Annotated in this window: 39 protein-coding genes and 1 pseudogene; 20 read left to right on the top strand and 20 right to left on the bottom strand. The window is 38.1% G+C overall.

The window, feature by feature from the left end:
* Window positions 1–788 precede the first annotated feature (788 nt).
* Window positions 789–1,253 carry a DUF4124 domain-containing protein gene (locus tag DWA31_RS04120; RefSeq protein ID WP_114325394.1) on the top strand — a complete coding sequence of 155 codons (465 nt, stop codon included), beginning with the start codon at window positions 789–791 and terminating at the stop codon, window positions 1,251–1,253.
* Window positions 1,254–1,311: 58 nt separating this feature from the next.
* On the opposite strand, the gene clpB is transcribed toward DWA31_RS04120, so the two are convergent.
* The 3 genes from clpB to rluD form a co-directional block, all read right to left on the bottom strand.
* Window positions 1,312–3,882 (bottom strand): ATP-dependent chaperone ClpB, encoded by a 2,571-nt coding sequence (clpB, locus tag DWA31_RS04115; protein ID WP_114325393.1) that lies wholly within the window; start codon window positions 3,880–3,882, stop codon window positions 1,312–1,314.
* Between the two features lie 150 nt (window positions 3,883–4,032).
* On the bottom strand, window positions 4,033–4,839 hold the full coding sequence (gene pgeF, locus DWA31_RS04110; protein WP_245942472.1) for a peptidoglycan editing factor PgeF: 807 nt from the start codon (window positions 4,837–4,839) through the stop codon (window positions 4,033–4,035).
* A 26-nt stretch (window positions 4,840–4,865) separates the two neighbouring features.
* Entirely contained in the window at window positions 4,866–5,840 is a 975-nt protein-coding gene (gene rluD, locus DWA31_RS04105) for a 23S rRNA pseudouridine(1911/1915/1917) synthase RluD (protein WP_114325391.1), read from the bottom strand.
* 173 nt (window positions 5,841–6,013) lie between these two features.
* Between rluD and DWA31_RS04100 the strand changes: the two genes are divergently transcribed.
* Entirely contained in the window at window positions 6,014–6,772 is a 759-nt protein-coding gene (locus DWA31_RS04100) for an outer membrane protein assembly factor BamD (protein WP_114325390.1), read from the top strand.
* Window positions 6,773–6,878: 106 nt separating this feature from the next.
* On the opposite strand, the gene glnB is transcribed toward DWA31_RS04100, so the two are convergent.
* A complete protein-coding gene (gene glnB, locus DWA31_RS04095) occupies window positions 6,879–7,217 on the bottom strand; it encodes a nitrogen regulatory protein P-II (protein ID WP_114325389.1) in 339 nt (112 codons plus the stop codon).
* A gap of 310 nt (window positions 7,218–7,527) precedes the next feature.
* Between glnB and nadE the strand changes: the two genes are divergently transcribed.
* On the top strand, window positions 7,528–8,382 hold the full coding sequence (gene nadE / locus DWA31_RS04090) for an ammonia-dependent NAD(+) synthetase (RefSeq protein WP_114325388.1): 855 nt from the start codon (window positions 7,528–7,530) through the stop codon (window positions 8,380–8,382).
* Window positions 8,383–8,440: 58 nt separating this feature from the next.
* Here nadE and DWA31_RS04085 read toward each other — a convergent pair whose 3' ends face one another.
* The 4 genes from DWA31_RS04085 to DWA31_RS04070 are packed head-to-tail and all read right to left on the bottom strand — an operon-like array spanning window position 8,441 to window position 13,075.
* Window positions 8,441–10,498 (bottom strand): type IV pilus modification PilV family protein, encoded by a 2,058-nt coding sequence (locus DWA31_RS04085; RefSeq protein WP_114325387.1) that lies wholly within the window; start codon window positions 10,496–10,498, stop codon window positions 8,441–8,443.
* A 9-nt stretch (window positions 10,499–10,507) separates the two neighbouring features.
* Window positions 10,508–11,713 carry a hypothetical protein gene (locus DWA31_RS04080; protein WP_114325386.1) on the bottom strand — a complete coding sequence of 402 codons (1,206 nt, stop codon included), beginning with the start codon at window positions 11,711–11,713 and terminating at the stop codon, window positions 10,508–10,510.
* Window positions 11,706–12,533 (bottom strand): prepilin-type N-terminal cleavage/methylation domain-containing protein, encoded by an 828-nt coding sequence (locus DWA31_RS04075; protein ID WP_114325385.1) that lies wholly within the window; start codon window positions 12,531–12,533, stop codon window positions 11,706–11,708. Before DWA31_RS04075 ends, DWA31_RS04080 begins: the two co-directional genes overlap by 8 nt.
* Entirely contained in the window at window positions 12,524–13,075 is a 552-nt protein-coding gene (locus DWA31_RS04070) for a pilus assembly FimT family protein (protein ID WP_114325384.1), read from the bottom strand. The genes DWA31_RS04075 and DWA31_RS04070 overlap by 10 nt, the downstream gene beginning before the upstream one ends.
* 87 nt (window positions 13,076–13,162) lie before the next feature.
* Here DWA31_RS04070 and DWA31_RS17675 point away from each other — a divergent pair, with 87 nt between their 5' ends.
* Window positions 13,163–13,570, top strand: a complete 408-nt coding sequence (locus DWA31_RS17675; RefSeq protein ID WP_114325383.1) for a type IV pilin protein — start codon at window positions 13,163–13,165, stop codon at window positions 13,568–13,570.
* A gap of 145 nt (window positions 13,571–13,715) precedes the next feature.
* Here the strand turns inward: DWA31_RS17675 and ispH are convergent, their stop codons facing one another.
* The 6 genes from ispH to murJ form a co-directional block, all read right to left on the bottom strand.
* On the bottom strand, window positions 13,716–14,645 hold the full coding sequence (gene ispH, locus DWA31_RS04060) for a 4-hydroxy-3-methylbut-2-enyl diphosphate reductase (protein ID WP_114325382.1): 930 nt from the start codon (window positions 14,643–14,645) through the stop codon (window positions 13,716–13,718).
* 122 nt (window positions 14,646–14,767) lie between these two features.
* Window positions 14,768–15,205, bottom strand: coding sequence for an FKBP-type peptidyl-prolyl cis-trans isomerase (gene fkpB / locus DWA31_RS04055; RefSeq protein WP_114325381.1), 438 nt, complete (start codon window positions 15,203–15,205; stop codon window positions 14,768–14,770).
* Between the two features lie 40 nt (window positions 15,206–15,245).
* Window positions 15,246–15,740, bottom strand: a complete 495-nt coding sequence (lspA, locus tag DWA31_RS04050) for a signal peptidase II (protein ID WP_114325396.1) — start codon at window positions 15,738–15,740, stop codon at window positions 15,246–15,248.
* A 344-nt stretch (window positions 15,741–16,084) separates the two neighbouring features.
* Window positions 16,085–18,955 carry an isoleucine--tRNA ligase gene (gene ileS, locus DWA31_RS04045; protein ID WP_114325380.1) on the bottom strand — a complete coding sequence of 957 codons (2,871 nt, stop codon included), beginning with the start codon at window positions 18,953–18,955 and terminating at the stop codon, window positions 16,085–16,087.
* A 57-nt stretch (window positions 18,956–19,012) separates the two neighbouring features.
* Window positions 19,013–19,942 carry a bifunctional riboflavin kinase/FAD synthetase gene (ribF, locus tag DWA31_RS04040; RefSeq protein WP_114325379.1) on the bottom strand — a complete coding sequence of 310 codons (930 nt, stop codon included), beginning with the start codon at window positions 19,940–19,942 and terminating at the stop codon, window positions 19,013–19,015.
* 98 nt (window positions 19,943–20,040) lie between these two features.
* The gene (murJ, locus tag DWA31_RS04035; protein ID WP_114325378.1) at window positions 20,041–21,663 is read right to left on the bottom strand and encodes a murein biosynthesis integral membrane protein MurJ; all 1,623 of its coding nucleotides are present in this window, start codon (window positions 21,661–21,663) and stop codon (window positions 20,041–20,043) included.
* A gap of 257 nt (window positions 21,664–21,920) precedes the next feature.
* Between murJ and rpsT the strand changes: the two genes are divergently transcribed.
* On the top strand, window positions 21,921–22,181 hold the full coding sequence (gene rpsT, locus DWA31_RS04030; protein WP_114325377.1) for a 30S ribosomal protein S20: 261 nt from the start codon (window positions 21,921–21,923) through the stop codon (window positions 22,179–22,181).
* 253 nt (window positions 22,182–22,434) lie between these two features.
* The gene (locus tag DWA31_RS04025) at window positions 22,435–22,872 is read left to right on the top strand and encodes a TlpA family protein disulfide reductase (protein WP_114325376.1); all 438 of its coding nucleotides are present in this window, start codon (window positions 22,435–22,437) and stop codon (window positions 22,870–22,872) included.
* Window positions 22,873–23,048: 176 nt separating this feature from the next.
* Here the strand turns inward: DWA31_RS04025 and DWA31_RS04020 are convergent, their stop codons facing one another.
* Both DWA31_RS04020 and DWA31_RS04015 read right to left on the bottom strand, forming a co-directional pair.
* Entirely contained in the window at window positions 23,049–24,854 is a 1,806-nt protein-coding gene (locus DWA31_RS04020) for an acyl-CoA dehydrogenase C-terminal domain-containing protein (RefSeq protein ID WP_114325375.1), read from the bottom strand.
* A 212-nt stretch (window positions 24,855–25,066) separates the two neighbouring features.
* Window positions 25,067–25,492: a DUF3010 family protein gene (locus tag DWA31_RS04015; protein ID WP_114325374.1), complete on the bottom strand. Its 426-nt coding sequence runs from the start codon at window positions 25,490–25,492 to the stop codon at window positions 25,067–25,069.
* A gap of 128 nt (window positions 25,493–25,620) precedes the next feature.
* On the opposite strand from DWA31_RS04015, the gene DWA31_RS04010 reads away from it, so the two are divergent.
* Together DWA31_RS04010 and DWA31_RS04005 are read left to right on the top strand one after the other, a co-directional pair.
* Entirely contained in the window at window positions 25,621–26,346 is a 726-nt protein-coding gene (locus tag DWA31_RS04010; protein WP_114325373.1) for an SDR family NAD(P)-dependent oxidoreductase, read from the top strand.
* Window positions 26,347–26,363: 17 nt separating this feature from the next.
* The gene (locus DWA31_RS04005; RefSeq protein ID WP_114325372.1) at window positions 26,364–27,251 is read left to right on the top strand and encodes an amidohydrolase family protein; all 888 of its coding nucleotides are present in this window, start codon (window positions 26,364–26,366) and stop codon (window positions 27,249–27,251) included.
* A 36-nt stretch (window positions 27,252–27,287) separates the two neighbouring features.
* Here DWA31_RS04005 and DWA31_RS04000 read toward each other — a convergent pair whose 3' ends face one another.
* Together DWA31_RS04000 and DWA31_RS03995 are read right to left on the bottom strand one after the other, a co-directional pair.
* Window positions 27,288–28,463 carry a mandelate racemase/muconate lactonizing enzyme family protein gene (locus DWA31_RS04000; protein WP_114325371.1) on the bottom strand — a complete coding sequence of 392 codons (1,176 nt, stop codon included), beginning with the start codon at window positions 28,461–28,463 and terminating at the stop codon, window positions 27,288–27,290.
* A gap of 67 nt (window positions 28,464–28,530) precedes the next feature.
* Window positions 28,531–29,301, bottom strand: coding sequence for a class II aldolase/adducin family protein (locus DWA31_RS03995; RefSeq protein WP_114325370.1), 771 nt, complete (start codon window positions 29,299–29,301; stop codon window positions 28,531–28,533).
* An 87-nt stretch (window positions 29,302–29,388) separates the two neighbouring features.
* On the opposite strand from DWA31_RS03995, the gene DWA31_RS03990 reads away from it, so the two are divergent.
* Complete coding sequence (locus tag DWA31_RS03990; protein WP_245942471.1) at window positions 29,389–30,174, top strand: NRDE family protein; 786 nt, start codon at window positions 29,389–29,391, stop codon at window positions 30,172–30,174.
* Here the strand turns inward: DWA31_RS03990 and DWA31_RS17420 are convergent.
* Together DWA31_RS17420 and DWA31_RS17120 are read right to left on the bottom strand one after the other, a co-directional pair.
* A pseudogene (locus DWA31_RS17420) lies at window positions 30,161–30,382 on the bottom strand (hypothetical protein). The gene DWA31_RS03990 and the pseudogene DWA31_RS17420 overlap by 14 nt on opposite strands.
* A gap of 196 nt (window positions 30,383–30,578) precedes the next feature.
* On the bottom strand, window positions 30,579–30,752 hold the full coding sequence (locus DWA31_RS17120) for a hypothetical protein (RefSeq protein ID WP_168427282.1): 174 nt from the start codon (window positions 30,750–30,752) through the stop codon (window positions 30,579–30,581).
* A gap of 275 nt (window positions 30,753–31,027) precedes the next feature.
* Here DWA31_RS17120 and DWA31_RS17670 point away from each other — a divergent pair, with 275 nt between their 5' ends.
* From DWA31_RS17670 to DWA31_RS03930, 11 genes are all read left to right on the top strand, one after another.
* The gene (locus tag DWA31_RS17670; protein WP_281268615.1) at window positions 31,028–31,150 is read left to right on the top strand and encodes a hypothetical protein; all 123 of its coding nucleotides are present in this window, start codon (window positions 31,028–31,030) and stop codon (window positions 31,148–31,150) included.
* A 30-nt stretch (window positions 31,151–31,180) separates the two neighbouring features.
* Window positions 31,181–32,422, top strand: a complete 1,242-nt coding sequence (locus DWA31_RS03975) for a threonine/serine exporter family protein (protein ID WP_114325368.1) — start codon at window positions 31,181–31,183, stop codon at window positions 32,420–32,422.
* A 36-nt stretch (window positions 32,423–32,458) separates the two neighbouring features.
* Window positions 32,459–33,094 (top strand): TetR/AcrR family transcriptional regulator, encoded by a 636-nt coding sequence (locus tag DWA31_RS03970; protein ID WP_114325367.1) that lies wholly within the window; start codon window positions 32,459–32,461, stop codon window positions 33,092–33,094.
* Window positions 33,095–33,317: 223 nt separating this feature from the next.
* The gene (locus DWA31_RS03965) at window positions 33,318–35,384 is read left to right on the top strand and encodes a M13 family metallopeptidase (RefSeq protein ID WP_114325366.1); all 2,067 of its coding nucleotides are present in this window, start codon (window positions 33,318–33,320) and stop codon (window positions 35,382–35,384) included.
* Between the two features lie 837 nt (window positions 35,385–36,221).
* Complete coding sequence (locus DWA31_RS03960; protein ID WP_114325365.1) at window positions 36,222–37,232, top strand: HupE/UreJ family protein; 1,011 nt, start codon at window positions 36,222–36,224, stop codon at window positions 37,230–37,232.
* A 35-nt stretch (window positions 37,233–37,267) separates the two neighbouring features.
* Window positions 37,268–39,106, top strand: coding sequence for a DUF3604 domain-containing protein (locus DWA31_RS03955; protein WP_114325364.1), 1,839 nt, complete (start codon window positions 37,268–37,270; stop codon window positions 39,104–39,106).
* A gap of 13 nt (window positions 39,107–39,119) precedes the next feature.
* Entirely contained in the window at window positions 39,120–40,583 is a 1,464-nt protein-coding gene (locus DWA31_RS03950) for a DUF1214 domain-containing protein (protein ID WP_168427281.1), read from the top strand.
* Between the two features lie 155 nt (window positions 40,584–40,738).
* Complete coding sequence (locus tag DWA31_RS03945) at window positions 40,739–42,556, top strand: DUF3604 domain-containing protein (RefSeq protein ID WP_114325362.1); 1,818 nt, start codon at window positions 40,739–40,741, stop codon at window positions 42,554–42,556.
* 27 nt (window positions 42,557–42,583) lie between these two features.
* On the top strand, window positions 42,584–44,446 hold the full coding sequence (locus DWA31_RS03940) for a DUF3604 domain-containing protein (protein ID WP_114325361.1): 1,863 nt from the start codon (window positions 42,584–42,586) through the stop codon (window positions 44,444–44,446).
* A 55-nt stretch (window positions 44,447–44,501) separates the two neighbouring features.
* Complete coding sequence (locus tag DWA31_RS03935) at window positions 44,502–45,377, top strand: peptidyl-prolyl cis-trans isomerase (protein WP_114325360.1); 876 nt, start codon at window positions 44,502–44,504, stop codon at window positions 45,375–45,377.
* A gap of 130 nt (window positions 45,378–45,507) precedes the next feature.
* Window positions 45,508–46,125 carry a lipid-binding SYLF domain-containing protein gene (locus DWA31_RS03930; RefSeq protein ID WP_114325359.1) on the top strand — a complete coding sequence of 206 codons (618 nt, stop codon included), beginning with the start codon at window positions 45,508–45,510 and terminating at the stop codon, window positions 46,123–46,125.
* The last annotated feature ends 304 nt before the right edge of the window (window positions 46,126–46,429 follow it).

The raw sequence follows: 46,429 nt of genomic DNA, 5'->3' as shown, positions 1-46,429 counted from the left end.
CTAACTAAAGATAAGTAACTGTATTTATTTGCATGAACATCATTCATTAAGCGTTTTATTTTGTTCTCACTTCGAAAAGTGAAGAACTATGTAAAAACAAGTTAATGTGAGTATTCACACAAATTGCATGATAACTAATTGTTAAAGAAATAAGCAGTAATCTCATTCGTTACTCGCTTTGCGCTTCTTGGTTAACGTTGCCGTTTGCCCGAAGCAGGATGCGCATTGTACGCTTCCAAGTTTTGATGTCAACGTTTTTTCGATTCTTTTTTAAAAGTTTTTGCAAACTTTTAAAACCTTCACTTTAAAACGTTAAGTTAGCTTATTCACTTCAAAAGCGATGAGATAACTATTCAAAACATCCAGTTGATTAAGCTTTTTGGCTGAACCCCTTGGAACTGGAGCGCATTGTATAGATCTAACCACAGGGATCAAGCCTTATTTTCAAATTTATTTCTGAACGATTAAAAATCCCTCATTAAAGACAATAATGCTTCGTTTCTAGTTATTATTAATGTTTTTACTATGTCGATATGGTTTTTGAAACCACTAACTAAAGTGTTCAAAAGTGTTCAAAATTTGATAGGCTGTACTATAATAGTCAGATAACACATTTTAGAAATGAGAGTAATTCGTTTATTCGATTTCCCTATTTAATATTTAGGTAGGTAATAACTAAAATTGATTGAATATATCGGTGATTTAATCTAAGTTGAATTTTCTATCAAAATATTTATACTTATCTATTATAATTAGCAAGTTATTTATTTAACCGCAAAGGGATTAATATGTGTATTCGCAGTTCAGCTTTCGTAGCAATATGCTCCGCTGTTATGTTTAGTACAAGCGCTATAGCAAAAGATATTGCTATATATCGTTGGGTTGATGAAAACAATGTTGTTCACTTTAGTCAACAGCAACCTCAAGATAATAGTTTTTCACAGCTGACCACGTTTGCATCATATAAAGAAAGACAACAACCTCAAAAAAAACAATTGCCTTCCGTAGACGAGCAATTATCTCAGCATGAAATCAACCAAGCTGAAATATTAGCAAAAAATAAAGTCATAGCAGAAAAAAACTGTAAAGCGGCTCAACTCAACATAAAAATGTTAAATTCCTTCAATAAAATTACAATTCTAGATCCTGATGGAAAAAACCGGGTACTAACAGATAAAGAGAAGAAAGCCCAAGTGACACTAAGTAACAAGCACATAGATTTATACTGTAATAATAGTAATAAACAAAGTTAACTCACCACTTATACACAAAAGTAAATTAGCGGTTAACTTCGTACCAATTAAATAACATTTAGTTAAATACTAGCTTGCCGTGTTCAGCGACAATACTAATAGTGCTCCCTGAAGAAAATTCATTTGCGAGCAATTTTTGTGCTAGTGGATTTTCTAGCCCTTGTTGAATAGCTCGTTTTAAAGGTCTTGCCCCAAAAATAGGATCAAACCCTGCTTGTGCAATTAATGCTAATGCTTCTGAACTAATCGCCAATTTTAGATTTTGTTCAGCTAAGCGTTTTGATAATTCTTGTATTTGAATACCGGCAATTTGCTGGATTTGATCGGCTAATAAAGGGTGAAATACCACAGATTCATCAATACGATTGATAAACTCAGGTTTAAAGTGATGACTTACCTCATTCATTACTTGAGTTTTCATTTGTTGATATTGACTATCATCACTAAATTGTTGAATTATATCCGAGCCAATATTTGCGGTCATAATAATGACAGTATTTTTAAAGTCAACCGTTCGACCTTGGCCGTCTGTTAAGCGGCCATCATCAAGTACTTGTAATAATATATTAAAAACATCGGGGTGTGCTTTTTCGACTTCATCTAATAAGATTACTGAATAAGGTTTGCGACGCACAGCTTCGGTTAAATAGCCCCCTTCTTCGTAGCCTACATAGCCAGGAGGTGCGCCAACTAAACGAGAAACTGAATGTTTTTCCATAAATTCAGACATATCTATACGAATAAGAGAATCTTCACTGTCAAATAGAAAATAGGCCAACGCTTTAGTTAACTCAGTCTTACCTACCCCTGTAGGTCCTAAAAATAAAAATGATCCTATGGGTTGGTTTGGATCCGCAAGTCCTGCTCTTGAGCGCCTAATTGCATTAGATACCGAGGTAACCGCTTCTCCTTGACCAATAACTTTTTGATGTAGTGCTTCTTCCATATTAAGTAATTTGTCACGTTCCTGCTCTAACATCTTCGCCACAGGTATTCCGGTAGCTTTGCTAAGAACGTCAGCTATTTCAACCTCTGTTACTTTGTTTGCCAGTAAACTCATCTCTTGCATTTCTGCCTGACTGGCTAAATCCAGTTGTTTTTCAAGCTCAGGTAATTTGCCATACTGTAATTCAGACATACGATTTAGATCACCGCTTCTTCTAGCGGATTCTAATTCAATACGTGCTTGTTCTAATTCTTCCTTAATTGTTTGTGTACCATATAATGCGGCTTTTTCTGTTGTCCACACTTCATCCAATTCATCATATTGTTGTTGTTTGTCATTTATTTTATCTGAAATGAGTGCCAAACGTTTTTTTGAAGCGTCATCAGCATCTTTTTCTAACGCTTTTTGCTCTAATTTAAGTTGGATTAACCTGCGTTCAAGTCGATCTAAATCTTCTGGTTTTGAGTCCATTTGCAAACGAATACTAGAAGCAGCTTCATCAATTAGATCAATGGCTTTATCTGGTAATTGTCTATCACTAATATATCGATGTGATAACGTTGCCGCTGCAACAATCGCAGGATCAGTAATATTAACATTATGATGTAATTCGTATCGCTCTTTTAAACCACGTAATATAGCAATAGTGTCGTCTACACTTGGCTCTTCCACTAAAACTTTTTGAAAGCGGCGCTCTAAAGCAGCATCTTTTTCAATGTATTTTCGATATTCATCTAAAGTAGTTGCACCAACACAATGTAAATCACCGCGGGCTAGCGCTGGTTTTAGCATGTTGCCTGCATCCATCGCGCCGTCAGATTTCCCAGCCCCTACCATGGTATGTAATTCATCAATAAATAAAATGACTTGACCCTCTTCTTGAGACAACTCATTTAATACTGCCTTTAAACGCTCTTCAAATTCTCCGCGGTATTTTGCTCCGGCAATCAAAGCCCCCATATCTAAAGACAATACACGTTTGTTTTTTAAACCTTCAGGTACTTCATGATCAACAATACGCTGCGCTAAACCCTCAACAATAGCAGTTTTACCCACCCCTGGCTGACCTATTAATACTGGGTTATTTTTAGTGCGACGTTGCAACACTTGTAACGTGCGACGAATTTCCTCATCTCGCCCAATGACTGGATCTAATTTTCCTTGTTCTGCACGCTCGGTTAAATCAACAGTAAATTTTTGCAATGCTTGGCGAACATCTTCAGCATTTTGATCATCTACTTTTTTCCCACCACGTATATGTTCAATGGCCGCTTTAAGCCGTTGTTCATTTGCACCTAATGCTTGAAGAGTTTTTCCCAAAGCGCCCTTGTCTTGAAGTGCCGCCAACAGAAACATTTCTGAGGATATATAGGTATCAGACATTTTTTGGGCATGTTTATCACATAAATTAAACAATTTACCCGACGCTGAAGATAGTTGAACATCGCCTGCAGAATCTTCGACTTGTGCTAAAGATTTCAATGCCTGTTCAATCTCTATACGTAAGGAACGTACATCAACACCGGCACTTTTTAATAAGGGAATAATGGAGTTACCATTTTGATTTAACAGTGCCATCATCAAATGAATTGGTTCGATAAATTGATGATCTCGTCCTAGTGCTATTGACTGAGCATCGGCAATGGATTCTTGGAATGATTGAGTAAATCGGTCTAAACGCATAAATGTTCTCCTGCCATGTTACTGGGCTTATTTGTATTGAACATACTTTGAAATAGTTATCTATAACATTAGGACATCAGTCTACTTTTTCAATGGTTGATGAAATACAACTTTGATGTATAACAAGAAAACTTAATTTACATTGATGAATTATAATAAGCTGATAACTGTTGCCATGCGGCCGGTAATTGAATTTTTTCGATAGGAATAATATTTTTCCGGTTGTGAATAAGTACACTCTGACAAAGAGCTTATTTGCTTAATACCTACTTTATTCAACTGCAGAGTCGCTATTTCATGCAAGTTTGCTAAATATTTACCATTTTCTTGCTTGATAAAAGCCTGAGAGAATGCGTTTCCTTGTTCAACAAAGGCCCTTTGTACTTCGCTTCCAACCTCAAACGCTTCTTTACCAATACAAGGGCCTAACCAAGCATAAATATCATCGGCTGCTGTGTGCATTTTATTTAACGTATTAGTAATAATATTGGCCGCTAAAGGGCGCCAACCGCCGTGTATTGCCGCTATTTCATCGCCTTGACTTGATATCAATAAAATTGGCAAGCAATCAGCTGTCATGATAGCCAAAGCAATGTTTTTTTCACGAGTAACCATGGCATCAGCAATAATATTTTCTTTAGTTACTTTTGATATTTTGGCCACCGTATTGCCATGTACTTGTTCAAGCCATTGAATACGAGTTTTTGATGGGAATAATTTTTGTAAACATTGCCGGTTATGCTCAACGTTATTGGCACAATCGCCTACATGTAAACCTAAGTTGAAATTTTTATAGGGATACTTTTTATAAGGAAAATCATTATCACCCGAAATATTAATAGGCGATGCACAGGTCGTTTGTATCGCTAGCACTTTGTCATCAATGCCTGTACTTTCTAATTGAGAATGTACAGGCCATTGAACAAATTCAATCGCTGAGTTTGCTCGAGTATCCAAAGTTGCTAGCGGTTTTTCTTTAATACTTAATACTCATCTTGAGCATTAAGTTTGTTATCAGCTTGCAGAAGCTCAACTAATTCAACAAAATCATCTGGTAAATCAGCATGCCAAGTCATTAATTCTCCTGTGACAGGATGATACAAGGACAACATAGCAGCATGTAATGCTTGACGTTTAAAACTACGTAATTTAGCTAACAATTCTGGCGTAGAGTTTTTAGGTGGACGCGGTCTGCCTCCATATCCTTGATCACCAACAAGTGGGTGAGTAATGTGTGACATATGCACGCGAATTTGATGAGTACGTCCAGTTTCAAGACGTAAACGTAAACGCGTATGCAGACGATATTTTTCCAATACTCGATAATGTGTTACCGAAGGTCTACCTGATAAAACAACGCCCATAAGTGTACGTTTAGTTGGATGGCGTCCTATGGGTTCATCCACAAGACCTCCTGCGGTCATCAAACCATTGGCTACGGCTTCATACTCTCGAGTTATTTCTCTTAATTGCAACGCTTCTACTAAGTTGGTTTGTGCTGCAATAGTTTTAGCTACTACCATTAACCCAGTAGTGTCTTTATCTAAGCGATGCACAATACCAGCACGAGGTACAACTTCGATTGCAGGGTAATGATGCAATAACGCATTTAATACTGTGCCATCAGGGTTACCCGCTCCAGGATGAACAACTAAACCCGCGGGTTTGTTAATAACTAAAATATCATCATCTTCATAGACAATATTTAATTTTATATTTTGCGCTTCAAAGCGTTGCTCTGCTTCAATTTCGGCATTAATAGCTATACTTTCGCCACCGTACATTTTTTCCCTTGGACGTGGTAATACTTCGCCATTAACCGTAACACTGCCAGCTAAGATCCAATCTTTTAACCTTGAACGTGAATAGTCAGGGAACATTATCGCCAAAGTTTGGTCTAAGCGTTTACCTAAACACGAATCAGGGACAATATCTTTATGTTGAATTATTTCAGCCATTAAACTCTCTTTAAATTTTTAACGTTGTGCAACTCGTCATTGTACTAGCGAAAATGCTAGGTTAGAATGCTTGTACTAAAGTCTGCACTAAGTAGATTAATCACATTTTACCCTTTTTATTAAGGGCTTTCATACTTATTTTAACCAGAATAAAAGGCGTAATAACAATTTCTATGGAAAAATTGACCACAAAAATAATTTTTATCACATTGGCGCTTGTTTTAGCTGGTTGTTCTTCATCAGTAAAGGAGATTGAAATAGTCCCTGATAAATCTGCACAAGCATTATTTGTAGATGCAAGAACAGCACTAGATAACGGTTTATATCAAAAGGCTATTTCAACGCTAAGTGCTATTGATTCACGCTTTCCTTTTGGCCCCATATCTCACCAAGTGCAACTAGATTTAATCTATGCATATTATAAAGTAGGTGATTCAGCACAAGGCATCGCCTTAACGGATAGGTTTTTACGATTAAATCCCAATAATCCCAATGTTGATTATGTTTACTACATGCGAGCATTAATCAATTTGTCCACTGAAGATAATTTATTTCAAGATATTGTTGGTATAGACCGTTCGGATAGAGATCCTAGCGCAGCCCGTGAGGCCTTTAATGACTTAAAACGCGTAGTGACTAACTATCCAGAAAGTAAATATGCCGCTGACTCTCGTAAACGCATGATTGAAATAAAATCTCGTTTAGCCAAGTATGAATTATCAGTTGCTGCTTTTTATTTAAAACGTGGTGCCTATGCATCAGCGGCAAACAGAGGTAGGTATATTATTGAATACTTTACTCCTAGCCCTGAGGTAGAGCCGGCATTAGAAATAATGATTGAGTGTTATGATAAGCTTGGCTTAGTTGATTTAAAGAAGAATACGTTGCAAGTATTAGCCGCAAACTATCCAAACAATTCATTAATTAAGTAAAGTAAGTTGCGAGCCCTTCGACTGCTCGTGCCTCACGCTCAGGATGCACGGTAATAAGCCCGTTCATCCTGAGCTTGTCGAAGGAAACTGATAACTCGCAACTTTTCTATATCGCTTCTTGGTTTTCTTCACCTGTTCTAATACGGACAATACGCTCAACATCGGTAATAAAGACTTTACCATCACCAATTTTACCCGTTTGTGCTGTTTCTAAAATAGCATTTACACAACGTTCAACATCTTCTTTGGCGATAACTATTTCCAGTTTTACTTTAGGTAAAAAATCAACCATATATTCTGCACCACGATACAGCTCAGTATGTCCTTTTTGTCTACCAAAGCCTTTAACCTCTGATACGGTCATACCTGTAACACCAATTTCGCCCAATGCCTCTCTTACATCATCCAATTTGAAAGGCTTAATGATAGCTTCAATTTTTTTCATAGTAATTCTCAGTTAAAAGTCCATTATTAGTTACATTACAACGCGTTTATCATTATATTTCAATAAGCAGTTGTTATTATTTAGCTAATACCAATCTCACTAACTATGTAATCATTTCTACTTGTTAAAACGATCAACTACTTCGTTATTTATTTAATAGCTAAAACAACTAGTTATTGAAATAAACGCCTTGTATTTGACCGTTTTTCCTACGTATAAAATAGATCACTTAATTAATGAAACTGGTATAACACAATTATTTTGTTACTATGGCTGCCATTCAATATTCCCATAGTAAAGTAGGAACCCCATGGATCAGCAAGCAATTATTGATGAGATGAATGTGTTACCTGAAATTGATATTCAATTTGAGATTCGCCGTCGCATTGACTTTATTAAATCAACATTAGCAAATTCAGGTTTAAAAACATTAGTACTTGGTATTAGTGGCGGGGTTGATTCTTCAACTTGTGGTCGTTTGGCACAGCTTGCCGTCACAGAATTAAATACCGAACTAAATACAACGCTTTGTACTGACAGTGAGAATACGTTCCAATTTATTGCTGTTCGGTTACCTTACGGTGTTCAAGCCGATGAAGATGATGCCCAGCAAGCACTAAACTTTATTCAACCTGACCATTGTTTAACAACTAATGTACTCGATGGGGTAAATGGTATTCATCAGCAAGTAGTTGACGCGCTTTCGGGTGCAAATTTACTCTCCGCATCAAAAAGCCAAGTAGACTTCTCAAAAGGCAATGTAAAAGCACGCGCACGTATGGTATCTCAATACCACATTGCGGGAATTATGGGCGGTTTAGTATTAGGTACTGATCATAGCGCAGAAAATATTACCGGATTTTTTACTAAATGGGGTGACGGTGCCTGTGATTTAGCGCCATTGTTTGGCCTATCTAAACGACAAGTTAGAATGTTAGCTAAACATTTAGGCGCCCCTTCTATTTTAGTTGATAAAGCACCAACAGCTGATTTAGAAGATCTAGAACCTGGTAAAACCGATGAAGATGCCTTAGGTATTAGTTATGACCAACTTGATGATTTTCTGGAAGGTAAAGAAGTAACAACGCAAGTACGTGATCATATTATTAATATTTATCAAAAAACGCAGCATAAACGCCAGCCGATTCCTACTGTTTACGGTTAGCTGATTAAAGGGTTGAATTTGTATTCAACCCTTTTATTCTTATAAATTTTAATTAATATCACTGCTCAAGCATAATAACATCTCGGCTAAACCCAACACCGACTGTATCTATTGTAATAGGAACAACTAAATCAATTTGGGCGCTAGCCACAGCTGCAGCTATTTCTTCAGCGGTAGGACTGTCTGAAGCTGGAGGAAAATAAAACTTATACCCAGCTTCAGATAAAGTAATCGAACCGCTAGTCCAAGCATCACTTACGCCGTTACAAATAACATCTTCACCATTATAAGAGGGGGTAGTTGTTTCACCATCCAAATTCGTACATGCTAACCCTGCACTAGAGATTAAATTTATATTACTGCCATCTTGTCCTGTACAGCGTGTACCGTTGTCATTTATACAATTAATATTTATCGATATACTATTACTACATCCCACAGTCTGGCAGTCAACACTAATACCTTCAATATTAACATCAACATTAATCGTATCTGACAAAATTGAAGAGGGACTGACAATAGCACCACTACCGGTTAAACCTGTATTATCAGTGCGGGCTTCTCCTACAATATTAACCGCACCTGTTTCCAAAGCCGTTAACCAGCCTCTAGAAAAATTGCCGTAATAATTAGTGGCAGGATCAACTATGGTATCTATCGCTTCATTTGTTATTGTTGCAACTGCGGAGGAATTAGGATCAGTAGACCAATCAGCGAATAAAGATAAGTTGATTTCATAAAAAGGCACATACGCTAACCAATTAGGCTTGTAATCTGAGCCACCAACGAGACCATAAGACTGAATAGTTGTTAAATCAGTACTGCTTAATGATGCAAGATCAACATAAATGCCACGGGCAATAAGTTGATATCCGCCGGCAAGTAAATCAGTCATGCTACGCGTATCTATGTCAAGTTTAGTCGGCATGGTTGTACCCATTAGTTTTGCTTGTACCACGGCTTTAACATAACTGACGTAGGCAGTCACATTATCGGTATCGACAAAGTAGCTCTTAGGCATAATAATAATATCGGCTAATTGCCAATCAGGCACCATTTCATAAAAACCATCTACTCGGCGAAAACGACATGCTTCAACATAATCATCAGAAGGAGGAAAAGCTTCATTTAAATCGGTATCATAATGAGGGTGGTCAGCAGAACTCCCTGATACATATTTAGCGGCTGACGAAGATGAGTCATGGTGATCTTCGCAACAAGCAGTACATAATTCAGGCTGTCCTGTGCTAGAGGTAACACCTTTTACTTTACTAATTAACTCACCTGAATTTTCATCATTAATCAATGACTCTCCATCATTTGATATAGTTAAAATAGTTGGCGCTTTAGCCTCACCGTTAGCGCTAAAGCTACAAGAACAGTTTACCGTTGAAAAATCTTCTAAGGTTTGTTGATCTGATGAATTATCATAAGTAATCGTTTCAAACTGAATTAAGTTCTGACCATTTCTTGCAACAACGGTTGGTATAGGTCTTGAGGTTTCTTGGGTGTTGTAAGTAGCGTTTGCAATAACATCATCAACTAAGCTAATTGGAGGGTTTTCAATACTTGATATTTCATTAAAAGGAATTTCAGGTGTGATTCGGTCACCTGATGTGGTACTTAGCCCTGACGTATCATGTATTGATGCACTTGATATTATTTGATCACCATTGACTGTTTGCACATTATTATTAATATCAGTCCAACTCACTGACACAGTAACATGTTTAGCATCCGTACTTTCACCTGTACCAACAACTCCCCATGTAGCAGCATCTTCATCAAAGTGATGTGCTGTCATTGTCCAGCTACGCGTGAAGCTATAGTTGTTCTTAACCATATTATTCTCAACGTCAGGCAGATCTCTACCAACATCATCAAAAGCATCAATATTATTAATGAAATCTAGTTTGTCACGTACTAGTTGAATAGCAATTGTACGGGCATTAACTTCATTACCCGATCTAATCACATGCTTTTGAATTTCTAAAACACCCACAATTCCTACGGCAGCAATAAAAATGCCGATCAATACTTCAATTAAGGTAAAGCCTTGATTGCTTTTCGTTAATTTTTTGATTCCTGTGACTTTATTTCCTACAACATAACTCATATGCTTCTCCTAAAAATCTTTCCAGCTACCTGGTATAATTTCAACGGTAGACAGTTTGGGGCCGCCACCTTGGCTAATGTTTCCCAAAACTTCTGCATCATACCTTGTATTAAAAGTACCTCCACTTCCCCCTATATCATGATCGGAAATAAAAGCACCTCTTACCGTAGAATTACCCTGCATTTGTACATCTCCACCACTACCTGGAGTAGTTTCAAAAGCAAAGAATAAACCATAAATAATAGCGCCACCATTAAGCCTGGTTAAACTGTTTTCCACCACAATAATTACTGGCTCATCTACTGAACCTACTATATGACCTGCATTAAGAGTGCAAGCACCTTCAATCCAATAAAACCCCGTGGTAATATCAGTAAGAGAAGGGTTAGGTAATGTTGAGCAATCCGCTAATACTTCAGCCCGATTTTTTAACTCTTGATAGTTCGCTGTCGCTACACCAAAAGTATAATCTAATAAATCAGAAGGAAAGCCTGTTGTATCATTGTCAAGAATATCCGCTGCTTCAAGGGTGCTATCTGAATAAGGAGAACCTGGACAATAGCCGCCATCAAACTCTTCTAAGCCACAGGTAGCACCAGTTCCCCCTAGAGTAACATTATCATCACTCCAAACTGATAACGGTACACCTACACCACCACCATTAGGGTTTGCCCCAACCGTAAAGGCACCACCAATACCAATAGTGCCCGAAACCGTAATAGCTGAATCAGGTGTTCCACAAGTAAAAGGGAGTAAGGCAATCTTTTGAGCGTGTGTTCGTGTGCCCGTACTATCTTTGCTTTGACCAACAGAGTTAAGTCCGATAAAACGTACAATTTTCGGGCAATCCCCGTCAGTTTCAAAGGTGTCAATCAAGCTATAACTCACCACAAAATTTGTGTCACCTGGACTATCGTCAATTGAATCAATATCAATAGGGTTAATGAGATCAACGTTTTCGACTTCGAACTGAATCATGGCTCTTTTTAAACCCGATTCTGCCGATAAAATCGCTTCATTCTTTCTTATTTCTGCATTAGCAATACGAACATCTAACATTTTAGTTTTTGCTGTATATAAGGCGCTAGCTAAAGCTAACCCCAACATCACCAAGGCCATTATCACAGTAATTGCACCCGTGGCTTTGTTAATGTTAATGAAAGATGATTTTTTTCTATTGTATTTGTGCAGCTTTAACTTACTTATATTAGTCATAACTTGCATTCCTCACTAATACTTTTTCTGAGGCAGTTAATGAAATGTCCGTGTCATCAACCAAGGTGGCGGTAAACGATATTTCCACGGTAACAGTACCATTATAAATACCAGCATAAGGTAAGTTACCGGCGGCACAATTAATTTCTATATTTGTTGTGGTAGTAACACTCGTAACTGGGTCAGTCACAGTATCGGGGTTTTCATAATCAGTAGTATCACCATCATCACTGACTTTACATTTAAACATATCTCCATATACAGCGGGTACAGCAGGTACAGCAGGTGGACCAACTTCAGCAGGTACAGCAGGAGAAATTTCTATTGCTGAAATATTGACAAAATCAGGATCGGTTAAAGACTCCCAGCCAGTTTCAGTACAACTCTTACCATCTTTCCTCGTTTCAAGTTTACCGTCATGTAGTCGATAACCAAAGTCTTCAGTTGAGCTATCATATTCATTATTTTCATTAAAATCGTAAGAAAATAAAATGCAGGAATTGCTGGTTTCACCGGTAAATTCACTAACGAGTAACGTTCTAAATTCGGCCGGAGCAGGAGTCTCAGAGCTTATTGTAACTTCAGCATTAGCATCATAACCTGCCCGTTTAATATCCTCACTAAGTAATGCCATAATGCTAGTTACTTCATCATTTAAGCGAGCATATTTAATGGTTTTACTATCAATTTGAAAACTAGTGACATAAATGGAGGTAACTACTAATATAGCCGCCAAACTGAGCGCCATACTGATCATAAACTCAATCAGTGTAAAACCTTGTTGATTTATTTTTGTTGTTTTATCTTGATTTATGTACATTTAGGATACCTCAAGCTAGTGCCATTAATTGAGCACACTCTATCACGCCCCATAACACTACGCTTTAAGCTTAAGTCTTTGATGACACCATCGGCAGTAATACTAAAAGTAGCAGTCCCCCCAAGTGAACGGCCTTTATAAGGGGATATAGTTATTTTATTGCCAGTAAAATTATGACTATCAAAAGAGACCCCTTGATAATCAGCACTGGAAACAACACGTTCTATATCATCAACTACGCAACTATTAGCCGTTGAACAATCGCAGTCTACTGTGTCTTCACTTAAACCAATACACCACGAAGTTGCGTTAGTTCTGTTGAAAACTATATAAGTTTTACTGCTTTTTTTAGCTGCCTCAGCCTTGGCAAGTTTAGTGAAGAATAATAGCTCACCACCTAAACCTCGAAGCTTTTGCTTGGCAAAAAAACCTGAAAAGGAAGGAACAGCTACTACTAAAGCAATAGAAATTAATGCGATAACAATCATCAATTCAACCAAGGTCATTCCTTGCTTGAGTTTGATTTTTCTACCAAACATCATACGACTCCTAATAAAATAATTTAAACTATCTCAAATCCAGTATATAGTATGGTTAGGTTTTTGTATTTTGTTTTTTTTAAGGTTTTTATGGATTCTACAAAAAAGAGTAATGGCTTTACTTTAATGGAACTAATGATAGTTGTAGCAATTATAGGAATAATTGCTTCTATAGCATTACCTTCTTATCAAGACAGTGTACGTAAAAGCCGTAGGGCAGAAGCGCATGCAGGTTTGGTTAAAATGCAGCTGCAACAAGAAGGATTTAGAATGGTGAATATTGCTTATGCCACCGCTATTGCTGCAGGCGCCAATAATGTAAACGATCCCGGCAGTGACTATTATACTTTTTCTATAGTAACGGTTGCTGCTACAGTTTCCTCTGCTTACACTTTGAAAGCTGCAGCAACTTCAGGTTCAAGTCAAGCTGCTGATACTGGCTGCACCTCTATAACTATAGACCAAGCTGGTACTAAAAGCCCTGCTGGCTGTTGGTAGTTTTATTACCTGAAATGAGTACATTAAAAAAAACACTAACATCTTACGATGATAGCGTTTTTTAATGATAATTTATAACGAGTGACTTTTAATCATCCATTTTAATAAGTGAAACTTGAGTTACTAGTATTGATATTAATTCTATTTAGCGTAATTCTGCGGGTACGGCAAATACAATGTTTTCTTCCCTACCAGGATATTCATTAACTTCTTGACCACCAAGCTCTTTTAACGCCTCAATTACTTGTTTTACCAAAATTGCCGGGGCCGAGGCACCAGCAGTAACACCAATTTTGTTAACATTTTCTAACCATGATGTTTTAATATTATCAGCAGTATCAATAAGGTAAGAAGTAGTTCCCATTTTTTCAGCGACTTCTCTTAGACGATTAGAATTAGAGCTATTTTTTGCACCAACCACTAATAATAAGTCGACTTGGCTAGCGATAGCGCGTACGGCATCTTGCCTATTTTGGGTGGCATAACAAATATCATCTTTACGAGGCCCTTCAATTAAAGGAAATTTAGCTTGTAACGCACTGATAACATCGGCAGTATCATCTACTGACAACGTAGTTTGACTGCAAAAATATAATTTTTCAGGTTTTTTCACTACAAGCTTTGACACGTCATCTGCTGATTCAACTAAGTAAATGCCCGCTGATTCACTATCATACTGCCCCATGGTACCTTCAACTTCAGGATGCCCTGCATGGCCAATGAGTATGCACTCAATGTTCTTACGACTAACGCGAGCAACTTCCATATGTACTTTAGTAACCAATGGACATGTCGCATCAAATACTTTTAAGTCACGTTTTTTAGCTTCATTACGCACCGCTTTAGAGACGCCATGAGCACTAAATATAACCGTGCTGTCATCAGGTACTTCATTAAGCTCTTCAACAAAAATGGCGCCACGACTTTTAAGGCCGTCAACCACAAATTTGTTATGTACTACTTCATGACGTACATAAATAGGCGCACCAAATAAGTCTAAAGCTCTGTCAACAATGCTAATAGCTCGGTCAACACCGGCACAAAAACCACGAGGGTTAGCTAAAATAATTTCCATAAGGTTCTCAATAAAAGTTGCGATAAAATAAAGTTTCGAGTAGCGAAAACACTACAACTTGCGAATGAGAAAAACATATGTTCAGCCGCTTTTCTTCGAAACTCGCCACTCATCACTTAATTTTACAATATTTCGACTAAATCAATCACAAAAGTAACTGGCTGTCCCGCTAAAGGGTGATTAAAATCAATAGTCACTGAACTACCATTAACTTCTTTAATCATGCCCGGTAATTCACCACCTGGTTGTGAGAATGTGATGATGTTACCAACTTTTGCAGGTACTTCCGCTGAAAATTTATCAATATCCATAAAATGAAGATTATCAGGGTTAGACTCGCCAAACGCATCAACAGCTTCAAGCGAAAACTCTCTGCTATCACCCGTAGTCATACCTAATATTTGTGCTTCAAAAGCCGCTGAAATACTTTGATCACCCATGATGATCTTAGCAGGTTTATTGTTTACCTTGGTACTATCAGCAGCTGAGCCATCACTCAACTTCATAGTAATATGTACTAAAATTGTTGAATCAGCTTTAATTTGTGTTTCATTTGTCATTTTTTTATCTTCTTATCCATTGTCGCACTTAACGTACAACTTATATTTTATCGTTAGGTTCAGCAGTAAAGGACTCTAAGATCATCAAGGCTGCACCAATAAAAATCATTGAATCAGCGACATTAAAAGCAGGAAAATGATTACCAGACCAATGAAAATCTAAAAAGTCGATAACATAACCAAACAAGGCGCGGTCAATCAAATTTCCCATTGCTCCACTTAACATCAACGCTACAGCAATACTTAATAAGGTTTGCGACTTAGGTATTTTTGCTAACCAAATAATAAAAACAATGCAGGCTATAGCCGCTATCGCGGTAAAAAACCAACGCTGCCAACCACCTTGATCAGCCAAAAAACTAAACGCAGCACCAAGATTGTGTACATAGGTGATACTAAAAATAGGCAATACGCTGATAGATTCATATAAGCGAAATGATCCTGCAACCCAATGCTTAGTTACCTGATCAAGCGTTAAAAAAATTAGCGTTAGCCAAAGCCAACGCAAGCCTGAATTACTAAATATTACAAAAATTTTACTCAACTTAGAATATTCTCTTTTTTTAAATAATAAGTAACTACTCACCTATCGTCACTCCCGAGATGTTTTAATCGGGAGTCTAATCTTTAAAACAGGCAGATTCCGGCTTCAGCTTTGGTGTCCAGACCAAAGCTAGACCCTAGGTCCTGTAGGCAAAGACACAACCGGAATGACGTGCACGCTGGGTATGGTGAATAATTACAATAATAATAAATAAACAAATAGCAGTTATTCAAAGTCATTTACTGATAAAACAAGAAGAAAGAACGGAGCCTATGACTATAGGTGAGTACTTTCGACGCAGTTATTGCAGGAAAATGGCAAAGAATAACGATTATTTATGCATATTTTCTGGATTCGCCATCACCATCAACATTGGTAATACAACGGCCACATAAACTTGGGTGAGCGTCATGTGTACCAACATCAGTCGTTACATGCCAACATCTATCACACTTAATGCCTTCTGCTGCAGCAACTGACAACCATAAACCTTCAATGTCGGTTTCTGTTGAGCTATCAGGAACTTGACTTTCATCGTTAACAACATTGAGCGTCACTTTAGACGTAATAAGTACAAAGCGTAATTCATCGCCTAATTGTGCTAACTTCTGAGCTAGCTCTGCCGTTGCATATAGAGTTACCTGAGCTTCAAGCGCTTTACCTACCGTTTTTTCTTTACGAGCAAGCTCTAATGCACGGTTAACTTCAGCGCGTACTAATAACAATTCGCTCCAATATTCATTACCTAGCTCAGTGTCTTCTGGCATGGTGACTAAACCATCAAACCAAACACCGGTGAATACAAATTCATCACGCTCGCCTGTAGCTGGCGCAGGTAATGCTTGCCAAATTTCTTGTGCGGTAAATGATAAAATAGGCGCCATCCAGGCCGTCATTGCTTCAGCAATTAAGTACATAGCCGTTTGACAAGAGCGACGTGCATTGGAATCAGATTTAGCTGTGTATTGTCTATCTTTAATGATATCTAAATAGAAGCCACCTAGCTCAGTAGTACAGAAGTTCATTAGCTTATGAGCGACAACATGAAATTCATACTCGTTATAGGCATTAATAATCTCATCTTGTAAACGTGCTGCTTTATCGACAACCCAACGATCAAGTGCGACCATATCTTCAACAGCAACAGAATGCTGCGCTGGTTCAAAGCCATTTAAGTTTGATAATAAAAAGCGAGAGGTATTTCGAATACGACGATAAGCATCCGCTTGACGTTTAAATATTTCATCGCCTGCTGTGATCTCTTGCGTGTAATTTACCGATGCTGTCCATAAACGTAAAATATCAGCACCTAAAGAGTTGGTGATTTCTTTCGGAGTGATCACATTCCCTAAAGATTTAGACATTTTATGGCCTTTAGAATCAACCACAAAGCCGTGCGTGAGCACTTGCTTATAAGGTGCTTTACCATTCATCGCTACCGATGAGATCATAGATGACATAAACCAACCACGATGTTGGTCTGAGCCTTCAAGATATAAGTCTGCAATATCATCGAATTCTTCACGCGCATTGACTACAGAGTAATGGGTAGTACCGGAATCGAACCATACATCTAAGGTATCAGGTACTTTAACGTATTCTTTAGCATCATCACCGATAAGTTCGCTTGCGTCTAAATCAAACCACGCTTGAATGCCTTCTTCTTCAACACGCTTAGCAACCGTTTCAATTAACTCAATACTACGTGGATGCAAAGCACCTGTGTCTTGATGTATGAACAATGCCATTGGCACGCCCCACGTACGTTGACGCGAAATACACCAATCTGGTCTACCTTCAACCATAGATTCAATACGACGTTGTCCCCAATCAGGGATCCATTGTGTTTTTTCAATTTCTTTTAATGAATCTTGACGTAAACCTTTCTTGTCCATGCTGATAAACCATTGTGGTGTTGCACGGAAAATTAATGGCGTTTTGTGACGCCAGCAATGTGGATAAGAATGTTCTAACGCATGATGGTGCACAAGTGTGCCATGCTCTTTCAACGTTTCAACCACACTCGCATTCGCTTTAAAAACATGCTGACCTGCGAATAAAGGGGTGTCTTCAAGATAAACACCATTGGCACCAACAGGGTTTGCGACTTCAAGGTTATATGTTTTACCCACCACAAAATCTTCAACACCATGGCCAGGAGCCGTATGAACACAACCTGTACCAGAGTCGGTAGTAACATGTTCACCTAAAATAACGGGCACAGTAAAATCATAAAAAGGGTGTTTAAGTTGCACTAAATCTAAATCGCTACCTTTACAAAAACCTAATGCATGGTATTTATCAATACCAAAACGGTCCATACAACTTGTGACTAAGTCTGAAGCTAAGATTAAACGCTCTTTACCTTCTTCACCATTGGGTAACGTTTCACATTGCACTAAGGTATATTCAACATCAGCATGAACTGCAACTGCACGGTTAGCAGGTAATGTCCAAGGTGTTGTCGTCCAGATAACAAGGGAAATATCACCTTCGCCTTGATGCTTACCTTGTGAAGAAACAGGATGATCAAATTTATCAGCAACACTTTCATCAACCGCAGTAAACTTCACATCAATCGCTGGAGATTGCTTATCTTTGTATTCTACTTCAGCTTCAGCTAAAGAAGACCCACAATCTGTACACCAATGGACAGGTTTGAAACCTTGGTGTAAATGACCATTTTCAGCAATTTTACCTAATGAACGGATGATATTAGCTTCGGTATCAAAATCCATTGTTAAGTAAGGTTTGTCCCAATCAGCAAAAATACCCAAACGTTTGAAATCTTCACGTTGGCCATTGACTTGCTTAGCTGCATATTCACGACATTTTTCGCGAAAAACACTGGCTGAAACCTTATGACCTGGCTTACCAATTTTTTTCTCAACCATTAATTCGATAGGTAAACCATGACAATCCCAACCAGGTACGTAAGGCGAGTTGAAATCAGACAATGTTTTTGATTTAACGATAATATCTTTTAATATTTTATTTACCGCATGACCAATGTGAATACTACCATTCGCATAGGGAGGGCCATCATGCAAAATGAATGATTTTTTACCTTTTTTTGCTGTACGAATTTTTCCGTACAAATCTTTAGCAGCCCATTCTTTGAGCATATTAGGTTCACGGTTTGCCATGTTGCCTTTCATGGCAAACGAAGTGGCTGGCAAATTCAGGGTCTGTTTATAATCACTCATTTAAATCATTATCCGGTTGTTTAAATTTTTCAAATTATTAGGCTGATTGGTATCCACCTAATCTATATTGTTTAATTCTTGTTTAGCCTGAGCACTATCTTGCTTAATTTGTGCGGTTAATGCTTCGAGGCTATCAAACTTCATCACTTGACGAAGTTTTTTCTTAATTATCACTTCAATGCATTGACCATAAAGATCAGTATTAAAGTTAAAAATATGTACTTCTAATTGTTGTCTTATGCCATTTACTGTTGGTCTAGAGCCAATATTAGCAACGCCATTAAAGGTGCCATTATTGGTATTAACTATTACAGCAAAAACACCATCTAAAGGAGATTTCCGTCTTTTTAATAGTACATTTGCCGTTGGAAAGCCTAGTTGTCGTCCACGTTTATCACCATGAAAAACTTTACCTATTATTGAGTAAGGCCTACCTAGCATACTCTCAACATCGTTTAAGTTATCTTGCTCTAGCGCTAGTCGTATCGAAGTACTGCTCACTCGGCAATTAGCCATTTTACAACTGGCAGTATCCGTTACATCAAAGCCGAATTTTTTCCCTGCCTCAGATAACATAGTAAAATCACCAAGACGATTTTTACCGAAATGAAAATCATCGCCAACAATTAAATGCTGTATACCTAATTTTTCCACTAATAAATGTTCAATAAACTGCTGTGCACTTTGGCTGGCAAACTTTCGAGTAAAATTAACGCAAATTAATCGTTCAACGCCTAATTCTGCTAGCAGTGAATACTTGTCCCGTAAACGACAAAGTCGCGCTGGCGCTTTGTCTCCTGCAAATAATTCTTGTGGTTGTGGTTCAAACACTAACACCGCAGCAGCACAATTGAGTGCCTTTGCTTTAGTAACTAAGGCCGCAATAACACGTTGATGTCCTTTATGAACACCATCAAAATTACCTATGGTTAATACACAGCCGTGATCTTCTGGTTGAATATTATGTATACCGCGAACTAACTGCATGGTTTGTGTTTTAAGCCTAAAGCAAATATGTTGATGAAATAAATCGCCGAATTATATATTAACGAGCAATAATAATCAGTATTTCCTAAATATTATTTTTAATTTTTCACCTTAAAGTCACCAAGACGAACACCTAATATGGCGATCATAACAAAATAGCTTAAGACACCGCCGCCAATACACATGATTAGCTGTAGAACTTGCTCAGCAAAACTCATCGCTAACCACACATCAAAGTCATTAGATAATTGATAAACCACCCATGCCATCACCAGTGCTGATAAGACTAATTTACTGATAAAAATTTTTGTGTTTTTTGACAAATGGTAAACACCTGCCTGCTTTAGGCCACGATAAAGAAGCCACGCATTTAATGTTGCCGACATTGTCGTTGCTATCGCCAAGCCGACATAACCAAAAAATGGCGCAAGCATTAAATTAAAGGCCATATTAGAAACCATGGCTATGATACCAATTTTTACCGGCGTTTTCGTATCTTGTCTAGCGTAATAACCCGGCGCTAGCACTTTGATAAACATAAAACTTAACAAGCCAGAAAGATAAGCAAACAATGCCATTGATACTTGTAACACATCATTTTGGCTAAATTCTCCTCGCATAAACAACACCATTATAATGGGTTGTGCAAGTACCATGAGCCCAGCTAAAGCAGGCCAACCAAACAGAGAAATCACCTTAATACCCCAGTCTAAAGTAGCGGTGAATTCTGTCGGACTGTTTTTACTGTGCAGTTTTGCCAAACTTGGTAAAATAACCGTCGCAATACCAATACCAAATAGACCTAACGGAAATTCTAATAATCTATCGGCGTAATAGAGCCAACTAATAGATCCGGTAATTAAAAAGCTGGCAATTAACGTATCAAGGAGTAAATTAATTTGAGTAACAGACACGCCAAACAATGCAGGAATAATTAACTTACGAATTTTAGTAACACCTTTGCTATGCCAAGACCAGCAAGGTTTAACTAAAACACCGGCTTTATATAAAAAAGGAATTTGAAAAAGAAACTGAATCAAGCCGCCAAAAAATACTCCCCATGCCAGAGCATAAGCAGGGCTTTGAGTATATTCAGCGCCATATACCGCCATTAAAATAATCGCTATATTTAGCAGTACAGGCGTAAAAGCCGCAACAGCAAATCGCCCCAAGGTATTAAGTACAGCACCCGCAAGTGCAGTAAAACTAATAAACCACAAATAAGGAAAGGTGATTTTTAATAAACTAGCAGCCAACTCAAACTTTTCACCGCCAACGCTTTCAGGGCCATTATAAAACCAATCAACAAACCAACCACCACCAAATAAAATAACAAATAACGGCGAGGCCAACATGCCAAATAAAGTGACTAAAGTAATGATTACACCTAACGTACCAGAAACTTGCGCAATTAAACGCCTTGTTTCATCAAGAGATACATCAAGCTTTTCATCATTGTCACTGTCACCTTTTTTCTCTGCTTTTTTTTCATCTTTAGTATGATATTCACTTAGCACCGGAACAAATGCCTGAGCAAAAGCGCCTTCAGCAAAGAGGCGACGAAAAAAGTTGGGGATTTTATTTGCAAAGAGAAAAACATCTGCCATAACCCCTGCGCCCATCACATTAGCAATGACTACATCGCGCACTAAGCCCAACACACGAGAAACCAAGGTCATCACACTGACAATAACCCCTGATTTTATTAACTTTTTACTCAAAAAAGTGTCCTCAAAAACAATATGAAAAAAGAAAGGAAGTAATTAACTAAAAGAAGCTACTATTATGTGATGATTTTATCTATATAAACAATGTATACTTACGTCCGTTCACAACAAGAACAAGCAAAATTCAATTTAATTGCTTTTTTATTACTTTTTATTAGATATAGCAATTAAATCATTTGACAATCAGCTAAAAAAAAGGCATATTTCGTCGCCTTAAATTTAAGCTTATCTAACATTTTTTAGGAGTCACCTTGGCTAATTCAAAGCAAGCTAAGAAGCGCGCAGTACAATCTGAAAAGCGCCGTCAACACAATGGAAGCCGTCGCTCAATGATGCGTACTTTAGTTAAAAAAGTACTTGCAGCTATTGAAGCCGGTGATAAAGAAGTAGCAACTAAAGAATTAGCTGCTGCTACGCCAATTTTAGACCGTTATGCAAGTAAAGGTCTTATTCATAAAAACAAAGCAGCTCGTAGTAAGAGCCGTTTGAATGCTGCTATTAAAGCCCTATAGGCTAGATAGCACTTTACGTTTTTCTGATTACTTAGTGTAATATTTAAAAAACCGACTTTAGTCGGTTTTTTTATATCTGCAATTTGATCTAAATATTACTTTTCTAATAGTGCTAGTGCTGTTGGCTATATGCTTGCAATTAATATTCCCTGAGTCTATTTAAGCGTATTATCAACAATAGTAGGTAATGTCATACAACAAAAAACACTTATACTAGGTCATCTATACACAATTCAAATTAACATAACTCTCTATGAAAAAAATCACTTATCTTTCTAGCTTATTTATCCTTCTATTTTGGACTACCTCTAACGCTATTGATGAAGATTTTCCAACGGCGCCAGCATGGCAATTAACCACACAGACTGGGAAACCTATTTCATTGAGTGATTATCACGGTAAGCCTGTTATATTACATTTTTGGGCTACTTGGTGCCCTTATTGTAAAAAACTACAACCTAAGCTAGTTGAGCTTGAAAAGAAATATAAAAGCTCTGGTATAAAAATTGTTTCGATTAGTTTCAATGAAGACGACGGTGCCACACCACAAGATGAAATAATAAAACGCGGCTATGACTTCATTACGGCAGTAAACGGGGAATTGGTTGCAAATCAATATGGAGTAAGAGGTACGCCCTCGACCTTTTTTATTAATAGCCAAGGTAAAGAAATATACAAATCAACGAGTTAAGATGTGAACAACCCTAAATTAGCATTAGCTGTGCAAGAAATAATTAAGCACTGATTACTTTTCTGGTACTTACTTTTTTGGTAATTACTTTACTAGGTTTCTAGGTATAAAAAAGGGAAGCATATCGCTTCCCTTTTTCTATTAAGTCTCTTGAGCTATTTCATTAATGAATTTAACTAAAATGAAAAATCATCCACATCAAGTGCCATCATAGAGTCACAGCCATTTTCAACACAAGAAGCATGACCATTGGCTCTTGGCAAGATACGTTGAAAATAGAAACGTGCTGTTTTAATTTTCGCTTGATAAAAAGCGCTATCATCGCCACCTGCGGCTAATTTCTCTTGAGCTACCTTGGCCATTTTCGCCCAAAAATAAGCGAGGGTTAAATAGCCTGAATACATTAAGTAATCAACAGATGCCCCGCCGATTTCATCTGGATTTTGCATTGCTTTCATTCCTAACGTTTCAGTCATTTTTTGCCAATCACTACCAAAGGTCATAATAGGTTGAATGAATTCTTGCATAGCTTCATTACCTGCATTTTCAACACAAAATGCAGTAACTTCAGCGCCGAATGGTTTCAATATCTCACCTTTAGAGCCTAAAATTTTACGTGCTAATAGATCAAGTGCTTGAATACCGGTAGTGCCTTCGTACAAACAACTGATTTTTGTATCACGCATCAGCTGCTCCATGCCCCACTCTTTAATATAACCATGGCCACCAAATACTTGTACGCCATGGCTAGTACACTCTAAACCCAGTTCAGTTAAAAATGCTTTCGCAACTGGCGTTAATAAAGCTAACTTAGATTCTGCTGATGCTTTTTCTGCTTCATCTACCTTACCTATAGGTGCATGACTAACATCTACTAACTGTGATAAATAAGCGATTAACGCACGGCCACCCTCAGCAATAGATTTTTGTGTTAATAACATACGACGTACATCAGGGTGAACAATAATTGCATCAGCTGGGCCTTCAGGATTTTTAACACCTGACAATGAACGCATTTGTAATCTATCTTTCGCGTAAGCCAATGCACCTTGAAATGATGCTTCAGCGGCGGCAACACCTTCGGTAGCAACACCTAAGCGAGCGGCATTCATAAAGGTAAACATACAGTTTAATCCACGATTAACTTCGCCAATTAAATAGCCTTTAGCGCCATCAAAGTTGATGACACAAGTCGCATTAGCATTAATACCCATTTTATGTTCAATTGAACCACAGCTTACGGCATTTCTATCGCCGACTTCACCCGCATCAGTTACGTTAAATTTAGGTACAATAAATAATGAAATACCGCGGCTACCTTCTGGCGAACCAGGAATACGGGCAATAACAATATGCACAATATTATCCGACAAATCATGTTCACCGGCGGAGATAAAAATTTTAGTACCTGTTAACGAGTAACTACCATCATCATTTATTTCAGCCTTAGTGCGTAACATACCTAAATCTGTACCACAATGAGGCTCAGTTAAGCACATAGTGCCCGTCCAAGACCCTTCAACCAGTTTTGGCATAAAGATGTTTTTATGAGTATCACTGCCATGTGCTTCAATCGTCGCTAATGCGCCATGACTTAAGCCTGGATACATAGCAAAGCTATGATTAGCACAGGAGAAAAACTCGGTAATAGCAGTATTTAATGAATGAGGTAAACCTTGACCACCAAAATCAACATTTTGCGCTAAGGTCGGCCAACCTCCTTCAACATATTGTTGGTAAGCTTCTTTAAAACCATCGGGGGTTGTAACTTCACCATCATGCCAAGTACAACCTTGTTCATCACCACTTTGGTTTATTGGAGCAACTACCTGTTCAGTAAACTTAGCAGCCTCAGCGATTATAGCATCGACCATATCAAGGCTAGCATCTTCATAACCTAGTTTCTGATAATGGCGGTCACAATTAAGTAGTTCTTGCATGACAAACTTCATGTCTCTAATCGGGGCTTTATATTCTGGCATAGGGTTTCTCCAATATTAACTTTAGCAGTCCAACTCAAAACAAATTAGTGGTCAGACCTCTGGTGAGTATTTGATTAAATCATGTTAGTTACTTTTTCTCAAGTAAGATTAGTGATGATTTTTATAAAAAGGGGGTTATATAGACGAAATTTAGGTATAAAAAAAGCGCAATACATGCGCTTTTTTTAAGTGATACCTTATTTAAATAGTCATTACACAGTTTCTAAATAAGCAAATACGGTAGTGAAAGCTTGTTCTTGATACTGTTTTAACCCAGTATCTCTAAAGTCGATTTCTACTTGGCTCTTTGCTATTTCCTTTTTAATAAAGCTGCCAGCTAGAATTTCAACCTGTAATTCTTTTATCAACTGGATTGCCGCTTCAACTTTAAAGCCAACAGGACCGCCCGCAAATTTTCCTTTTAACGCACGCCCTTTAATAAGTACATGGCTTACATGGTAGTCTTCCATTAATTTCGCAAAGGTAAACTGGAATTTTTGCACTTGCTCGGCATCTCCAGCGTCATCAAGGCTAATTTTTTGTACTCGCGTATGAGGAATATCATACAAATTATTTTCTTTAGACATAATACAAATAATTGCATCATTACCTTTTATTTCAACGCCACATGCTTTCATGAAAAAATCTCAAGTTTTATAATTGTGATCATTATAGCGAATTTACTAAAATAAGAAAATGGCACTGAACTGAACTTAACGTTATCATTGAGAAAAGATTTACTTGATAAAATTAGTGGTTCGAATATATGAAAAAAACATGTGTGGTTACAGGCGGTAGTTCAGGTATTGGTTTAAGCATAGTAAAATTATTTGAACAACATAATTACCACGTTTTTAACTTGGACTTATCCCCTTCTTCTTTTGGTGAGTTTTGCAATTGTGATGTTACTAATTTAAGTCAGGTAACTAACATTATTAACAATATTGCAAAAAAACAGACCATCGACGTACTGGTTTCTAACGCCGGCATTCACTTTTCTGCCAATATAGAAAACACATCAGAAGAGGATTTTGACAAGGTCTTTAATATCAACGTAAAAGGCGCTTATGCTGCCGTTAAAGCCGTATTACCGAGTATGAAAGCGAATAATAATGGCGCTATTATTATCATGTCTTCTGATCAAGCGTTAGTCGCTAAACACAACTCATTTGCTTACAACTTAAGTAAAGCGGCACTTGCTTCCATGGCAAAAACCACCGCACTTGATTACGCTGCCTTTAATATTCGCGCTAATGCTGTTTGCCCTGGCACCATAGAAACACCGCTTTATCATGATGCTATCAATAATTATTGTCAAAAATCCGGTGCAGACAAAGCAGAAACGCATCGAGAAGAAGAAAGTTTGCAACCACTAAACCGTTTGGGACAGCCGGAAGAAGTTGCTGAGTTAGTGTTGTTTTTAGCCTCAGATAAAGCTAAATTTATTACTGGCAGCTTGCAGGTAATCGATGGTGGCTATACAGCGCAGTAAAGTAACGAGTAACGAAAATGAAAATAATTGATCCTCATCTACATTTATTTGATCTTGAGTTAGGTGATTATCATTGGCTAAAGGCTGAAAATTCGCCTTTTTGGCCTGATAAGCAACGTATCAATAAAAGCTTCGATGAGACTGAGTTAACGCTAACCACACCTTTATCTTTAGCTGGCTTTGTTCATATTGAAGCTGGTTTTGATAACGACAAGCCATGCCGTGAACTTGAAACCCTAGAGAAAAGTTGCAATAAACCTTTTCGAGCCATCGCTAATATCGATTTAACCACATCGAGCCAACACGTTAATACTGTATTAGAAAAGTTAGCAGAACACCCCTCATTCGTTGGCGTTCGGCACCTATTAGATGATCAAGCGCTAGTATTATTAAACAACAAACAAGTAATTAATAATATTAGCATACTCAATGACACGGGATTGGTGTTCGAAGTTCAACTATCACTAATTGACCAAATTCCCGTTGCAGCGTTATGTGCTGTAATTGAAAATAACCTAAATATTCAGTTCATCATAAATCATGCTGGCTTTCCACCTACCGATTTACACTCTATTGAATGGCAAAGTTGGCAAAGCAATTTAACTAAATTGTCGCTTTATCCTCATGTCGCTATTAAGTGTTCAGGTTGGGAAATGACAAAAAGAAATTATAAAGAAACTTGGCTAAGTGAAAACTTATCGCTGATTTTCGCTATTTTTGGGGCTAAAAAGGTCATGTTAGCTAGTAACTTCCCATTATGTTTGTTCAGCCATAGCAGTTATCAGGCGTATTGGCAGTCGATTATATCGAGCGATTTTTTTCAAGCACTAACCGAGCAAGAAAAAAGCGCATTGTGTTATGACAATGCGCTTAGTTGGTATTCTATGAATGCAATTCTGAATTAATACAGCAGGTGTTAAACTTACCTTTCAAATAAGAACTTACTTGATGACAATATGTGGTGACTTCTTAACCACTTCATCATTTAATTCAATTCCAAGCCCCGGTACTTCAGTCACTTGGAAAAAGCCATCAACCGGTTGTGGGTCTTGTAGACATAATTCACGATTCCAGTCTTTAATGGCATAGGTATGATGCTCATGAATTAAAAAGTTTGGAATAGCGGTTTCTAAATGCAAGGAAGCCGCGGTAGCCACAGGGCCGCCACAAACATGCGCTTGAATACGAATATCGTAAACATCAGCATAATCACACACTTTTTTTGCTTCAGTAAAACCGCCGCATAAGCCGACATCAGGTTGTAATACGTCAATACTTTGATCTTCAAAATAAGGACGTACATCCCAACGATGATATAAGCGCTCGCCACCGGCAATGGGTACATTAACGTTATCAGACACTTTTTTATGCACCGCCGAATTTAAATAGTTAACAGGCTCTTCATACATCATGCAGCCAACTTCTTCGACAATAGCGCCCATTTGAATGGCTGATGCCGCTCCCATTAATGAGTGCGATTCAAAAATAATATCAACATCTTCGCCAACCGCATCACGTATAGCACGCAATCGATTACCAAATAAACGCATTTGTGGCTTAGTAAATAACTTGGTTCGATCAAATGATGAACTACCGTCTTTGTTGTATACAATAGGATCAACTTTTACCGCATCATAGCCTTCACTTACCGCTTTTAATGCTGCTTGTGCGTATTCTTCTGGCTCTATTAGCTTATTGATTTCACTATCCCAATCAAATTGCAGTTGACTGGCGTAAGTGCGTAATTTGTCGTTTACTTTACCACCCAGTAATTGATAAACAGGCACACCTAACGCTTTCGCTTTAATATCCCAAAGTGCAGTATCAATGGCGCTCATGGCAGAATACAGAACAGGACCGCCACCTAAACCCCAAAAGCTTTCTCTGAGCATACGAGACCATAACAACTCAGTATTAAACGGGTTAAAGCCGATTAATACTGCTTCACTGATTTCTTTGATCATCGCGGCAGCAGCACTGTGCCCCCAATCATAAGCTAAACCTGCCTCGCCAACACCACTAATGCCTTCATCAGTATGAACACGTATAAAAACTGGGTTCCACCCAATACGTTTAGGGCAGTGAATATCAAATACTTCAATATGGGTAATTTTCATGTTTATCTCTTTAAATTAGGTTCTTTTTTTTAATTTCAAATAAATTAATTACAATACGGAATGAATGTTACGAAGCAAAGTCTGGATAGGCTCTTGCTACTCTGCGCATCATTGCTGGCCACGCAGTTTCTCCGCCCGTTTTTCCGGTATGCACAATATTAGCCTGGGCTTTAATGCCATCAATAATGCTCTGAGGTGCATAAATAGGTTTCATGCCTGTGGACATTACTTGCAATTGCACCTGACATGCTCGGGTTAAGTCATACATGTGCATAAACGCGTCACCAATGGTTTTCCCCACCGTAAGTGCCCCATGATTTCGCAGTAACATAAAATTGGCATTACCTAAGTCTTGCTGCAATCTTAGCTTTTCATCCGCATTTACCGCTAAACCTTCATAATCATGATAACTCATCGAAGCAAGCGCAAACATAGAGTATTGGCTTAATGACAATAAACCTTCTTCAAGGCTGGCAACAGCAATAGTCTCGTTGGTATGAACGTGCATAACGCAAATATCATCATGACGTGCCTCATGTACAGCACTGTGAATAGTAAAACCCGCTGGATTAATTTCAAACCCACAGTTTTGATCAATAATATTACCGTCAATATCAATTTTAACTAAATTTGATGCGGTGACTTCCTCAAATGCCAAACCAAAAGCATTAATCAATAGATACTCTGTTCCGGGAATACGCGCAGAAATATGCGTATGAATAAGATCATCCCAACCATGCATTACCATTAAGCGGTAACAAGCCGCTAAATCAACGCGAATTTGCCATTCTTGTGCTGACACTTTATCTTTTAAATTTACCCTAGGAAGTTCAAACATGCTTATGCCCTTAACTGTCATATGTACTTATATAGTTGAATTTTAACTGAGTAATCCCTTTCGTTAAAGAAAGAGTTACCATAAGATATGATTTCAAATCAAAAAACGCCCTTTCTATATATGTGTATTTTATTCTTTGCCATTAAGCAGCACCCAAAATATCCCGTAATCATTTGTGCAAACCGTGATGAATTTCATGAAAGACCGACACAGCCAATGCATTGGTGGCCTAAAAATGAGGTATTAGCGGGTAAAGACTTACAAGCAGGTGGCACTTGGCTTGGTTTAAATAAGCAGGGACGATTTAGTGCACTCACTAATTTTCGCCAACCTGATTTAATTGATAATAATAAACAATCTCGTGGTGAGTTAGTATTACAAGCGTTAGCACATCAAGATGATGAAATGACAAAACAATTAGCCAAATCATTCAGTGAATATAACGGCTTTAATCTAGTCTTTGGTCAACTTAATAAGCTAGTGTGTTTTGACAGTGTGTCACAAAAAAAACAAGTACTAAATTCAGGGTTTCACAGCCTATGTAACGGCGCATTAGATGATATTTGGCCTAAAATGGCACTTGGACAAGCTAAACTTGCCGATGCAATAAAAGATCATACCTTAGATATAGATCAGCTATTCAAACTAATGAACAGTGATCAACAAGCACCAACACAACATTTACCCAAAACAGGCATTCCATTAGATTGGGAACAACTACTGAGTTCTATTTTTATCGTTTCGCCAGAATACGGCACCCGTACTACCAATATAATCACTCTAGATGATGAAGGAACAATTTCTATTTATGATCAAAGTTATAATGAGCAAGGTGAGTGCACAAAAAAACAAAGTTTCTCTATAGAATCATAGGGGCTGTTGATCTTTCGAGATTGTTTTTGCAGCGATTTGTTGGGTGTTTATACAAGGCAGAGCCTTTGTCATGTGGTTGTTCAGGACAATATGCTCCTGCATTGTCTTATAAACTACATCCATGTAGCGTCACATAAAAAGGTGATAACGCCGTAAAAATGACCAACAAATGCTGTCCGAAGGATTCGGCTAAAAGCGCTTTACTCATTGTTGAGTAGTATTTGCTTAGAATGATTAGGCTACATACTACTCGCCGCGATTAAAACGCTTTACTCTCTTTAAAAAAGGCGAACAAAATTTAACCGCGAAAGATCAACAGACCCTAAGTTAAATACACTAAATTTGATTAAATGACTACTTTTAGTTTTGCAGACTGATCTGATTTTTCGCCAAAATAATAGAATTTAAATTATTTCTTTTACAATGGCGGCAACTAGAATAATAAGCACTAAAATCCATGTTGTTTTACTAAATTTTGTTTGCTGTTCAGCACTCATAGGTTTACCAAACCGCTCACCCAAAACAACCATAAGTGCTACTGCGGCAAAAACACACGCTAAAATAATTAATAGTGTCATCAATACCTCTTTCAGTTAACTAAGTTTCTCTACCTAGATTTAACAAAATCATTTACTATTGCAAAAGATATATTTATACCAATTATTAATAATTTTAGCTAGAGACAGGGGGGATACCCATGATACTTCAATATGCGCGTTTCAGGACACCTGAACGATTCATGATCAAGACGCATCTTTGTATTAAGGGTTGTTCAGGAGAATATGCTCCTGCATTCTCTTATAAGCTACATCCATGTAGCGCCCTTAAAAATAGATGCAACGAAGAGCATGATTTGCTCAGGGATCCCCGTAGGGCTGGTTTAGAAACGCTTTATGCTACGTTATTGATTTCGACAATGGAACAACCATTCTCTTCAATCAAAGCCTTGCCTAAAGGCGTTTCTAATTCCAGCTGAATCCGACATATTGAAGTAACATGGGTATATATGCCACAAGTTTCACCTTCACAAACTGATGATTTTTTTCAAAAACGTCGATTTATTATTCAACTTGGCAAGGCATTACATAAGCTCGGCTCCACGGCATATCGTTTGGAAGATAGTTTACTCTCTATCGCCCGATCTTTAGATATTCGCGCCTCTTTTATGATCACCCCGACAGCATTAACTTTTATTCTTTCTGATGACGAAGATGAGCAACAATTTAATCATATAGTGCGGGTAACTCCAGGAGAAATTGATCTAGGCTCTTTGGCACGTATTGATGAATTAGTTGATGAACTCATCAATGGCGAACGCACATTAGAACAAGCGATTGAACGCTTAAAAGAAGTCGACCGTAAACCGCCTCCATATGGCGTAATATTAACATTTCTAGCTTTTGGTTCCTCTAGCGGTGCGTTTGCTATGTTAATGCATACTAGCTGGCATGATGTTTTTTGGTCTACCATACTTGGTTTTGTCGTCTTTCTTTTTGTTATTTGGGCAGAACGTTCACGCCGCGTAACTGAAATGTTAGAGCCAATGGCTGCGTTAACCACCTCTATGTTAGCCTCACTAATTTCATTATTCGATCCTAGCATTAATATCCCTATGGTTATTTTATCAAGCATTATTGCCTTTATTCCTGGGCTATCACTCACGGTAGGTTTATCTGAACTTGCTGCTAGACATTTAATGTCAGGCACGGCACGTATCATGGATAGTGTAATGGTGCTATTTAAGCTTTATTTTGGCGTAGTATTAGGCATGGCTTTTGGCAAACTTATTTGGGGTGAAGCGAGTTTCATACCACCCGATACAATGCCCGTTTGGACCTCATGGTTAGCAGTAACTACGCTTTCAATTTCGTTAGTTATTCTATTTAAAGTACGATTAAAAGACGCCCCTTGGGGTATGATAGCTGGCTATATTTCGTTTAGCGTGAGTATTTGGGCCAGTAGTTATTTAGGTGTGGCTTTAGGGGCATTTGTTGGCGCTTTTGCTCTAGGGATATACAGTAATTTATTCTCACGTGTTATGAATTTGCCTTCTTCCATCGTTCGTCTACTAGGCTTAGTTGTGTTAGTACCAGGCAGTAAAGTTTATATCGGTTTGAACAATTTAGTTACCGGAAAAGAAATGTTAGCAGTGAGTGATTTAGGCTCGCAAACCTTTTTAATTTTTATGTCACTTGTTGCTGGGCTGATTTTTTCTAATGTAGCTTTACCTCATAGAAAAAACTTATAAATTTGGCTATTAACTAATTTTAACTACTTAAGAGTAATGATGACCAAAACGCAGAAAACGCTATCAACAACAAAAGTCTCAACAAATTATCATCATGGCGATTTGTATAGCAGCTTACTTACTACAGCAACCGCGATGATTTCAGAAGGTGGCGTAGAAGCCTTATCGCTACGTAAGCTAGCAATGCACATTGGCGTTTCTCGTACCGCCGCATACCATCACTTTAAAGATAAAAATGACTTACTTATTGCGATAGCTGCTCAAGGCTTTATTTCATGGAAAAAGCAGGCTGAGCAAATATTTAATCATAAAAACTTAACCGAACGAGAAAAATATCAAGCATTTGTTCATTATTATGTACAATTTGCCACCGAAAACTCTGCTATTTACCAACTGATGTTTGGCGGAACACTGTGGAAAGATAAAAAAAGCCCTTCAAAACTCAAAGAGGTGGCTTACCCTAGTTTTCAATTTCAAGTTGAAATGACTAAAGCTTGGCAAAAAAAAGGGCTACTGCCTAATTCGCCAAATACCTTACGTCTTGCCCAAGTAACTTGGGCAACGCTACACGGTATAGCTCAGTTAGTTATTGATGGAATATATGCTGACGCTAGCCAAATTGACGAAATGTGCCAATGTGCTGTTGACTTGTTTTTAGTCTCGCACAAATAATCACGATAATATTTATCCTTAAAGTTAACTAATCGTTTCCCTCTCACTGTAAATAAAGTAATTAGTCCATAAATTCAACATTACAATAAAAACATAAAGAGATCTTTATCTAACTAGAGTTTAACTTAAATGTCTCGTAGTATTGAATTACTGTACAGCACTAACCTGTATGTGTATAAGTACAATAATATCGAATGATTAAATATAAAATGAGAGTAAAATAATGAAAGCGATTATAACAAGCGCTATATGCTCATATTTACTATTACTTAGCGGTTGTAGTAACAGTGATAGCTCAGCCGCAGATTCTTCTATGGTAGCCTCACAGAAAACAGCTTTAGTATCAGGTATAAATAAAGCGAATATGGATACAAATATTCGTCCTCAAGATAATTTTTATCGCTACATTAATGGCGGTTGGATGAGCAGTAATGAGATTCCCGGTGATAAAACCGCGATAGGCTCTTTTTACGACTTGCGTGATAAAGCTGATGAAGATGTGAATGCAATTATTGAAGAGCTTGCTGCAGCTGACGACTTAAAAATGGGTTCTGACGAGCAAAAAGTAGCTGATTTATTTCGATCTTACATGAACACTAAGAAGCGCAATGCAGCAGGTATTACGCCAATTCAATCCATTATAACGGCTATCAATAATCTACAGAATAAAGATGATCTCGCTAAATTTTTTGGTCAATACTCCTCCGCAGGAATTAATAATCCATTAGCGTTGTACGTTAGCGTAGATGCTAAAAATTCATCAAGCTACGCTATTCATATCTGGCAAAATGGCTTAAATTTACCTGACAAAGATTATTATTTTAATGAATCCGAGCGCTTTGTTGATTTGCGTAGTGGCTATGTCACACATATTGAAAACATGTATAACTTAGCAGGCATCAGCAACGGTAAACGTGCAGCTAAAAACATTATGGCATTAGAGACTAGCCTAGCTGAGTTTCATTGGACACGTGTAGAAAGTCGTGACAGCGAAAAACGTTATAATAAGTTTGCTACCAATGATCTAAATAGCCTCACCAGTAAATTTAATTGGCATACCTTTTTAGCGGCCGAAGGGGTTGCTAGCCAAAAAGATATTATAATCAACCAGCCTGACTTTATTGAAGGCTTTGGTAAAGTATTTGATCAAACGCCACTTGAAACATGGAAGCAATATTTAACATTCAATACCTTAGATGCTTTTTCTAGTTACTTAACGGCTGATTTAGATAATGAAAGTTTTGATTTTTTCTCAAAACAGCTAAACGGTCGTAAAGAACAACGTCCACAGTGGAAGCGCGGTGTCGCTGTTGTTAACGGTAATTTAGGTGAAGTGATTGGTAAAGTTTATGTTACTCGCCACTTTACGCCACAAGCTAAATCTAGAATGGGGACTTTAGTTGAAAATTTACGAAATGCATACGGCGCAAGTATCGACGACTTAGAATGGATGTCAAACAACACTAAAAAAGCTGCACAGGTAAAACTTGCTGCTTTCACCCCTAAAATTGGTTACCCCGATCAATGGGAAGACTATTCAAAGCTTTCAATTAAGTCTGATGATCTAGTCGGTAATATTATTCGTTCACGTAAAGTATCTAGCGAAAAACAAATTTCAAAACTCGGTGGGCCAATTCATAAATGGGAATGGGGTATGACGCCACAAACCGTTAACGCCTATTACAATCCAACAGTAAACGAAATTGTTTTTCCTGCGGCTATTTTACAAGCACCTTTCTTTAATATGAAAGCTGACGACGCAGTTAACTACGGCGGCATTGGCGCAGTAATTGGCCATGAAATGGGACATGGATTTGATGACCAAGGCAGTAAATACGACGCCACAGGTAATCTTCGTAATTGGTGGACAGAGCAAGATCTGCAAGAGTTTTCAACTCGCACTAAAGCACTCGTTGAACAATACGAAGCTTATCAAGTGTTTGATGACTTAAACGTTAATGGTAAATTAACGTTAGGTGAAAACATTGGTGACTTATCAGGGGTAACTATCGCTTATAAAGCGTATAAAGCATCTTTAAACGGCAAAGAAGCTCCTGTCATTGACGGTTTAACTGGTGATCAACGCTTCTTCATGGGTTATGCACAAATCTGGCGCTCTAAAATTGTCGAAAAATCAATGCGTAACCGTGTAGCAACTGACCCTCATTCTCCAGGTGAGTTCCGTGCCTTGGGTTCACTTTCAAATATGGACAAGTTCTATGAAGCCTTTGACGTAAAAGAAGGTGATGCTATGTATATAGCGCCTGAAAAACGCGTTAAAATTTGGTAATCATGTTTCTGAAAATATAATTTATTCCAACATTTTCAAAAAGCAGCTTAGGCTGCTTTTTTGATTATTTTAACGAATGAAATAAAGTTTTAACCTAGCTTTTATTTTTTAATGGCACAAAAAGACCTATCAAAATATTTATAAAAAATTATGAAATGGTTAATTTTTAAAATGAAATGTTAAGGGCTGTAGCTGCCACATTACTGACCTAAATTAGTTATCAAAATTAGGCAAGTTTATGTTCACTTAGATACGTTAGCAGACCTTTCACTAATTCGTTTTTATGACTCGTCTGTGCCATTGGATACATAAAGGCTTCCCGAATGTTAGGGTCAACTTCCCGATCATATAGCGGACATAAATTCATACTTCAGTAGTTGGTTGAATAGCTCACATTATAGGTTGGCTTGATAGAGTTAGCTATTACCACCATCTAGCAAACTATTAATAATAGTTTGAAAGCTGTCTCTAAAGGTTTTTTAATACCGACTGGATGTGTTCAACGAATTGAACTTATCGAGCAAAACCCTCTGGATTTTTAAGTTTTGGTCTTTTCGTATTATTTTTTAACACGTTGTTTTCTATCCCATACGCAAAGTAGACACTCTATTTTTTGTTTCTAAATAACTATATAGTGGTAATGATAATTGTTATCCAAAAGGGTGTCCTTATGAAGGAATAACGGTTAAGCTTTTGTGCAGTTAATATTTACACGAAACGTTATAGTTTAAAAATGTATTGTTTAAGTAGGGAGTTTATAATAATGGAAATCAATCAGTGAATAGTGTCAATTTAAATCTCGGATTTCAGAGTTTTTCAAGGCAGTTGTCGCCCAAATTGTTTAGTAGATTCTTTACATTGGTCTTACTTATTTCTTCTCTAATTTTTTCTTTCTCTGTTTTTGCTGATGAATATCGCCCAGCCTATTTGGCACTTAAACAAACAACAGAAAATACTTTTGATGTTGTTTGGAAGTTACCTTCAACCAAACAGAATCAAGTATTGAATTTACAAGTTCAATTCACGCCAAAAGTTAAATTAATAAAACCTAAATCAATACGTCCTGCTGGCACGGCTACTATTGAGCAATTTTCTATAGAAAGCGAAAAGGGCTTAATTGGTAGTGACATTACTATTTCAGGCTTGAAAAATGCACCAACAGAAGTCTTAGTAAGAATTCAATGGCTAAGCGGCGTTACTGAAACAGCAAGGTTAGATGCCAATAAAACAGAGTTTACCGTGGTAGGTACGCCGAGTTTTCTTTATGTTGTTAAAACCTACTTAACCTTTGGTTTTGAACATATTCTAGAAGGCTTTGATCATTTACTGTTCGTCGCTTGCCTGATATTCATTGCGGGTACATGGCGAAGAATTTTAATCACTATTACGGGGTTTACCGTTGCTCACTCAATTACCTTAACGCTGTCAGCACTTGGTTTGGTTCGTTTACCCATAGTCGCTATTGAAAGTGTTATTGCTCTTTCTATCGTCTTTCTCGCTCGTGAAATTATGATTAAAAATGACCAAACCTTAACCTGGCGTTTTCCTATTGCTGTTTCCGCAAGTTTTGGTTTATTACATGGTTTTGGTTTTGCCTCTGCATTAAGCGAAATAGGCTTACCGCAAACAGAAATTCCAGCAGCACTTTTAGCATTTAATATCGGCGTTGAATTAGGGCAAATAGCATTTGTCACTGTACTGCTATTATCAGCCAAACTTATCAATAAAATATGGCTTTCAACAAAAGCCGATCACATTGTAAAAATAAAGAAATTTGAACAAGTAGGCGCACTAGCAATAGGCGTTATCAGTATGTATTGGGTAATAGAACGTATTTCTGGCTTTTAGTAGTAGCTAATTAATTAAAGTTTAAGGATAAAAACATGAATAAGAAAGTGAAATTGTCATCAATTGCTTTGGCTATTACATTGATTGGCTCCCAAGTTAATGCCGGGGAAACTCAATTACTATGGGGCGATACCCATTTACATACTTCCAACTCAATGGATGCTTATTTCTTCAATAATAGAGATGGCACGCCAGAAGCTGCCTATCGTTGGGCAAAAGGCTTGCCTGTAATCAATACGTCGACCCGGGCCCGTATCCAAATTGGTACCCCATTAGATTTTTTAGTGGTTTCTGATCATGCCGAATACATGACCGTACCTAAAAGACTTTTTACGCTTAAAGATAAAGCACTTAGAGAAACAGAATTTGGTAAAAAACTCGTTAAGTTATGGGAAGGTGAAAACCCAACAATGGCAGGGTTTGAATTAGTCGGTACTGTTAATGACCTTAAGCCTTACGCCCCTTTTGTTACTAAAGAGGTTAGACAATATGGCTGGAATCAGGTTATTGAAGCTGCCGAACAAGCCAATGAACCCGGTAAGTTTACTGCTTTTATTGGCTGGGAGTGGACATCGTTTCCTGATGCCTCAAATTTGCACCGCGTTTTATTTACCCCTCAAAATGGTAAAGAAGCCGCTAAATACTTACCTTTTACTGCCCTTGATAGTAGCGACCCTGAACAATTATGGAATTGGTTAGAAAAAACCAACAAAGCAGTTGGCTCTGAAATAATCTCAATCCCTCATAACGGTAACGTCTCTAATGGCTTGATGTTTTCACGAGATGATTTTAATGGCGCACCTATCACACCAGGTTATGCGAAATTGAGAGCACGTTGGGAGCCTATTTATGAAGTCACTCAAATTAAAGGCGATTCTGAAACGCATCCTATTCAATCACCAAATGATGAATTTTCCGATTATGAAACTTATGCTCATTTATTAGATGCTGCTGGTGTTGCTTCAGGGGCGGAAATGAAAGAAGTAGTTGCCGAAGGTGATTATGCAAGACGAGCGTTAAGAACAGGTTTGGAATTTGAAGAAAAATTAGGTGTTAACCCGTTTAAATTTGGGTTAATTGGGGCAACAGACTCGCACAGTACCTATGCCTCAGCGGAAGAGAATAATTTCCAAGGTAAATTTTCCATCGACTCAACTCCTGAGGCGCGACGTGATATGCCAATAATGCCAGGGGTAAAAAACATGTGGGCAGTTTCAGCGGCTGGTTTATCAGCTGTTTGGGCTGAAGAAAATACCCGTGAATCAATTTATGCCGCATTTAAGCGTAAAGAAGTTTACGCTTCTACCGGTCCACGCATCGCAGTACGATTTTTTGGCGGTTATGACTATACAGCTCAAGATGCTAAGGCTAATGATTTAGCAAAAATTGGTTATAAAAAAGGTGTGCCAATGGGCGGCGACTTAGTTAAAGCGCCAAAAAATACCGCACCAAGCTTTTTAATTCACGCGGTAAAAGACCCTAAAGATGCTAATTTAGATCGTATTCAAGTGATTAAAGGTTGGTTAAATGCTGATGGCACCACCGCAGAAAAAGTATTTGATGTGGTTTGGTCTGATAATCGTAAGAAACAAAAAAATGGCAAGTTACCTGCTGTGGGGAATACCGTTGATATTAATACCGGTAAATACACCAATAACATAGGTACAGCCCAGTTAAGTACTACGTGGAAAGATCCTGAATTTAATCCAAATCAACGTGCTTTTTATTATGCCCGTGTATTGCAAATACCAACGCCGCGTTATTCATTACTTGATGCCATTGCACTGCAAATGGATGTCAAAGAAACTGGCCATCCGGCAACCATTCAAGAGCGAGCTTACAGCTCACCTATTTGGTATACGCCAAGTAAATAAGGGAAGTTTAAATATGTCACTAATGATTAAAAACGTAATAACTGGTATCGCATTCGTTGCAGTGCTTGCACTCACCGCCTGCTCAAACTTAAAAACAGACGTTCTTTTAGAAAAAAATAGCCAAGGATTTGCTCCTCAGGAGAATTTTCAAGCTATCTATGACGAAATAGATTACCACAGAGCAACTCAGCTTTACTTATGGGCCACGCCTATGATCGTTTCAGCAGGTGCTCGTGGTCTTGGTAAATACCATGCAGATGGACAAGAAAATTTAGTTTCAGTAGCTTATTACAAAGATAAAGGTACAGCGGGAATCCTCACCGCTAACGATACTGTTAGATATGTCATTATTCACGGTAACATAGCTGAAAGCGGTCCTTTAGTAGTTGAATCCCCTGCTGGTATGCACGTTGGTATTATTGACGATAACCAGTATGAGTATGTAACTCAATATGGTCTAGTTGGACCAAAAGGCAGTAAAATTGCTGAGAAGCTTCTTGTTCTTGGACCTGAAAGCAAAAGGCCTGCTAACACAAAAGGTTATAGAGTTGTTCGTTCTAAAACAAACAAAATCATGATGGGAACTCGTATCCTTAGACCTGTTAAAGATGCTGAATTAGGTAAACAATTCGTAGCTTACCCATGGAAAGATCGTGCTAATCCTGTCACAAAATATGTTGAAGCTAAAAAAGACGGTGACGTTTTCCTTATGACTAGCTTCTTAGGTATGGATTACTGGAGAGAACTTCACAAAAATCTTCAGGACGAACCAGTTCAAAGAGAAGATCTATACATGATGGCTTGGCTTAAAAACCTAGGAATTGAAAAAGGTAAACCTTTCAATCCAACGGCAAGACAAACTAAAATCTTAAAAAAAGCGGCAACCATGGCAGAGCAAATGTCTCCCGTAATGTCTTTTGCAACTCGTAACCCGAAAGCTAGATATAGAGATGACAGTACTTGGGTATTCCCATTGATGATCAACGTTGATCACATGGATGAAACAGGCAACTTTAAACAATTCAACCAAAGAGTAGACTGGTTCTGGGAAGCTTTCGGACTTGCACCAGCAATGAAATCAGTTACACCTGGAAAAGGCTCTGCATACCTAGGAGCTTATAGAGATTTAGAGGGTGAATGGTTAAACGGTAGTGAAAACTACACGATGCACATCGAAGCAGGCGCTCCCATGAAGAGGTTCTGGGCCGTTACTATGTACAACCTTCGTGACCGTACTTTTCTTCTAAACGGTACAACTAAAATGGAAATTAACTCTATGAAAAAAGATTTAATTATCAACGAAGATGGATCAGTTGATTTATACTTTGGGCCAGAAGCTCCAGAAGGTAAAACTCCCAACCATATTAAAACTAACAGAGACGTATTATGGTTTGTATACTTCAGACTATACGGACCAACAGAAGCTTATTTTGACCGTTCATGGAAAATGAATGATATTAAAAAAGGCTACAAGTAGAAAGATGAGTGCTAGCCTCGGCCCCGTATGACCTGCATGCGTTCCGGCCGAGGCAGTCGACAAACCTCCATCAGGGGCATTTTGAGCTATTTTAACCGTAATAGCACAATGAAAAAAATAACAAATTTGCACCTCATTTATAAGGATAAATAAACATGAAAAAGTCACTACTATCAATAGCAACTTTTATTGCAATAAGCAGCGTTAATGTAGGCGCAGAAGAAACCCAATTATTGTGGGGCGATACTCATTTGCATACCAACCTATCGCCCGATGCTTTCATTAAAGGTAATACCACGGCCACACCGGATGACTCCTTTAATTTCGCTAAAGGCGCACCTGTTATTGATGCAAACTCACGTGCAAAAATAAAAATAGATACACCGTTGGATTTTCTTGTAGTCACCGATCATGCCGAGTATGTGGGTATTCCTAAGATGCTATGGGCTGGCGATGAACGTTTAATGAAATCAAAAGAAGGTAAACGTTTTGCCAAAATGATAAAAGGTGGCAAAGGCACCCAAGTGTTTGTTGAACTTCTTGCTACGGCAAATTCAGGTAAGCCAATTGACGCACTCAATTCAGATGAAATTCGAAAAAGCGTTTGGTCGGATAGTGTTGCAGCTGCTGAACGGCATAACGACCCAGGTAAATTCACAGCGTTCATTGGTTGGGAATGGTCATCAATACCAAATGGACAAAATTTACATCGTATTGTATTTACACCACAAGGTGGAGATGTTGCTAACAAATTTATACCTTTTAGTGCCTTTGATAGCGATATTGAAACGGACTTTTGGACTTGGTTAGATAAAACGTCGAAAGAAACGGGTGCTGACTTTGTTGCCATTCCTCACAATGGCAACATTTCTAATGGCTTAATGTTTCCTTTAACTGATAGAGCTGGCAACCCGATAACAAAGAAATATGCCAACCAACGTATGCGTTGGGAGCAAGTGATTGAAATGACGCAAATTAAAGGGGATTCAGAAACACATCCATTACTTTCCCCTGATGATGAATTTGCAGATTTTGAAACTTTTGACCATTTACTTAAAACGGATGACAGCGCTATTGTAGAGCGTGGTAATGCGCCTGTCGGTTCTTATACTAGATCAGGGCTAAAACGTGGCTTGGAGCTTGAAAATAAAATTGGCGTAAACCCGTTCAAATACGGCATGATCGGCGCGACCGATAGTCATGCTGGCTATTCATCAGCCGAAGAAAACAACTTTTGGGGTAAGTTTTCACAAGACTCTATTCCTGACAACAAAAAGGATGTTGATTTACTGCCCGGTATTTACGGCTGGGATATGTCTGCTTCAGGATTGTCTGCTGTATGGGCGAAAGAAAATACCCGTCAATCAATAACTGATGCTTTTAAACGTCGAGAAGTATATGGCACTTCTGGTCCACGTATTAGCTTGCGATTTTTTGGTGGCTTTGAATTTAAACAAGCTGATGCTGATGCTAAAAACATTGCTGATATAGGTTATAAAACAGGTGTACCTATGGGAGGTGACTTGGCAAATGCTCCAAAAGGAAAAGCACCCTCATTCCTTCTGCACGCTGCAAAAGATCCAAAAGATGCCAATCTTGACAGAGTACAAATTGTTAAAGGCTGGCTTGATACACAAGGTGTTTCTCAAGAGAAGGTCTTTGATGTGGTCTGGTCTGATAATCGCAAGGTTGCAGCCAATGGAAAATTACCGGCGGTTGGAAGTACAGTCGATTTAAAAACAGGTTTATATAGTAATTCAATTGGCGCAAGTCAGTTATCAACGGTGTGGAAAGACCCTGAGTTTGATGCATCACAAAAAGCTTTTTACTACGCCCGTGTATTACAAATACCGACACCACGTAATTCAACCTATGATGCTATCGCGTTAGGCATAGCGCCTAAAGAAACAGGTCATGATGTAATCATTCAAGAACGCGCGTACAGTTCACCTATTTGGTATACGCCGAAGTAAATAATTACAGTCAAGGATTCTAGGATAATGAAAAGACTATTAATAACCACCGCTGTGTTACTCGCTTTAAATGTTGTCTCAGCCAATGCGGAAGAGACAAAAAATTATTCACCCTATGCTGATGATAACTTCCCGCAGAATGCTTATTTTGGCGAATTTCATTTACATACATCCTTTTCAATGGATGCCGGTATGGTTGGAAATACACTCACACCTGAAGATGCTTACCGCTTTGCCAGTGGGGAAAGGGTTGTTAGTAGTTCTGGTCAACCGGTAAAACTGGTAAGGCCGCTTGATTTTCTCATGGTGGCGGATCATGGCACAAACCTTGGCATTCCGCCCATGCTCTGGGCAGCAGATCCTGATCTATTAGCAACCGAGAATGGCAAAAAATGGTACGACCTGGCTCAGGCGGGCAAAGGAAAAGAGGGCGTTTATTTGCCATGGCTGCAAACAACCATGCAAGGCATAGACATGATCAAAAGCAAAAAGATCATGAAAAACGCCTGGACTCAGGAAATGGATGCCGCAGAAAAATATAATAACCCAGGTGTGTTTACCGCCATCATTGGTTACGAATGGACATCAATGCCTAATGGAGCCAACTTGCATCGAGTCGTGGTGTTTAAGGATGGTAAAGACAAAGTAGGTCAAACACTGCCTTTTACCGCTTTCGATTCTGTCGACCCCGAAGATCTATGGGAATATATGGCAGATTACGAAAAGAAGACGGGCGGCAGCGTACTCGCCATCCCACATAACGGTAATATGTCTAATGGCCAAATGTTTAAGACAGAGCGTATGAATGGCTCACCGATAAATCAAAAATATGCAATTGATCGCATGCGCTGGGAACCGCTTTACGAAGTAACTCAAATCAAAGGCGATGGCGAAGCACACCCCTGGCTTTCCACCACCGATGAATTTGCAGATTATGGCACTTGGGATATTAATCCCTTTCAGGGCGATAATCGCAAAGAAAGGAATATGAGTGCGGAATATGCACGAACAGCGTTACAAGTTGGGCTGCAATTAGAACAAAAAATTGGCGCAAATCCGTTTAAGTTTGGCTTGATCGGCAGTACTGATGCACATACAGGTCTTGTTGCAGTTGGTGAAAATAATTATATGGGAAAATTCCCTTCGTCTGAACCTAGTGCTGAGCGTTTTGAAGAAGTCCTTATTCCTTCCCCAGTTGATAAAAAATTCGACTTGATGACCTGGCAAGAAGTTGGATCTGGTTTAACGGCCGTTTGGGCCCAAGAAAATACTCGTGATTCACTTTTTGAAGCGATGCAGCGCAAAGAAGTTTACGCAACAACGGGTACTCGTATGCAAGTGCGTTTCTTCGCTGGCTGGGATTATAAAAAAGGCGATGCGTTAAGACCTGATTTTTCCAAGCACGCCTATAATATTGGTGTGCCAATGGGCAGCGATATTACCAATGGACCAAAAGGCAAAGCGCCTAACTTTTTAATTCAGGCGGTTAAAGATCCTGATGGTGCCAACCTTGACAGGGTTCAAGTCATTAAGGGTTGGGTAGATAATAAAGGTGATCGTCATGAAAAAATTTATGATGTTGCGGTGTCAGATGGCCGTAAGATTGGCAAAGATGGACGTGCACATCAGGCTGTAGGGTCATCTATTAATGCCAATAAAGCGAGTTATACCAACAACATTGGTGCCGCACAATTAATCACTTATTGGTCAGACCCAGACTTTAATGCAAAAGACAGAGCGGTCTATTATGTTCGTGTATTAGAAATCCCAACACCAACATGGCAGGCCTATGATTCTAATTTTTATGACGTGAAGTTGCCAAAGGAAATACCGATGGCGCATCAAGAGCGCGCTTATACATCACCAATTTGGTATACGCCTTCGAATTAGCGGAGGTGTGTAATTTTATTTTAAAAGTGTATTTAATAAACATGACGGAGAATAAATGAAAGTCATATTGAAAGAACCACTGGTGTATTTTTTGTTGCTCAGTGGTTTGCTGTTTTATGTTACTACTTTTTTTCAACAAGATAGTGATAATTCACAAGAGATTGTTGTTGATAGAGCCTCACTGCTTAGCTATATCCAACAAAGAACTAAGATTGTCGAGCAAGATAAACTGATAAAAATGTTTGACCGTATGCCCGAGGATAAACGCAGCGACTGGGTTAATGCTTATGTGCGTGAAGAAGCATTATACCGAGAAGCACAAGCATTAAGGCTTGAAGAAAATGATCCCATTATTAAAGGGCGCGTTATTCAAAAGCTTGAATTTATTACCAAAGAATATAGTGAAGCGACATTGAATGTCACTCAAACTGATCTGGATGAATATTTTGATAAAAACAAACAAAACTATTATATAGAGCCGTTTGTTACATTTACTCATGTATATTTTGATAGTGGCACTCATGGTAAAAATAGTGCTAAAAGTTTGGCCATAGAAAAACTTAACGAGTTAAGCAATAACAAAGTCTCTTTTTCAGAAGGAATAAAGCACGGTGATCGCTTTCCTTATCATGTCAACTATGTCGAGCGGACACCTGATTTTATCGCATCTCATTTTGGCCAAGATATGTCGGATAAAATATTTAACTTAAAAACTATTGGTGATACTTGGCAAGGACCGTTTGAATCTGAATATGGAGTTCACTTGATTATGGTTAATCGAATGGAAAAAGGACGATTCCCTTCATTAACCGATGTATCAGAACAGGTTTATCAAGATGTGCAACGTGAACAAATACAAAGTAATTTAGAGCGGTCTTATAAAGCTATTATCGATACCTACTCAGTGAAAGTAGAAAGTCTAAGTGAGTAAGTGAACATAGGTATTATTGTGCAGAATAATCAATTTTACTCTAAAAAGTTCAATTGATGTTTATTGCACAATACTTAAGATTAAAAAATGGTCAAAGAAACTTGGTCAACAATAAATAAGGGAAACGTAAATGTTCACAATCAATAAAGATTCAATTAATTTTAGATTAAAAAAATTAACCTTTGTAACGCTATTTTCGATAGTTGGAATTGCTGGTTTAACAGCGTGTTCTACCGTACCAGGAGAAACAAAAGCAGAGCAAATACAAACCATTGATGAATTGGTTGATAATACGTTAACGGATCTTTATCAGCAGAACCCAGAAGCGCGAGCACAAATTAAAAACTCGGTTGGTTATGCAATTATGAATAATAAAATAACCAAGATACCCGTAGTTGGAGCTGGAGCAGGTTATGGTGTTGCTATTAATAATAAAAGCCAACAAAGACAATATATACAAATGGTACGCTTTGACGTTGGCGGAGGTTGGGGCGCAAGAAGTGTGAGACCGGTTATTATTTTTACCGATGAACAAGTATTCAATGATTTCATTGACGGCATGTGGTCTGCAAATGCAGGCGCAGAAGCGGCTGCAAAAGTGGGGGATGTGGGTGCTTCTGGAGGAGATGATACAGGTAATGCAGTAAATGATAAAGGCTATATTACTCATATGATTACAGATGCAGGGGTTTCAGCCACAGTTACCGCTGGTATTATTAGAGTGAAACCTATTTCTTTGAAAAAGTAGTTATTAATATATAAATGGTTATGTGGCTCTATGGGGGCGATTGCGAGATAGAAAAATTCTTATAATGTCAGCTATCCTTGAAGATAGCTGACATAAAAATGGAGTTTTTTGTTCTAATTAATAAGGCGGGTAAGTGGTATTAGTTAGCCTTTCAAATTCGGAAATAATGTCAGCTTAGTTAAGGTTTTTAGATATCAGCCAGTACACCAAACCTATCATCAGCTCATCATAGGAAGGCTGATGTCTAAAAGGCTCACAATGAGGAAACCGCGGGAATTTAACTCGGTGCTATGGGGATTGCTTG

Origin of the sequence: Candidatus Colwellia aromaticivorans (assembly GCF_003333305.1) — a bacterium.
In the GTDB taxonomy this organism is placed as follows: Bacteria; Pseudomonadota; Gammaproteobacteria; order Enterobacterales; family Alteromonadaceae; genus Colwellia; species Colwellia aromaticivorans.
This window is presented reverse-complemented; position numbering and strand designations above follow the sequence as displayed.

Bases quoted from the DNA above. Each gene is read 5' to 3' on its own strand.
- DWA31_RS04120 (WP_114325394.1), top strand. From the start codon at position 789: ATGTGTATTCGCAGTTCAGCTTTCGTAGCAATATGCTCCGCTGTTATG.
- clpB (WP_114325393.1), bottom strand. From the start codon at position 3,882: ATGCGTTTAGACCGATTTACTCAATCATTCCAAGAATCCATTGCCGAT.
- rluD (WP_114325391.1), bottom strand. From the start codon at position 5,840: ATGGCTGAAATAATTCAACATAAAGATATTGTCCCTGATTCGTGTTTA.
- DWA31_RS04100 (WP_114325390.1), top strand. From the start codon at position 6,014: ATGGAAAAATTGACCACAAAAATAATTTTTATCACATTGGCGCTTGTT.
- glnB (WP_114325389.1), bottom strand. From the start codon at position 7,217: ATGAAAAAAATTGAAGCTATCATTAAGCCTTTCAAATTGGATGATGTA.
- nadE (WP_114325388.1), top strand. From the start codon at position 7,528: ATGGATCAGCAAGCAATTATTGATGAGATGAATGTGTTACCTGAAATT.
- DWA31_RS04085 (WP_114325387.1), bottom strand. From the start codon at position 10,498: ATGAGTTATGTTGTAGGAAATAAAGTCACAGGAATCAAAAAATTAACG.
- DWA31_RS04080 (WP_114325386.1), bottom strand. From the start codon at position 11,713: ATGACTAATATAAGTAAGTTAAAGCTGCACAAATACAATAGAAAAAAA.
- DWA31_RS04075 (WP_114325385.1), bottom strand. From the start codon at position 12,533: ATGTACATAAATCAAGATAAAACAACAAAAATAAATCAACAAGGTTTT.
- DWA31_RS04070 (WP_114325384.1), bottom strand. From the start codon at position 13,075: ATGATGTTTGGTAGAAAAATCAAACTCAAGCAAGGAATGACCTTGGTT.
- DWA31_RS17675 (WP_114325383.1), top strand. From the start codon at position 13,163: ATGGATTCTACAAAAAAGAGTAATGGCTTTACTTTAATGGAACTAATG.
- ispH (WP_114325382.1), bottom strand. From the start codon at position 14,645: ATGGAAATTATTTTAGCTAACCCTCGTGGTTTTTGTGCCGGTGTTGAC.
- fkpB (WP_114325381.1), bottom strand. From the start codon at position 15,205: ATGACAAATGAAACACAAATTAAAGCTGATTCAACAATTTTAGTACAT.
- ileS (WP_114325380.1), bottom strand. From the start codon at position 18,955: ATGAGTGATTATAAACAGACCCTGAATTTGCCAGCCACTTCGTTTGCC.
- ribF (WP_114325379.1), bottom strand. From the start codon at position 19,942: ATGCAGTTAGTTCGCGGTATACATAATATTCAACCAGAAGATCACGGC.
- DWA31_RS04025 (WP_114325376.1), top strand. From the start codon at position 22,435: ATGAAAAAAATCACTTATCTTTCTAGCTTATTTATCCTTCTATTTTGG.
- DWA31_RS04020 (WP_114325375.1), bottom strand. From the start codon at position 24,854: ATGCCAGAATATAAAGCCCCGATTAGAGACATGAAGTTTGTCATGCAA.
- DWA31_RS04015 (WP_114325374.1), bottom strand. From the start codon at position 25,492: ATGAAAGCATGTGGCGTTGAAATAAAAGGTAATGATGCAATTATTTGT.
- DWA31_RS04010 (WP_114325373.1), top strand. From the start codon at position 25,621: ATGAAAAAAACATGTGTGGTTACAGGCGGTAGTTCAGGTATTGGTTTA.
- DWA31_RS04005 (WP_114325372.1), top strand. From the start codon at position 26,364: ATGAAAATAATTGATCCTCATCTACATTTATTTGATCTTGAGTTAGGT.
- DWA31_RS04000 (WP_114325371.1), bottom strand. From the start codon at position 28,463: ATGAAAATTACCCATATTGAAGTATTTGATATTCACTGCCCTAAACGT.
- DWA31_RS03995 (WP_114325370.1), bottom strand. From the start codon at position 29,301: ATGTTTGAACTTCCTAGGGTAAATTTAAAAGATAAAGTGTCAGCACAA.
- DWA31_RS03990 (WP_245942471.1), top strand. From the start codon at position 29,389: ATGATTTCAAATCAAAAAACGCCCTTTCTATATATGTGTATTTTATTC.
- DWA31_RS17120 (WP_168427282.1), bottom strand. From the start codon at position 30,752: ATGACACTATTAATTATTTTAGCGTGTGTTTTTGCCGCAGTAGCACTT.
- DWA31_RS03975 (WP_114325368.1), top strand. From the start codon at position 31,181: ATGCCACAAGTTTCACCTTCACAAACTGATGATTTTTTTCAAAAACGT.
- DWA31_RS03970 (WP_114325367.1), top strand. From the start codon at position 32,459: ATGATGACCAAAACGCAGAAAACGCTATCAACAACAAAAGTCTCAACA.
- DWA31_RS03965 (WP_114325366.1), top strand. From the start codon at position 33,318: ATGAAAGCGATTATAACAAGCGCTATATGCTCATATTTACTATTACTT.
- DWA31_RS03955 (WP_114325364.1), top strand. From the start codon at position 37,268: ATGAATAAGAAAGTGAAATTGTCATCAATTGCTTTGGCTATTACATTG.
- DWA31_RS03950 (WP_168427281.1), top strand. From the start codon at position 39,120: ATGTCACTAATGATTAAAAACGTAATAACTGGTATCGCATTCGTTGCA.
- DWA31_RS03945 (WP_114325362.1), top strand. From the start codon at position 40,739: ATGAAAAAGTCACTACTATCAATAGCAACTTTTATTGCAATAAGCAGC.
- DWA31_RS03940 (WP_114325361.1), top strand. From the start codon at position 42,584: ATGAAAAGACTATTAATAACCACCGCTGTGTTACTCGCTTTAAATGTT.
- DWA31_RS03935 (WP_114325360.1), top strand. From the start codon at position 44,502: ATGAAAGTCATATTGAAAGAACCACTGGTGTATTTTTTGTTGCTCAGT.
- DWA31_RS03930 (WP_114325359.1), top strand. From the start codon at position 45,508: ATGTTCACAATCAATAAAGATTCAATTAATTTTAGATTAAAAAAATTA.